Below are 57,671 nucleotides of genomic sequence, written 5' to 3' on the forward strand. Positions count from 1 at the left end.
TCCCTCGATCCCGATCCGACGCGTCGTCCGGACGGCTGGGCCCAGGCGGCGGTCACGATCTTCGCTGCGGTGGCGGGGTTCTGGGCGGTGCGGGGACTGCACGCGGAGGTGGCGGCCTGGGGTCCGCGCCTGGTGAATGCTCTACACGATGCGCCCGAAGCCGCTGCCGGGACAGATGATTCGGAGCGTGAGATCTGGCAGATGTCCTACGTGTTCGCCGGCTCACACATGTTGTTAGATCCGCACGATCTCCGGGCACTGGCGCGTGCGCGGATACGACTACGGACTCTGTACCGCAGCGACCGTTACCTCGACAAGCCCATGGACTTCGTGTCGTCGATTGCGCTGAGCCGCAGTTCGATTGCGGCGATGCGCGTGCTCGTTGCCGGGCGCGGGAGCGACAGTGCGCTGGTCCGCGCTGTCGCGGTGACGCTGAGCTCGAACATGCGGGAAAACCTGGGGGATCTCGATGGCGCCATGCGCGACGCGCAGACAACGTACGAGCTGGCGAAAGAACGTGGTGACGAATGGTCGATGGCAGTCGCGCAGATCGAGATCGGCAGCATTCTGGGGCAAGCCGCCGACTACTTCAACGCCTCTCGTCACTACCGAGAAGCAGTGCAGACGCTCGCCGGCATCGGTGCCGACCAGGACAGCCGGCAGACGATGGGATACGTGGTGGGTGCGCTCATCGGCGACGGTCACATCGAGGAGGCCCGACGCACGTTTTTCGACTTCGCCCGGGGGTGGCGTCCGAGTGACCCCGACCCGCGCGAGCAACCGGAGATCACGTCCGGAATAATGCTGTGCGCAGCAGAATTGGCGCATGCCGAGGGTGATACCCATCTCGAGGTGGAGCTGTTCACCCGGGCTGCGAACTATCTGATCGCCGAACTGTCGTTCCCGCGGCAAGACCCGTCGGGTTGTCTGGCGCTCTGCGCGGCGCTCGCCGGATTGGTTCGGGTCGACCATGTGGACGTCGTGGCCCCACTCGTCGACAGATTGTTGGCATACCTCGACTACATGTTCGGCAAAGCCCAGGCCGCCGACATCCCGCAGGCCGGCTCGATGTCGTTGTGCCTGGGAGCCCTACTGTGTCTGCGCCAACCCGGTTCGGAGGACGGCGCACGTCTGCTCCTGCTGTCTCGCCGCCTCCGGGGTCGCCGCGATTACCCGGCGTTGCGCGACCTCGACCGCGACGCCGCGGTACTGTCGGGCCTGCCGGAGCCGGCCTGGGAACGTATCGAATCCGAGGTCGCGAATCACTCCCGAGGTCAAGCCGCCCGGGACCTGGTCGAGATCGTGAACAGATCAGTGCGCGAACACTTCTGAAGAACACGATCCCCGGCCAGATGATCTGGCCGGGGATTGCACCTGTCCGGGTTCAGGCGTTGCGCATGTACGACTTCACCGTCAGTGGCGCGAAGATCGCGATGATGACCGCGGCGCCGACCACGGACCAGAGCACGTGGACACCGACATGCCCGTTGCTGGTGAGTTCGCGAACGGCGGTCACCAGGTGCGAGACCGGGTTGACCTTGACAAAGGCCTGCATCCAGCCGGGCATCGTGCCCGGTGGGACAAAGGCGTTCGACATGAAGGTCAGCGGGAACAGGATGAGCATCGAAACTCCCTGCACAGCAGAAGCTTTCTTCATCAGCGTACCCATGAGCGCGAAGATCCACGACACGGCGAAGCTGCACACGATCACGAGCAGTGTGGCGCCGATGACGCCGAGCGGATCCGGTCGCCAGCCCATGGCGATGCCGACGACGAACGTGATGGTCGTGGCGATGAGATACCGGACGACGTCGGCGAGAAGTGCACCGGCCAGGGGACTGATCCGGGCAATGGGCAGTGATCGGAAGCGGTCGAAGACGCCCTTGTCCATGTCTTCCCGGAGCTGGGTGCCCGTCACGATGCTGGTGACGATGACCGTCTGGACCAGGATGCCGGGAATGATGATCGGCAGGTAGTCGTGGATGTTGCCCGCGATGGCGCCACCGAAGATGTAGGTGAACATCAGGGTGAAGATGATCGGTTGCAGGACGACGTCGAACAGCTGCTCGGGGTTGTGGCGAATCTTGAGCAGTCCGCGGTAGCCCATGGTGAACGATTGCGCGACCGCGTCGCGCACGCTGACGCTGCGCACGGGTGGGGTGAAGTCGGTGGGGACGGTGGTGATGGGTTTGTCGATGACTGTGGTCATGCGGCTTGCTCCTCGGGACTGGTCTCTGCGACGGGTTTGCCGGTGATGGTGAGGAAGACCTCGTCGAGACTGGGTTTCTGGACGTTCATGCCCTCGATCTCGATGCCCTGGTCGCGCAGCGCGATCAGGATGTCGGGCAGCAGATCGGGGCGGAGCATCGGCGCGGTGATCCGCCCTGCCTCCGCGCTGTGTGCGGCGGGTTCGGACAGGATCCGTTCGATGACCGCGGCGGCAGCCGGTGCTTGCGACTTGTCGGCCGGGGTGATCTGCAGGGTGGACGAGCCGACGGAGTTCTTGAGTTCGTCGGCAGTTCCGTCGGCGATGACACGGCCGTGGTCGATGACCGCGATGCGGTCGGCGAGTTGGTCGGCCTCGTCGAGATACTGGGTGGTCAGCAGCACGGTGCTGCCGCCGGCGACGAGGCGCCGGATGGTGTCCCACATCTGCGAGCGGGTCCGGGGGTCGAGACCGGTGGTCGGCTCGTCCAGGAACAGCAGCGGCGGTGTGGCGATCAGGCTGGCCGCGAGGTCGAGTCGCCGGCGCATACCGCCGGAGAACTGTTTGAGTGGTCTCTTGGCGGCCTCGGCGAGTCCGAACTCCTCGAGGAGCTCGGTGGATCGGATGCGTGCGTCGCGGCGGGACTTGCCCAGCAGGCGGGCGAAGACGATCAGATTCTCGGTCGCCGAGAGATCTTCGTCGACGGATGCATACTGGCCGGTCACCCCGACCATCGACCGCACCGCGACCGAGTCGGTGGTCACGTCGTACCCGAAGATCTTCGCCGTGCCGGCGTCGGGTTTGAGGAGCGTGGCCAGCATTTGCACGGTTGTCGTCTTGCCCGCGCCGTTGGGTCCGAGGACGCCGTAGACCGATCCGGTGGGTACCACCAGGTCGACGCCGTCGACGGCTTTGGTGGAGCCGAAGTGTTTGACCAATCCGCGAGCCTCGATGGCCGGCGCATCGGTGTGCAGTGGTGTGTTCATGGAACACAGAGTGCGGGGCCGTGCTGTCGTGCGGCTGACAGTTGCTGTCGTGAGCTGTCAGGGCCTCGGTGTCGGCCTGTGCCTTGCCGGATGACCCGTGGCCCATCACCCACCCGAATTTGCGTGGCCCACCGAAAATTTTCGGTGGAGGACGCAAAAACGGGTGGGGGGGGAGGCGAGGAAATCCTGATGCAGCGGGGTTATCAACAACCCCCGGATTTATCCACAGGAAGGGTCCGCGAACCCGTGTGCTGTCGGAGCACGATCTCAATGTCGGGGCATGACATTTTACGAAACCGGCCGGCTCCTACGCAGGGCTGAACTCCTTGCCGCAGGCACGCTCAATGATCAAACTGTCCGCACCGGGCTGAAGTCCGGTGCACTGGAGAGGCGCTGCGCGGGTGTCTACGTGCCACCCAGCGACGATTTGTCGAAAGACGACGTCTACCTCGAACGGGTGCACGCGCGAGCGGGCAAGTCGAGGGTTCGCGTCATCAGTCACGATTCGGCAGCGGCGGTGCACAACCTGGCGTTGCTCGACCAGGACTACCAGCGCGTGCACCTGACCGATCGCCGAGGTGGGCGAATCACGCATGACCTGCATCTTCACGAGGCCGAGTTCGAGGCGGGGGACATCACCGTCGTCGAGGGACACCGGGTCACATCGATCGCGCGCACGTTGGCAGACGTTGCCAGAGAGGGCACCTTTTTCGAGGCGTTGGCGGTGTGTGATTCCGGCCTGCGGAGCGGACTGCCCCAGTCGGGTCTGGACGAGATGGCGGACCGCTTTCGAGGATTTGTCGGAGGGGCGACGCTGCGCGATGCGGTGTCGCTCGCGGACGGGCAGGCCGCCAATCCGGGAGAGTCACTCAGCCGCGGCCTGATGCGAAGCTTCCCCGAGGTTCCGACACCCAGGTTGCAGCATCCGTTCTACGACGACGAGGGCCTGATCGGGTACGGCGACTTCGATTGGGACGGCAGAGTCGTAGGCGAGTTCGACGGGTTGCACAAGTACCGCAAGTATCTGCAACCGGGTGAGTCGATCGAGGACGCGGTCATCCGTGAAAAACGTCGAGAAGACCGACTGCGGGCCCTGGGGATCCACGTCGTCCGTTGGACGTGGAAAGACCTGCAGGACGCGGTGCGGTTCCGGGCGCTGCTCGCAAAAGGGCTGCGGATGGCAGGCATGTTGTGATCGACCCCCCCACCACCCACCCGAATTCGTGCCGCCCACCTGTTGGTTCGAGTGGACGATGCAAAAACGGGTGGGGGAGGGTCATGGGTCTCCCACAGCTGCTCAGGGGTTTGCCAGCTCCTCACCCACCCGAATTCGCGCCGCCCACCGGCAGTATCCGGTGGGCGACGCAAAAACGGGTGGGCGGAGCCATCCGTTCAACCACCAGCAATCCCGCTAGTCCATCAGCCACTGCAATACCGGTACCCCTCAACACCGGTGTTGCACGCAACTCAGGAGCTAGAGCTCGTCCAGATCGACATGGCCGTCTTGCAATGCCCGGGCGAGCAGGGCGGCTTTGGTGTTCGCGGGCCGGCCGATCGCCGCGTACTTAAGCCGAATTCGGTTGACATGGGTGCTGACTGTGGCCGCGGTGATGAACAGCGCGGTAGCGACGTCCGACTTCGAATCGCGCATGACCCATTCGCGCAGGATCTGGATCTCCCGAGCGGTGAGAGTGGGCGCCGGCAACGGCTCAGAACTATTGAAAGCGCATGTCATTTGATTCGGGCAACTCCTACACAGGCCAACGTTTTGTCGGCCGCGTCGTGACCGGACGCTTAAAACTACACTTCGCGATCACTTGTCAGGTAGACATCGTTTGTGGTGACACCAGTATCGGGGTCACGGTTAGCAGGCATAATTAAATGCGGGGTGTTGCGCCCGGGATGTTCGGCGTCCGAGTATCTTTCGACCAAACCCTTCTTCTCGATCCGTATTCTCTCGGTCCCTGAGCTGCCACTCCGATAAACGGTCACCACGTGATCTCGGCCCGCCGGGAGCACCCGAACACGCACGTGCCCATCGCGCGCGTCCTGCAGCGCTGCCGTCACCACCACGTGCACCCAGTTGCGCATTTCCTCGTAGGTGAAGTCCAGGCCGCCGTCGTCGATCAACGTCACCTCGACCCCGCGAGCGCGCGCCGCCCGTGCCGCTGCGGCGGTCACCGGGCTCACCAACGCCGCTGCCCGGAGCTGATCGCGCAGATGCGCTTCCAACAGTTCGCAGGCCTGCCGTTCAGCCGCTGTCAGCGGCTCCCCGGTCGCGATGCGCAGGAGCAGTGGCCGCGCCAGCTCGTCGAGCTCGGCCAGCCGAGCATTGCGCTCCTGACCTGCAGCAAGGATCATCGACGCGTCAGCTGCACGCTGTCTGGCCTGGGCACGGAACAGTAGGATTGAACGCGTCGTCTTACGAATGGCAAGCGCAATCAGGGTCACGGCGAGCAACGCACCGGCGTTGTACAGCGGAACCTGCGCGCCCGCCCAGATGCCCTGGTCGGTGGCCGCCGCCCACCAGGCGTGGACGGCGACGGACGCGGCAACGCTCAGCCAGGCGAGCAGAATGCGGCCCCGCAAACACATGAAGACATAGATCAGGGTGGCGTAGCCCGAGATCCAGACCTGGTTCGACGTGGCCAGTGGCACCGGCACCACCGACAGCAGGATGGCAGCGGATACGGGGGGCGCCAGAGCCATCAGGATCGCGGGCGCCAGCGGCAGTGGATCGTTCGGCACCGCCACCAGGGCAATCGTTGCGGTGGCCATGATCAGGACGACGATCACCACCGGCCACAGCGGGGAGATCCCCTCGACGCTCATCGCCGCACCGAACGCCATGGCGACGACGACCGCGCCGATGATCACGCGGGTCGCAACAGTGCGCAGCCCCAAGATGTCCCTGACGTCCGCCGGGTCAGAGAATTGCGTCACGGTCGCTTCCAGCTCAGAGACACCGTGGTACCCGCGCCCGGTGAAGAAGTGATTTCAGCCTTGCCGCCCGGCAGCTGATCCATTCGGCCGCGGATGCTGACGGCCAGTCCGAGGCGGTTTCCGGGTACGGTCCGCGGGTTGAAGCCGACCCCGTCGTCGGATACCGACACCTGCAGGACGTCGTTGTCGGCAGCGACGTTCACCGTCCGGCGGGCATCGGGACCGGCGTGCCGAACACTGTTGCGCAGGGCTTCGGCGGCGGCGGCGGACATCGTACGGACGACCTCACCCGGGTATCGCTGGCTGCCCAGATCAGGAGCAATGGACGCGTGGACGCGGACGGCGTCATCGATTTCTCCTGTCGCGCCCCGGAACTCGGCCAGCGCAGCCTCCAGGCCGAACTCGGTCGCTCCTCTGGCGCCGGACTCGAGGACGTCGAGTTTGTCCACGGTCTCGACGGCTTGGCGGACGAGCGCTTCGGACATCGGCAGTCGGGCGGCAGCGAGCAGGGTCGACATCACTCCGTCGTGTGTCAGTGCGTCGAATCGAGACCGTTCACTCGCCCGGGCGACCGAGGCCGCGGCCTCCGCTGCGGCTTGCACAGACCGCTTGCGGGTGGCATCGAGGATGCGACCGGATCGCATCGCGGCCACCACGACTGCGTAGGGCATCGCCGTGAGGCAGAAACTCCAGGCGATCTCGGTCATCACGGCGCTGTCGTACGCCGGTGTCCGCACCGCTTCGTTGACGAACTGGACGGAGATGACCACGTAGACGAGGTACGGCAATGACCATCGCATCCGCCAGATCAACCCGGCTGCGGCGGCGACGAATCCGTTGAACTGGGTGAACCACATCCCGTGGCCGGCATCGAGCTGATCGCCGTTCCACACCAACGGCCACGTCGCGATCGTCAGGGCGTAGCCGATGACGAGGACGGTTGCCGCCCACCGGACCCACTCGATGTCCGGACGCCGGAACGACGTGGCGAACATGACCGCGGCCGAGCCATAGATGGACAGCACCGAGGCGGCGGTCCACCAGACCGGGACGACATCGGTGGACATCGCTATCGCTCCCGACAGGCCGACCGCGCTCAGCAGATACGCGACCGCAAGGTAGCGGCAGAACTGTCGAAAGATGTTGTCGGCTGCGCTGCCGTCGGGAGAATTGGCTCTCAGCGCCGGAACAACCGCGGTATCGGCAGCCATCCATCCTCCAGGGCGCGTTTGTAGAGTTCGGTTTTGGTCGGGGCAGGGCGGCCGGCGTCGGCGTACTTACGGCGTATCCGGGCGAGGTAGGCATTCACGGTCTCTGTGGACAGGCCGGTGATCTGACCGACCCGGGCCGCCTGCTCGCCGGAGGCGTACAGCTCGAGGATTTCGCGCTGACGCGGGCTCAGGGCAACCGCCGCGATGTCGGGATCACCATCGATCGCGGCAGCCCAGTCCATGGTGGCGACCGTGTCACCGTCGGCGGCCCGTCGGATGGCCTCGACCAATTCGGTGTTGCGCGCGGACTTTCGGACAATTCCCTGCACGCCTGCACTGAGTGCGGAACGAACGAGGTCAGGGTAGTCGGCGGTGGTGAACACCAACACCTTGATCCCCAGCGCGTGCAGCTGTTCGGCGTTGGCCTTCGGGGAGGAACCGTCTTCCAGTCTGAGGTCGAGCACGACCAGGTCGATGTCCGTGGTGATCGCGAGTAACGCGTCGACGGTGGACGCCCCTGCGACCAGGGCCAGCCCCTCGGCTTCGTCGATGATCGCTTCGATTCCTTTGAGCTGGGATTCGAAGTCCTCGACCACACCGATTCTGAATAGACCTCCCGCAGCGCCGTCGGTCATCGCTCCGCCTGTGGCTGGACGGTCATCGGGCATTCCACCTCGTAATCCTGACGTGAACAGCAGACAATGCGCCTGTGAACCTCAATACATGAGCAATTCTTGATCGCGTACCCAGTTCAGAGTGTTACGGCCGCGGGCAGAATCAGCGAAGATTCGGGACGGGAACGACTCTCAGCTCAGCAGCGCGCGCAGCGCTGCCCGATCGACCTTGCCCGGGCCGCGGCGGGGGAGTTCGTCGACGAAAAAGACATCACGGGGCACTGCTGTGCGATCGAGTGTGCGGGCAACGGACGCCTGGACCGACTCGGTGGTCGGATTCGCGCCGGGCGACGCGACCACTGCGGCCACCACCTTGTCTCCGAGACGCTCATCGGGCAGCCCGAACACCGCACAGTCACCGATCGCAGGGTCGCGCAGGATCGCGGCCTCCACCACTTGCGGCACGATGGTCAGCCCACCGGAGCTGATCGCCTCGTCGGTTCGCCCGACGATGGTGAGGACGCCGTCCGCCAACTCTCCGAGGTCGTCGGTGCGAAACCACCCGGGCTCGGCGAAGGCGGGGTGATCGGGGCGGCCCCGGTACCCGGAGGCGACCATCGGACCCCCGAGCACCACCCGTCCAGGATGGCCACCGTCGATCCTGATCCGCGTACCGGGCAACGGAACCCCGTCGTACACGCAGCCGCCGCACGTCTCGCTCATCCCATACGTTCCGACGATGGGAATGCCTGCAGCAGTGGCTCTCTCGCGTAATCGGAGTGGGGTCGCGGCGCCGCCGACCAAGACGGCGTCGACCTCCCGGAGAGCGCCGATGGCCCCCGGATGGTCAAGCACCTTCACCAGTTGGGTCGGGACCAGCGAGGTGTAGCGCCGGGTCGACGTCATCGACTCCAGCGCGCGGACCAGGTCAGCGGGGTCGAAACCGCCGGAGACGTCGATGGTGGTGGGCTCGACACCGGCGCGCAGACTGCGCAGCAAGACCTGCAGCCCGGCGATGTGGTGCGGGGGGAGGGCCAGCAGCCAGCCCCCGAGGCCACCGAGGTGCGCGTGGGTGGCGTCGATCGACGCGGTCACCGACGCCGTCGAATGCTGTGCGCCCTTAGGTGTTCCGGTGGTTCCCGACGTCGCGATCACCAGCGCGATGTCGCGTTCGATGGGTTCGCCTATCCCAAGTGCACCGCTCAGCCTGGCGGTCTCGGCCGGATCCGACAGGGGCACCGGCGCAAAGCTCCCCGAGCCGTCGAGCAGCTGGTGCAGTGCCCCCAGGTCAGGCGCCCCGGCCGACAGGGGGAGTGGTTGCAGCGTTCTGCCGCTCACTCCGGTGCTTCTGCCGGCGGGCTCTCCGGGGGCGGGTCGAGGGGGTTGGGGTCGAAGGGCCAGCCTTTGGCCTCCAGATGCTTACGGATCCGCGAGACGTCGGCTTCGAATGGCAGCTCGTCGGTCACCTTCGTGATCAGGACGCCCGCGTCGATGGAGGTGATGGGTTCGGGGCCGTCGTCGGTCACCTGGCCACTGTGGATCAGCTGCCGGGAGACGGACTTGACCTCTTCCTCGGACAGCTGCCTACGCAGGAGCGCGACCAGCGGCACGTAATCGCCGGACGGCACCCCGTTCGGATATCCCTCGCGCAACCAGTTCACGACTCTCATCAGGAATTGTGGACGGTCCATTTTCACGCCCTTCCAACTATGAGGCGTCATCGATCAGCCGCTTCCAGACCAAATCGAGTTCTACGATGATACTGCGGTCGGTGTTCAGCTCTCGACAAAGGGGAACAGGTCGACACCGAAGTAGTAGTCGATGGTGCCGCGCGTGATCCACAGGATGCCGATCACGATGACAGCCGCGATGATCGCGAACAGCAGGTACGCAATACCTTTGAGTACCGGGTTCGGTGCGGTGACGGTGCCGTCCGTGGCCTCGCCTGAACCGGCCGAGTGCAGCCGGATGCCGATGGCGAAGATCGCGGGAAGTCCGGCGCCGAGGAGCAGGCCGACTACGAGAACTTTGAAGATCGCTTCGACGGTCTCCATGGGTCAGACCCCTTCTTTTTCTTTGTACGCGGCGGAGACGTCGGCGGGGATGACGCTTCCGGTGGCTTCGTCCCAGTCGGCGTTGACGTTGTTGCTGTCGACCTTCTGCAGCTGGGCGCGGTAATACATGAAGCCTGACGCGGCGAGCAGGATCAAGAAGATGATGATGGCGCCGGCAGCTCCGCCGGTGAGGTTGGCGATGAAGAACGACAGTGCACCCACGAGGGCGGCGGCCGGGAGTGTGAAGACCCACGCGGTGGCCATCCGTCCGGCGACCGACCAGCGGACGGTTGCCCCCTTCTTGCCGACGCCCGATCCGAGGATCGAGCCGGTGGCGACCTGGGTGGTCGACAGAGCCATGCCGGCCGCGCTCGAGGTCAGGATGATCGCGGCGGACGACGCTTCGGCGGCCATACCCTGCGGGGACTCGATCTCCACGAGTCCCTTGCCGAGTGTGCGGATGATGCGCCAGCCGCCGAGGTAGGTGCCGAGGGCGATCGCGCCGGCGCAGCTGAAGACGATCCAGAACGGCAGGCCATGCTCGACGCTGCCTGCGCTGAGGTGCCCGCTGGCGATCATCGCCATCGCGATCACGCCCATCGTCTTCTGGGCGTCACCGGTCCCATGGGCGAGCGCGACCAGCGACGCCGATGCGATCTGGCCGACCCGGAAGCCTTGTGCCTTCTTGTTTTCGGCGACCTTCTTCGTCAGCGCATAGATGATGTACGTACCGGTGGCCGCCACGATGCAGGCGATGATCGGGGCCATCAGGCCGGGGATCAGGATCTTCTTGGTGAGCCCTTCCCAGTTGACACCGGAGGTGCCCAGGGCGGCGATGCCCGCGCCGATGAGGCCGCCGAAGAGCGCGTGAGAGGAACTCGAGGGCAGACCGAACAGCCAGGTGAAGAGGTTCCAGAGGATGCCGCCCACGAGGCCGGCGAAGATGATGATCATCGCCTTCTGGGCGTCGAGGCCACCGATGAGGCTGCCCGCCTCATCGCCCGAGGTCTGCTGGATCTTCAGCACGTCCTTCGTGATGGTCGCTGCGACCTCCACCGAAAGGAACGCTCCGACAAGGTTCAGAAGTGCCGCGATGGTGACCGCGGTCTTGGGCTTGAGGGCGCCGGTCGCGATGGACGTCGCCATTGCATTTCCGGTGTCGTGAAAGCCATTTGTGAAGTCAAATCCCAGTGCCGTGATGACCAGCAGCACGAGAATCAACATTTCTGCGCTCATGAGTAAGATTCTGAGCGTCACCTGAGGATCCGTCCAAACGGACATAGTGCAAATCGCCAATGTGACCTGGCGTTTTCCGCGCAGAGTCGGGGCTGTTCATCAACTGTTCATTTAGCGTCCGCTGATCAGCCACGCGGGCGAAGCTGCTTTGACTGCCATATGAAACACTTTGCATACACGATCGCAGTGACGCGAACCTCTGGAGGACACATGAAAATCGGCATGGCCATCAACTACGCGGGCGATTTCGCGGAGACGATCAACAACCTCGTCGATTTCGAAAATGTTGGGCTCGACCGCATCACGGTGCCCGAGGCATACAGCTTCGACGCCGTGAGTCAGCTCGGATACATCGCCGCCAAGACCTCCACGTTGGAGCTGGCGACCGGCATCCTGCCGATGTACTCGCGCACGCCGACCAATCTCGCGATGACCGCCGCCGGACTCGACTACATTTCCGGCGGCCGCTTCGTGCTGGGCATCGGCGCGTCGGGACCGCAGGTGATCGAAGGGTTCCACGGTGTGAAATACGATGCGCCGGTCGGCCGCGCTCGCGAGAACGCCGAGATCTGCCGCATGGTGTGGCGACGGGAGCGCACCGATTACCAGGGCAAGTACTACAAACTGCCGTTCACCAAGGAAGACGGCGGCACCGGACTGGGCAAGCCGCTCAAGATCATCAATCACCCGGTGCGCGAGCGTATCCCGATGCTCTTGGCCGCCATCGGCCCGAAGAACGTCGAGCTCGCCGCCGAACTATTCGAGGAGTGGCAGCCCATCCTCTTCCATCCCGAGCACCTGGCGACCGCGTTCGGCGAGGCCCTGGACAAGGGCAACGCGAAGCGTGATCCGTCGCTCGGCACGCTGGGGATCTCCGTGCACGCCACGACGCTCATCTCCGACGACAAGGACGAGCAGCGCAACGCGCTGAACCTGGTCAAGCACCACGCTGCGCTCTACATCGGCGGTATGGGTGCCCGCGGCAAGAACTTCTACAACGATCTCGCCGTCCGCTACGGCTACGAGGAAGCTGCCAAGAAGGTCCAGGACCTCTACCTCGACGGCCAGAAGGCCGAAGCCGCCGAAGCGATCCCGGACGAACTCGCCGCGGGTATGTCCCTGATCGGCTCGAAGAGCTACGTCGCCGAACGCCTCACCGCGTTCAAGGACGTCGGCCTGAGCACCCTCCTCGTCGCCTCGGCAGCTCAGGGCCATGACGCCCAGGTCGACCAGATCCGACAGCTGAAAGAGCTCGTCGCGTAAGCCTTCTGCTCACGCTCGCAAAACTTGGTCCCGCTCACTCCACGGAGTGAGCGGGACCAAGTTTTGCGAGCGCTTGTCCACAGTTCCCTCGTCTGTCCACAGCTGGGTCCGCTGCGGGGATGGTTGGGGCACGGTGTCGGCCAAGATCGAGCCATGGGGGGATTTCCTGAGGACAGTGACGGTTTGGTGTGGCGCGAAGCGGTGTTGGCGCAGGGGCACACCGACGACGTGATCAAGCGTGCGATCGCGGACAAGAGATTGCTCCGGATCTGGCCGGGCGTCTATGCGGTGGCGTCTCGGGAGCGGAACATCGACCAGCTTCGGAGGCTTCGCGTCATCGCGGCCGTACGCAGCTGCGATGAACCAATGGTCGCCAGTCACCAGTCGGCAGCGCTGTTGCACCATCTGCCGTTGCTGAAGCCCGGGTACGCCAAAGTGCATCTGACCACCGGTCGCGACGGCGGTGGACGCATCGAGAAGCGACGTCACCTGCACACCGGAGCTCTCGGCGCCGACGATGTGATCCGGTCTGGTCAAGTGTTCGTGACCTCGATTGCGCGCACTGCCGTCGATTGTGCGCGGGCTGGGTCGTTCGAGGAAGGGGTCGTGGCGTTCGACGGTGCACTGCGGATGGGTGCCGACCGAGCGGAGATGATGACTCAGCTCGAGCAGATCCGCGGCAGTCGGGGGGTCTCGCGAGCGCTACGCGCGCTCGACGTCTCGGATGCATTGTCGGAGAGTGTCGGCGAATCGTGGAGTCGGGCGCAGATGATCGCCTGCCCTGACATCCGAAAGCCGGGCTTGCAGCGCACGTTTTATGACTCGGACGGACGTTTCGTCGCGCGAGTCGACTTCGAGTGGGAGGGCCGGCTGGTCGCGGAGTTCGACGGCATCGTGAAGTACGGGGCGGGGTCGATGTTGCCGGGACAGACGCCGAACGACGTCGTCATTGCCGAGAAGATTCGAGAGGATCGGCTACGATCCCGCTCGGTCTACGGAGTGAGCGGGACAGAGTTCTGCGAGCGGGAGCTACTCGAACTGGGATTTGTACATCACCGCGTACCGCCCTTCGCGGGCCAGGAGTTCGGTGTGGGTGCCCTGTTCGGTGACGACGCCGTCTTCGACGACGGCGATGGAGTCGGCCTCGCGGATGGTCGAGAGGCGATGGGCGACAACGATCGTGGTCGTGCGTTTCTTCAGCGTCTCCAGGGCCCGGGCGATGAGCAGTTCGGTGCGGGAGTCGACGGCGCTGGTCGCCTCGTCGAGGACCAGGATGCGGGGATGCGCGACCATGGCGCGCGCGATGGTGATGAGCTGCATCTGACCCTCGCTGAGCGTGGTCCCGCCGTCGCCGATGACGGTGTCGAAACCGTCGGGTAGTGCCTCGGTCATCTGCAACACATGGCTGTCGCGGGCCGCGGCCTCGATGTCGGCGCGGGTCGCCGCGGGATGCCCGAACGCGATGTTCTCGGCGATCGTCCCGGTGAACAGCCATCGGTCCTGGGTGACGATCGCGGCCTGATTCCGGACGAGGGCCCGGGGTCCGGATTCGATGCCGTCACCGTCGACCCGGATGGTCCCGGACGACGGATCGTAAAGCCGCAACAGCAGATTGGTGAGGGTCGTCTTGCCGGCGCCTGTGGGTCCGACCACCGCGACGGTGGAACCGGCGTCGACATGGAGCGTCAGGTCGTTGATGACATCGACGTACTTCGCAGCGTCGTCGGTGCTCTTGCGGTAACCGAAACGCACACTGTCGAAGTCGACGGCAGGCGGGAAGGAATGACGACCGAACGTTGCCGGTACGGGCTCGTCGACGGCGGGGCGATCCTCGATGGGCTCTTCGAGCAGTGATCGGATCCGGCCGAGTGACACCAATCCCGACTGCAATTGGCTCATCATCGCGGTGAGGTCGTTGACGGGCTGGCTGAACATCCGGGAGAACGAGACGAACGCCTGAACCTGGCCGACCGTCAGGGATCCGGCGATCACCTGCAACGCCCCGACGATGGCCACGGTCAGATAGCTGAACGCGGTGATCGCCTGCAGGACAGGTGAGATCGATCCGGCGTAGGACTGCGCCGCCCGCGACGAGCGCGCGAGTTCGGTCGTGATCTCCTCGAACTCCGCACGCGCCCGGGCCTGAGCCCCGTATACCCGCAGTGTGTGGAGCTGTGCGTAGCTCTCGTCGATCCGCGACGTCAGGGTTTCGGTGGCGGCCCACTGGCTTTGGAAGTGTGGGCGCGCACGTTTGGCGATCACCACCCCGGCGATGACGATGATCGGGATCGACGCGATGACGACCAGGGTCAGCAACCAGGACATGACCGGCATCACGATGAGGAGCGCCAGCAGGGTCAGCACTGCTCCGGGCAGTTTGACGAACAAGGGCGAGAACACCGACGACACATTGTCGATGTCGCTGGTGACCTTGCTCAACGTCGTCCCTCGCGCAGCGGTGTCGAAGTACGCGACAGGCATTCGGTGAACATGCGTCTCGATGTCGGCGCGCAGTCGGTTCATGGCGCGTTGTGTGATGTTGTTGACGGTCCGGGCCTGCAGCCAGTTGGCCAGCGCTCCGAGCACATACACCGCGACCAACACGGCGAGTAGCCGTGCGACGACGGTGAAGTCGATGCCTGCGCCGGGTACCGACCCCGCCCCCTGGACCACGTCGGCGAACGTTCCCCGACCCTCGGCCCGCAACCGGGCGACCGCCTCGGCGTTGGTGAGACCCTCCGGCAACGTCATGCTGATCGCGCCGGCGAAGATTTGGTTGATGATCCCGGCCAGGATCAGCGGTCCCGAGATCAGCAGGGCGACGCCCGCCGATGCCAACGCTCCCACCGCCAGGAGTCTGCGTCGATCGTGGGTGAGCCGGGCCAGCAGCCACTTGAGATTCATCGCAGTGCGGCCTGGGAGTCGAGGATCTCGCGGTAGGTGCTGCTGCTCCGGATCAGCTCGTCGTGGGTCCCTCGGGCACAGATTCGGCCACCGGAGAGAATGACGATCGTGTCGGCGCCCGCTGTCGACGACACCCGTTGGGCGGTCAGGAGAATGACCGAATCGGGAAGTGCTCGGCGCAGCTTCTGCTTGACCCGGCTCTCGGTCTCGGGATCGAGTGCCGAGAACGGGTCGTCCAGAAGGAGCAGGCGTGGCCTGTGCACGATTGCCTGCGCCAGGGCCAGTCGCTGCCGCTGTCCACCGGAAAGGTTTCCGCCGCCGTGCTGCACCTCTTGACGCAACCCCAGTTCGTGGGCGAAGACGAAGTCGGTCGCGCACGCGACGTCGAGGGCGGCTCGAAGATCGTCGTCGGAGGCGTCGGGACGACCGAGGCGGAGATTGGCCTCGAGAGTGCCCGACAGCAGGGCCGGCACCTGCGCGACATACGAGATGTCCTGGTAGAGCTCGGACCTTTCACGTTCTCGGACGTCGATTCCGTCGATGAGGACCCGGCCCGACGTGGCATCGCAGAACCGCGGGATCAGACTGAGCAGGGTGCTCTTGCCGTCGCCGGTCCCGCCGAGTACTGCGGTCAGCGTCCCCGGCCGACATCGCAGATCGATGTCGGACAGGACTGCATGCTCGGCGCCGGGGTAGCGGAAGCCCACGCCTGACAGTTCGACGTCGCCCGTCCGGATGGCCGGGACCCGGCAGACGTCCGGATCCTGGACGGAAGGAACGGTGCCGAGGATCTCCTGAACTCGGCGTGCGCTCACCTGCGCTCGGGGCACCAGGGCGATCATCGCGGCAGCGATCGAGAGTCCGATGAGGATTTGGGTCAGGTAGCCGACGAACGCGATGATGCCGCCGACCTCCATCGAGTTGTTGTCAACGAGAACCGCCCCGACTCCGATGACTGCGGCGGCCCCGACGTTGGCGATGAGGATGATGCTCGGGAGCATGACGGCCTGCAGCGAACCGATGCGGTGTGCCGTGGTGGTGAGCTCTGTGTTCGCGGTGTCGAAGCGGGATTCTTCCAGCTCCTCGCGACCGAAGGAGCGGATCACCTTGATGCCGGTCAGCTGTTCACGCAGTACTCGGCCGACCCCGTCGATGGCTGACTGCAAGCGGGCGTACGAGGGGATGAGTTTGCGGACGATCACCACCACGACCGTTGTCAGCGCGGCAGCGATCACGATCACGACCGGGGCGAGCTGAACATTCTCGCTCAGTGCCATCACCGTGCCACCGACCACCAACACCGGAGCTGTGGCAAGCACTGTCATCGCGATGAACACCGCGAGTTGGAGTTGGTTGATGTCGTTGGTGCTGCGGGTGATCAGGGACGGTACGCCGAATTTGTGCAGGTCGGTGTCGGAGAATTGCTGTACCCGGGTGTACGTGGAATTGCGGATATCGCGACCGATACTCGTCGCGATGAACGATCCGATGATCGTGGCCGCGACGGAGGCGCACACGTTCACCACCGCGAGGGCCATCATGATTACGCCGATGGTGACAATTGCATCGACGTCAGCCTGCGCAATACCTTCATCGACGATGCGCCCATTGAGATTGGGTAGCAATAACGTCGTGGTCACCGCCACGAGCTGCAAGAAAATCAAAATCAGCAAAGGTCGCCGGTAAGTCCGTAAATGCGGCGACAGGACCGTGGCCAGTGGCTTTTCTTTGGGAATACCCATGCTCAGCACAAGTCCCCGGGAGCCGATCCGGCACCCCGGGGACCTGCGATCAAATAGAGAACTATTCGGTCTGTGCTAGTTGGAGCTACCGCCGGCGAGGCCTGCGAGCAGCCCGCCCAGGAGCTGGAGGAATGCGAGCAGACCGGTTTCAGACGAAGTCATGAGTGTCCCTTTCGAGGCATTGTGCGAATCTTCACGTGGTCGATGCTCGTGCTCTGAGCTGAACGACCGCGCAGCTGACCGAACCCACAATGGCATCCGGATCCAGTTTTGTCAGCTAAACGAAGAAGTTTGGATAAGTTCAGTTATCGACACTCGAGATTGCGAAATCTAATGTGGGGCAACGTCAGCTTGAACCTGCTGCTTGACGCCCAGCCCGAACGCCGCGCTCCGGGCAGGCCGATGCCTGCCCGGAGCGGGAGTGGGGGCGTCCTACTCGGCAGGTTCGCTGCTGCCGCCGAAGAGTTGAAGCAGAATTGCGAGCAAAGGACCAAGTTCTTCAGTGGAACCCATAGTGTTCTCCTTCTCGTTGATTTCTTGGAATGACAAAGTCGTCGAAGCGCTCTGCGTTTAACTCCCCCGACCAACTGAGCCGAATCCACCATGGCAGATTCGCGCGCAATTGTCACCCATTCCGGAATTTGTTTCAATTCATCGATAATTGGACATAAGTGCAGGAGATGACCTGGTAAACAAAGCATTGTCGCCGGTGGTGACCACTTTTGGGATATCGGACCGCGATCACATCGAGCTTCTGTGCCGGTCACGTGCCCGCCCACTCGTGCGACATACCTGCGTCGGCACATGAACATTGGGCACAGTGAATAAATGCAGGTCGTAACCATGAACATCGAGTGAAATCGGCGGATTTTCATTGCCACCGCACTGCACGGCGGCGACTGGGGCCATACGGACAGGTACCTGACCGCGAGCGACGCCGGAAGGCCTCGACAACACAAGACGGTCACCGATAAGCCCAGAAACTTTCTCACAGCGGCCATTTCCGGCTAGTGTTCCGCAGGTGAGAAGAATGCCGGCTGGTAAGTCGCCCCGTTTTGTCCGAGTCGCTGTGGCCGCGGCCCTGACCTCCGTCGTGACGGCATCGTCGCTGTTGGTCGCGACGCCTGCGTCCGCAGACGAGCTCCCGCAGGTCGGCATCACGTCGCCGGGCGGATCGTCGCTGGTCAGCGTGAACCAGACCGGCCCCCAGCAGCTGGAACTCCAGGTGTTCTCCGCTTCGATGAACAAGAACATCCCCATCTCGGTCCTGCTGCCGAAAGATCGGTCTGTTCCACGCCCGACGCTCTACCTGCTGAATGGGGCCGGTGGTGGCGAGGACGCCGCGAACTGGCAGGCCAAGACCGATATCGTCGACTTCTTCAAGAACAAGAACGTCAACGTGATCACCCCGAATTCCGGTGCCTTCAGCTACTACACCGACTGGCAGCAGGACGATCCGGAGCTCGGTCGCAACAAGTGGTCGACGTTCCTCGGTAAGGAACTACCGCCGATCATCGACGCAGCGCTCGAGACGAACGGTCGTAACTCGATTGCCGGCATCTCGTCGTCGGCGACGTCGGTGCTGAACCTCGCGATCGAGCACCAGGGCCTCTACCAGTCCGTCGGTTCGTACAGCGGCTGCGCGTCGACCGCGAGCCAGCTCGGCGAGACGTACATCAGGATCACGGTCGAAGGACGCGGCGGCGGCGACGCCACCAACATGTGGGGCCCGTACGGCGGTCCGGGCTGGATCGCCAACGACGCGATCATCAATGCCCCGAAGCTGCGCGGCCAGACGCTGTACATCTCGAACGCAACGGGTCTCCCGGGCCAGTACGACAGCCTGGCCTACACCAAGGATCCGAGCAGCCTCGCCGATCAGATCATCCTCGGTGGCGGCATCGAAGCCGCCACCGGGATCTGCACCGCACTGCTGGTCGATCGCCTGAACCGGCTGAACATCCCTGCGACCTATGACTTTCCGCCCGCGGGAACCCACTCCTGGCACTACTGGGAAGACCAGTTGCACAAGTCCTGGCCGACCCTGGCAGGTCCGCTCGGGCTCTGACCCCACACCCAAACGAGAACACGCCCCCGGTTGCAGCCGGGGGCGTGTTCTGTTCGTGGGCGTCAATTGTCTTCGCCCAGATTTCAACTGGAGTTCGTTGTATCGATGCCGACCTTGCCGACATCCTGATTCGATGAGCGAACCTCTGATTCCACCGTTTCAGCACACCGACGATTCCATCGACGCCGCCGACACCGGTCGCGGCGCCCCCGGTGGCGGGTCGATCGTCGAGGGGGAGGCAACGGTGACCGCGGCAGAGATCGAAAATTTCAACGAGCATCTTGAGGCCGAGCGCGAGCATCCGCCACTGTTCCGCACACCGCACCCGGGCCACACGGCCCAGGATTCGGGGTCCGACAGGGGAGCAGAGGCGCCGGATCAGTAGTAGAACGGATAGTCGTCCCAGTCGGGTGACCGCTTCTCCAGGAATGCGTCGCGGCCTTCTACGGCTTCGTCGGTCATGTAGGCCAGCCGGGTGGCTTCACCTGCAAAGACCTGCTGACCCATCAACCCGTCGTCGGTGAGGTTGAACGCGAACTTGAGCATGCGCTGCGCGGTCGGGGACTTGCCGTTGATGGTCTTGCCCCACTCGATGGCGGTCGTCTCGAGATCGCCGTGGTCGACCACCTCGTTGACCGCGCCCATCCGCTGCATCGCCTCGGCGTCATATGCGCGGCCGAGGAAGAAGATCTCGCGAGCGTTCTTCTGGCCGACCTGCTTGGCGAGGTAGGCGCTGCCGTAGCCGGCGTCGAACGACCCGACGTCGGCGTCGGTCTGTTTGAAGCGAGCCTCCTGCCGGGACGCGAGGGTCAGGTCGCAGACCACGTGCAGCGAGTGGCCACCGCCGGCGGCCCAGCCGTTGACCACGGCGATGACGACCTTCGGCATGGTGCGGATCAGCCGCTGCACCTCGAGGATGTGCAGACGGCCGCCCTCGGCCTTGACGCGCGCGGAGTCGACGGTCTCGGCGGTGTCCCCGCCTGCGTACTGGTACCCCGAGCGGCCGCGGATGCGCTGGTCGCCGCCACTGCAGAACGCCCAGCCGCCGTCCTTCTCGCTGGGACCGTTGCCGGTCAGCAGCACCACCCCGACATCGGGTGTGCGTCGGGCGTGGTCGAGCGTCCGGTACAGCTCGTCGACGGTGTGCGGCCGGAACGCATTGCGGACCTCGGGGCGATCGAAGGCGATCCGCACGATGCCGTGCGCACGCCCGGTTCCGGCGTGCCGGTGGTAGGTGATGTCGGTCAGGTCGTCGAAGCCCTCGACCGTGTGCCACTGCGTCGGATCGAAGGGCTGCTCTACAGATGCGCTCATGGTTTCCGAGCCTAGTGGCCTGACCCAGAAGTCCAGGGCGTCAGGAGTCTTGGTCCGCGCCACCGGTGCGTTTGGCTCGCTTGATCCGGTAGAGATCGGCATCCGCTTCGGCGAGGAGGTCGGAGATGGTGGAGATCGCCGCCAACCCGGTTGCCGAGCCGACGCTGGCGTCGCTGGGGCCGCGGCGGATGCCGTCGACGATCTTCGCTGCAGGCATCGGGCGATCGCCTTCGAGGCAGGCGGCGAATTCATCCCCGCCGAGGCGCGCGAACACGGCGTCCTCGGGCATCAGGGCCCGCCACTGCTGCGCGTAGTCGACCAGCCGTTCATCCCCGAATTGATGCCCGAACTCATCGTTGACGGCTTTGAAGTCGTCGATGTCGAGGGCCACCACGGTGATGGTGGTGTGCGCTGCTCGGGCACGCGCAAGCTGATCGGCGGTGGCGATCTCCCATCCGGCGCGATTGAGCAGTCCGGTCAGCGGATCGGTGCAGGCGATGGTCACCAGGGCGCGTGTCACCAGGCCAAAGGATTCGGCAGCACCGACGATCGCGACCACGAAGACGACGTAGGTCAATGCCGACTTCTGGGCCGGGGCAACCGCCAATGCGACGACAGCCGCCACGCTGAGTACGCCGATCAGGATGCGTGCGCGGTCGATCCGGTAGAAGGCGATCAGGTACATCGCGAGGAACATGACGGCGATCAGGCACAGGAACTCGGCGGCGGCGAGCACGTGGAACGCCATCACCGCCGGCGTGGCGATCATCGCTGCGGCGATCGCGGGGACGAGGTTGGTCGGGGTGCGCGCGAGGTAGAGCAAGCCGAACGAACCCAGCGCCACCGCGACGATCCCACCCACCGGGTTGGACAGCTCGACGTTGTTGCTACGCAGCGGAAAGAAGGTGAGCAGGACTCCCGCCGCGTACAGAAAGGTCGTTGCCGCCAGGTAGATGCGCAGCACCCTGATCTGTTGTCGTCGCAGCAGCTGACCGGTCGTGCCCCGGACGAGGCTGAACCGGTTCACAGCATGGCTCGATTCGACATCCTCGAGCCGGATAGTCGCCGCATCAGAACCAGTATCGTCCACCCGGTGGTGGCGGACCGGGTTTGCTGCCGCGGTGCCGCGTCACCTGAGGTCAGGGCCGGTCGATAGTGTCATCAGAATGAGTCAAGAAAGTCCGCTTGAGAAGACGGCCGGGTCGTTTGCGACGGACACGGCACAGGAGGCCCACCACGAGGGTGGCTTCCGACCCGACTTCGACATCGACCTGACACGCGGCGGACCCCGGTACGGGGAGTTCGTCGAGGAGGTCCGGACGTTCATGGACCGGGTCAAGGCGGCGCTGCCGTCCGAGGAGCTCGTGGCCGAGGTCATCGATGAACTCAAGGTGCTCAACGCGAAGCTGGACGAGGTCGCCATCGACGAGTGGCGGGCACCGTCCGGCGGGCGGATCGATCTGCCCGCGCGCGGCAACATCACGTTGCCGCCGTACGAGGTCGACGAGGCCGGCGAAGAGGGCGTTCAGGCCCGACTGACCTTCCGCCGCTATCACCTGGGTGGAAACAACGCCGCTCATGGTGGTCAAGTGGCCGTCGCGTTCGATGATCTGATGGGTATGGCGGGTGCGCTGGGTTCCAAAGGCATCACCCGGACCGCCTACCTGACCGTGAACTACCGCGCGATCACACCACTGAACACGGAGTTGAAGCTTCGGTCCTGGGTCGACCGGATGGATGGTCGAAAGGTGTTCCTGCGGGCGACGTTGCACAACGGCGAAACCCTGTGCGCCGAGGCGGACGGACTGTTCATCAAACTGAAGCCCGGGCAGCCCTGACTACCAGCGCCTGCGCTTGCGCAGCGCCCACAGCGCTATACCCGCACCGGCGAAGCTGAGCAGGTCGGACTCGGTGAGTCCTTTCTGCGGGGTGAATGACAGGATCACGTGCCCCTCGATCGGCCCGTTGAACAGCACCCACAAGACGGATACGCCGATCAGGACGTAGGCCGCGGGCCTGCTCGGTTTGGCGAGGGTCCATGCTCCGCAGACGAACAGCAGGTTCAGCAGCACCAGGCCGTAGAAGAGAGTGGTCGGGAGCATCCCTCCAGTATGGAGTCGCTTCGATCGCCGACCGTTCTCGAGCGAGGTGACCCTCGCCACTGCCGGATTCAGTTGCGCAGATCCCCGGGGCCGGGGGTATTCGAGCACGTGACTTTGGACTCAAGACACTAGGATATGCAACTATGTGAGACGCCCGGGAGTCGAGCATTGGAGAGACATGTCAGACGAGAGCAACGTCCTCGTTCGCACCGAAGGCCGGATCGGGCGCATCACGCTGAACCGGCCGAAAGCCATCAACGCGCTGACCCACGACATGGTGGTCGATATCCAAGCTGCCCTGGAGAAGTGGGCCGACGACGACGCCGTCGAGGCCGTCCTGCTCGACGGTGCGGGCGAGCGTGGTCTGTGCGCCGGCGGCGACATCGTTGCCATTCACCGCGACGCTTCGGTCTCCGACGACCTGGAGCACGCGCTCGCGACCCCGTCCGGTGTCTTCTGGCGTGACGAGTACGTCCTCAACGCCTACATCTCGCACTACCCGAAGCCCTACATCGCGTTGATGGACGGCATCGTCATGGGCGGCGGCGTCGGCGTTTCCGCGCACGCCAACACCCGCATCGTCACCGATCGCACCCGGATGGCCATGCCCGAGGTCGGGATCGGCTTCTCTCCGGACGTGGGTGGCACCCATCTGCTCGCGAATGCTCCCGGTGAACTGGGTACCTATCTGGCGCTGACGGCCGCGAACATCAACGGCGCCGACGCGATCGCGATCGGGTTCGCCGATCACTACCTGCCCGCCGAGCAGATCCCCGCCTTCGTAGAGGCCCTGACCGCCGAGGCCCCGGCCGCCGCATCGGTCGCAGAGGTCATCAAGAACTTCACCGTCGCGCCGCCCGAGGCCGAACTGCTCGGCAAGCAGCACTGGATCGACGAGGCATTCGCGTTCGACTCCGCGGTGCAGATCGTGGAACACCTTCGCGGACGGGATGATCCCGATGCCCGCGCAGCTGCTGACGTCGTGGCGGCCAAATCGCCGACGTCGGTGGAGGTGACCCTGCGTTCGCTGCGGTCGATCACCCCCGACACCACCCTGGAGTCCGCACTGCAGAACGAGTTCCGGGTGTCGATCCACTTTCTCGTCCACCCCGAGCTCGCCGAGGGCATCCGCGCCCAGGTGATCGACAAGGACCGCCAACCCAAGTGGTCGCCGCCGACGCTGAGCGACGTCGACACCGCTGTGGTCGAGAGCTTCTTCGCGCCATTGCCCGACGACCTCACCCTGACGAATGGAGCCCAGTCATGACCACTTTCGAGACCATCAACACCGAGCAGCGGGGCCGCGTCGGGATCATCACCCTGAACCGCCCGAAGGCCCTCAACGCCCTGAACTCGCAGCTGATGGCCGAGGTCGTCTCGGCCGCGCAGGCCTACGACACCGATCCGTCGGTCGGCGCCATCGTCATCACCGGGTCCGAGCGGGCCTTCGCCGCCGGCGCCGACATCAAGGAGATGTCGGAGAAGACCTATGTCGACATGCTCTCGGAGGACTTCTTCAGCGCCTGGGGACATCTCGTCGAGGTGCGCACGCCGGTGATCGCGGCCGTCGCGGGATTCGCCCTCGGTGGTGGCTGTGAGCTCGCGATGATGTGCGACATCATCATCGCCGCCGAGAACGCGGTGTTCGGTCAGCCCGAGATCAACCTCGGTGTGATCCCGGGAATCGGTGGGTCGCAACGACTCACCCGCGCGATCGGCAAGGCGAAGGCGATGGACATGGTGCTCACCGGACGCCGGATGAAGGTCGACGAGGCAGAGCGCGCAGGGCTGGTCTCGCGGGTCGTCCCGACCGAGACCTATCTCGAGGATGCGATCGCCGTAGCCACCACCATCTCCGAGCTGTCGCTGCCCATCACCATTCTCGCGAAGCAGGCAGTGAACCGCTCGCAGGAGGTCAGCCTGGCCGAGGGAATCCTGTTCGAGCGCCGCGTGTTCCACTCGACCTTTGCCACCGAAGATCAGACCGAGGGCATGGCCGCGTTCGTCGAGAAGCGGGATGCAAGCTTCTCGCACCGCTGAGACGCCATCGCGGAAAAGTCGACTACCTCGCCTGCGCGCCTGAGGCGGAGGGCGACCGAATAGACGGTGGGCAGCGCGGCGAGCAGCGTGTCGTCGTTGTCGCCGGAGGACATCATCTGTTCATCGTGCGACCTGAGCGCGAGGAGCCCTGGGGTAGCCCACTACTCGAAAACAGGTAGTGCACTACGCGCGCCCACGCTGCTCGGCGCTGCCACGATCGAAACATGGTCGAGGTCGGTCGGGTTTGGGTTGATCGTGTCCATTGCGCTGTCGGCGCAGTGGCAGAACTCGGCGAGCCCGCCGACGATCAGCGGGTGCGCCAGATGGTCGGGGCACGGTTCGCCTCTCGATTCGACGATCAGGCTCGTTTGTACGAGCAGCAGGAGCCGACCTGGCATCGACAGGTCCGGGCCGCCATCGACGAGCTCGTCGGCGCCGGTCTGGTCGTGAGTCATCCGGGAGAGGCTGATACGCGCGCGGTGTGGATGCTCACCGAGCATGGTCGTGACTCCCTCGCCGACGCCGAGACGCGGGCGCAGGCCGTTCCCGAACGTGCGCTGTCACCGGCCGCGACAGGACCCGCCGATCGCAACCCCGTACTCGCCGGCGTGTTGACCCCTGCCTTGCGCCAGATGTTCGTCGACGCTTCCGACGCGGTGCCGCCTCGCACCCGAGCGAGCCGATGGCCGATCATGATCGAGCTGAACCTGCGTTTCCGTTCGGGCCCGAACGGTGCGATGGACCGGATCAAGTCGCTGTGGAAATACATCGGCGGACAAGGCGAACCGTTCCTCTTGGCAGACGAGTACGCCGCCGGTGATCTGACCACCGGTCAGATCGAAGGCCTCGTCTCCGCGGACTGCGCTGCGGGCGCATGGGAGGATCGCGCCGTATACCGGATCTGGCCTGACTTCGAGGTGCATCCGCAGATCGATGTGTCGGCAACGACGATCAAGGCGCAGGCGGCTCATCGTGCCTTCAACAGTTTCGGAGACGGCATCGTCTGGGCGGTGGTCGATTCAGGAGTACAGGCCGACCACCCGCATTTCGTCGGGTACGAGACCCTGACCCACGGATCGGTGCGAGACCTGCACCGCGACTTCACGATCGAGAGCAACGACCCCGCAACCGCGCTGCAGGACGAACTCGGTCACGGGACACACGTGGCCGGGGTCATCGCAGGCGGTCTCGAATACTGGGCCGACGACCAGCACACCCCGCTGGTCACCGAACAACGGTTCAACGTCGCGGCCGGTGACTATCCGATCACCCAACCCCGTGAGGTGGGTGACCCCCGAAAGCTGGCAGGCATGGCCCCCGCCGCACGGCTCGTCAGCCTCAAGGTACTGGCGAGCGGGGATCCCACGACGCGGGTCACCCGCGTGATCCGGGCGCTGGCCTACGTCAGGGAATTGAACGCATCAAGCGACAAGCTGCCGCGTATCCACGGCGTCAACCTCAGTCTCGGTTATGAGTTCGACCCCGAATGGTTCGCATGCGGTCGCAGCCCGCTCTGTCTGGAGGTCGACAAACTCGTCCGCTCCGGCGTGGTCGTGGTGGCTGCGTCGGGCAACTCGGGCTACGTGACGCTGGCACCGGGAAAGTCGATGGTGACGAAGTTCAGTGCGGCCATGACGATCAACGATCCCGGAAACGCTGCGCGGGCGATCACGGTGGGCTCGACGCATCGAGATGCCCCACACACCTTTGGCATCTCCTACTTTTCGTCCCGCGGGCCAACCGGTGACGGCAGGTGCAAGCCCGACCTGGTCGCGCCCGGTGAACGCATCACCTCAGCGGCCGCCGGTGCCATGTTGCAACCCGTCCTCAACGCACATCCCGAGGGACTCGACGGTCGCGCGGTGTATGTGGAGGACAGCGGCACCAGTATGGCTGCGCCCCACGTATCGGGCGCGATCGCCGCGTTCCTGTCCGTACAGAAAGAGTTCATCGGCAAGCCCGAGGAGATCAAGAAGATCTTCGTCGACTCGGCGACACCGCTCGGTCGCGACCGCGCCTTCGAGGGTGGCGGCCTGCTGGATCTGATGCGCGCACTCCAATCAGTTTGACACCGTTCCCACGAGAGGATCTGCAATGTTGTGGACGTTGACCTACGACGCCGACGGCCATCCCGCCCCGGGGTCCGTACCGAACCTGATCACGAACATCCGGGAGTCGGGGATCCGCGATCTGGTGGTGTTCTCGCATGGTTGGAACAACGGCGCGCAGCAGGCGACGTCGCTGTACGAGCGGTGGTTCGGGTTGTTGCGGCCCCACCTGGACGTCGCCGCAAAGGTCGGCTTCGTCGGTCTGTACTGGCCCTCTCAGCTCTGGCGCGACGAGCCGATCCCGGATTTCGAGCCGCCGACCGTCGATGGCGGGGGATCCGCCGGTGTGGTCACCACGTCGTCGGGCACCGTGCTGACCTCCGAGCTGGACCCCGACATCCTGGCGGACCTCAAAGACCTCTTTCCTGAGCGGGCAAGCAATCTCGATGCTGTCGCCGGGCTCCTCGCCGTGCCGGTGACCCAGGAGTCGATCGCGGCGCTGTACCGCGAGATCGAAGCGTTCAGCCGGATCGAACCGGACCTCGACGACGGTGAGAGCGGTTCTGCGCCAACGCTGCCTGGGATGTTCACCGACCATCGCACTCCGACGGAGACATTCGAGTATCTGGCTGACACGATTACGGCATCCGGGGCGATCATCGACGCCCCGGATGTCGGTGCTGCCGGGCTCCGCGACGTCGGCGCGAAGATCCTGGCAGGGGCCAAGGAGACGCTGAGGCAGGCGTCCTACTGGCGGATGAAGCAGCGGGCGGGCACGGTGGGCAGCGTGGGCCTGGGCCCGACAGTGAAGCAGCTCGGTTCGGAGTTCCCGGAGCTGCGAATCCATTTGGTGGGGCACAGTTTCGGCGGCCGCGTGGTGTCGTTTGCATTGCCCGTACTACCAGAGGGTCAGGCATCTCCCGTCAAGTCCGTCACCCTGTTGCAGGCGGCGTTCTCCCGGTTCGCGTTCACCGACCAGCTTCCTTTCCGTTCAGGCGCCGGGGCACTGGCCGGGACCCTGAACCGGGTCGACGGTCCGATTTCGGTGTGCTATTCGAAACACGATCGTGCGCTGGGTACGTTTTATCCGATCGCGAGCATGCTGGGAGGCACAGGTGCCGATGCCGCCGGCGCGACAGACCCGCTCGCACGATGGCGGGCGATGGGATCGCACGGAGCGCACGGCGTGGTGCCGGCACCGCTCGGCCCGGTCGGGACGACCTACCAGTTCGGGCGCCACGCCATCTCGAACTTCGACGCCTCAGAATATGTGGCTCAAGGGAACTCACCCTCAGGGGCTCACAGTGACATCTTCGAACCCACGCTGGCCTGGGTAGTGGCGAGCGCGATGCTCCTGCCGGTCACGACCTCGACCGATGCTGGGAGGGACATCTGATGGCTCACGACTACACCGTCGTTCCCGGTGACACCCTATGGGCCATCGCCACCCGCTTCTACGGGCGCGGCGAGCTGTTTCCGGTGATCGCCGACGCCAACCGCCTTCCCAATCCCGACCTAATCTTCCCGGGGCAGGTTCTGCACATCCCCGATCTGGCTCCGCCGCCGCCGCCGCCACCGCCACCGGAGCCTGTGCCGCCGCCCCCGATCGAGCCGGAAGCTCCTCCGGAGCCCATCGACTTCCAGCTGCTCCGACCCGCGGACCTGGTCGATCTCGCCTGCACCGCATCCGGTTTCAGGGTCGAGACTCCGAGTCCACCGCACGCCCCGCCACCGCCTCCGCCCGGCGAAGTGCGGTACACGGTGGTCCCGGGCGACACCCTCTGGGACATCGCAGGCCGCTTCTACGGCGACCCGCGACGGTATCCCGAGATCGTGGCAGCCAACGGAATCGGAAATCCTGATCTGATCTTTCCCGGGCAGGTGTTCCTCATCCCGGGGATCGCGGGACCACCCGGGCCGACTCCCGCGATCCCGGTTGTCGACCCGACCAGGCATCTGCGTGCGGTGACCGACGACGCGCACATCGTCGTCCGTTTCGGCCCCCAGAACGTCTTCGAGGTCGCGGCAGATACGGTCACGCCCACTCGGATCCTGGCCGCGAAGGAATCGAGGGTCGTCTTCCAGGTCCCGTCCGGTACCCGCATCGAGTTCACGACGGTAGGCATCCTCCGGGTGCTGCCACTTCTGAAACTCGCCGTGTCACCCTCTGCGACACCGCGACCCGACCCAGCTGACATCCCGGTCGAGGTACCCGACAAACCTGCCCAGCTGACAGATCGGGACACCGCCATCGAGGCACCCTTCCGGCTGGTTGTGTCACCGAGTTCTCGCGGCGCATTCACGCACTCCGCAGAACCCGTTGCCGCGCCGGGTGATCCGCATCGGATCGAGCTCTGGACCACCCGGCTCGCGGTGCGTCGCGAAGTCGACGGCCAACTCGTCGGCATCGATCGCCTCGATCAGACCCAGCGCATCGTCCGCGCGCTCCACACGCGAAACGACCAGGCGCCGCCCGAAGCCGAACCCACGGGATCGCTGACGTCGGCGCATCGACGGAACATCGTCGAGCTGACCTCTCATCGCGTCGACGGCGTCGAGCCCGAACCCCTGTCGGTCCGGACGTTCGCGCTCAGTGCCGTCGGCGCCTGGATCGACTGGTCCGCGTCGTGGGCGGCGACTGCGGCCAACAAGCTTCTGGCTTACCGGCACCTCGCACCCATGGGCCGGGACGCGTACGTCAGGGTCGACGAGCCAGGACTGCTCTATCCGTTCGGACACCGCGCCACGCGAGTCATCATCACCGAACGGCAGATCGCACCAGGCCCGGATCCGGTGGCCCGGCTGATCAAGCGAATGTTCATCGTGGTGCGAGAACCCTCGCGCAGGTACACCGGCAAGGCCAGCTCCGCTCCTTTCGCGATGCCTTTCACCGACCTCGCCGTGCGGCCGCTTGTCACGCCCGACATCCGACTTGACACCGGGCCGCGGCCCTTTGTCGCGGAGATCGAGGGTGTGGGCAGTTTCCGGTGGCGGGTGACCGGTATCGATCATGCGGGGCGGGCCATCGCCATCGAGACCCCCCTTGTCTTCGTGCCACTTCTCGATGTCGACACCGACCGGGAGTTCGCGGCGTTGATGACACCGGCCGCGGAGAAGTGGAACGGGGTCCGCTCCGAGCTCACCGTTCTGAACAAGTCCGTTGCCATGGCACCGCCGAGCACCGCCGGCGATACGACGTTCCAGGTCGAGGGACTCACCTTCGCCGCGGACTTCGACGCCACCGACCAGTTCGTGGCACCCCGGGTGGAGCAGTCCCAGCTCGTGATCCCGGCGCTGAGCGCGCTCAATGGCGGCAACGCACCGGTGTCGGTGGAATATGAGCCACGATTTCGAGCCCAGGGGTTCAGCGGACCGGCGGAAGTGTTCCTCACCCTGACCGGGCCGCAGGTGCTCGACTTCGGGGGCAACAGCAGCGAGAGCGGAGGCTTCGTACAGCCGAACGTCACCGTTGACGCGATCTCACGGACTCTCGGAGCCATCGGCGACAAGGACGTTGCCGCCGGAAGCCCGCTGGCCGCCGGCACCTTCGACCCAGCGGCATTCCTGGGCAACGCGGGGCCGAAATTGTTCGGGATGTTCGGTCTGCTCGAGCTGATCGCCGACGGGACCGGCCTTGAGAGAGCACCAGAACTTGTGAGTGAAGCGCTCGATGTGGTCAGTGGACTGCGGTCGGAGCACCAGCGGTTGACAGTCGCGCTCGACCGATTGTCTGCGCAGGTGAACGCCGAGATTGTCAAGGCGACCCACGGTGGCGCCACCGCACAGTTACAGACGCTGCTGGGGGACGTCGACCATGTACGTGGTCAGATCGTGGGCGCTGCAGACAGATTGGCCGACGCTTTCGACGGCGTCCTGACAGGAGTCGACGGCAGTGCCGCGACGGCGGTTGCCGAAGCGGCAGTGCTTGCCGGCGTGCTGGACCAGGTCCAGGATCTCGTAGCGAACCCGGCGTTGCCCGCCGCGGCTCGATCGTTGATCGAACGACCGGCGAATGCGCTCCGGCAGATCACCGTGACGGCGAACGATCCGACATTGGCTGCGGTCCTGACCTCGCTGCGCACCGGGGTGGTGCGTTTCGAGTGGCAACCCGAACTCGAACCCTGGCCGGTTGGTTCCGACGAGAACAACGCTGTGTTCTTCCCGTCGCGCCAGGGGCTGACGATCAGCGTCGAAGTCCGGGCCGGTGACCAACCCCGCGCCGACGTCAGTGCGCAACTGACCGACTTCACGCTTGCGCTGTTGCCGGGCGCCCGCCTGATCTCGATGCGATTCAGCCGCATCGGGTTTCGCACATCGACCGGTCGGAAACCCGAGATCGACGTGGTCTTCGACGGCATGAAGTTCGAGGGGCCGCTGGAGTTCATCGAGAAACTCCGCGAGGTCATCCCGTTCGACGGGTTCTCCGATCCGCCGTTCGTCGACGTGTCGACCAACGGCGTCAAAGCCGGGTTCGAATTGGCGCTGCCCTCGATTCCACTCGGGATCTTCAGTCTGGAGAACATCGCCCTGTACGCGGACTGTCACGTGCCGTTCCTCGACCAAGCAGTGACCGTCGGGTTCGGATTCTGCAAGAAGGAGGCGCCGTTCCGCCTCACCGTGATGGCGATCGGCGGCGGTGGCTGGGTCGGTATTCGGCTCAGCCCCAAGGGTTTGGTGCTGCTGGAGATGGGGTTGGAGGCCGGCGCTGCACTCAGCCTCGACTTCGGGGTCGCGTCCGGGTCGGTGTCGGTGATGATCGGCATCTACCTGCGACTGGAAGGTGACGAGGGCAAGCTGACCGCCTACTTCCGGATTCGCGGAGAGGTCGATGTGCTCGGCCTTGCTTCGGCCTCGCTGACGCTGGAGTTGTCACTGACCTACGACACCGCGACCGGCAAACTCGTCGGCCGCGCCAGTCTGGTGATCGAGGTCGAGGTGCTGTTCTTCTCGGCGTCGGTGGAGGTGACCGTCGAGCGTCGCCTGGCCGGGTCCAGGGGTGACCCGAGCTTACGAGACATCATGCCGCCCGATTCCGGCGGCGACGTCATGTGGGACAACTACTTCGGCGCATTCGCACTAGGAGCATGAACCATGGCCACCACCAGATTGATGACCACCGTGCTGCCGCATTCGGTGGCGTCCGATGCGGACTTCCACGTATCGCTGTTCTTCACCCACCGGCTCATCCCGGACGGCGCAGCCGCGACCCTCGCCGACTTCCCAGCGCTGATCGATTGGCCCGGCGCGCTGAGCGGGGCTCAGATCACACTGCGTGTCAACGGTTCGCCGGATCCGATCGCGTGCCGTCCGCTGACGGCGGTGTTGAATCCGGCGGGATGGGCGGCAGCGTTTCCTGCGACCACGACGGTGACCGGCTTCCCGGCTCCCAAGATCACGCAGGGTGCGCCGTGGCAGTCATTTCCCGCGTCGGCCATGGGCGACCACGGTCTCGACGCGCACTACGCCTCGGTGTTCTCCTCGCCCGTGACACCGCCGTCGGTCAGCGACAGTCGTCTCGCGACGGCGGTCCTTGCGTACTGCAGGAGGATCGACGGCACAGGCCCGTTGCTGGGGGAGTTCACAGCTCACCGCCGCAGTCGCGGCGCCTTTGAGGCCGCGATCGACAAGGCCCGCCGTGACCGGGCCCGGTCGGTGCGGGATGGCTGCGACTGCACCGACGGCGGCGATCGAGGCCTACAACAACCGGAGTCGTTGCTGTCGACACTGTTCGACCGCAGACCCGGTGAGCCGTCGGCCTTCGAGACCTTCGATCGCGCGGTGTCGGACCATCTGTCGGGCCTGCTGCGCGGATCTCCCCGTCCGCAGCCACAGGGGCCTGTCGTCGCACTCGCTCCGGCCGCCGGTCAGGCCGCGCCGGTCGAGCGGATGCTGGTGGACAGCCACGCGAGCGCCGAGTACTACCGACGCCCCGAGGAGTCCGAGCCGCCGCCGCTCGCGGACGGTGACTCACGACCACGACCGGACAAGCCAGAGGTTGAATTCCATTCGCTGGCAGCCGCCGCGGGCAACACTCCCGCGCTGGCGCGTCGCCTCGGATTTGTTCTCGACCTCAAGATCGACGATCCGGCGACGTTGGCCGGCGCCATCGAGGTGACCTGTGAGGTGACGATCCCCGGTGTCGAGAATCTGCTGTCGCCGGTGACCCGATGCGCGGTCGACGGGGATCGGTTCATGGCGACGAATGGCGCCGACGGCCGGTGGGAGAGCGGACTGCTGACGGTCGGCAGGCCCGAATACCGGGTCCTGGACCTCGACCCCGACGCCGCCGGACTCAAACTCGAACAGCACCTGCGGTCCGCGGCCCGTGCGCAGGCCGCCGAGTTCAACGGCGATGAGGTGAACTTCGCTCCGGCAACGTTGCGCTCCAATGGTTTCGCGATCGCCAACACCAATCGGGTGACGACCGTGCGCGGGACCGTCGGCGCAGCGGAGAACCGCAGAACCGACATTCTCGCCTCCACGCCCGGGGTCGCCCCACCGCGGTTCACATTCGGTGAACTCGTCCGGGGCCTGCAGGTGCAGGTGTGGGATGACCACACCCGGGTGTGGCACAGCCTGCACGAGCGGACCGTGACCGTCGAGGTGAACGGCACGGTGGTGCTCACCGACGTTCCCGACAGCGGTCTGTTGCAGGGTGCCTCGCCGAGCCGGGTACCAGGTGATCCGGCGAATCCGTACTACTTGCACGAGGTCGTCGCCGGCTGGGACGGGTGGAGTCTGTCCGCGCCGCGGCCGGGCCGCAGCATCGTCCACGACAGCGGGCAGGGTGTCGATCCGGGCAGTGAGATCCTGACCGACAACGGTCGCGAGGCGACGCCGGGATCGTTTGTGGTGCGCAGTTCGCCGCGAGCAGGATCTCTGCCCGCCCTGCGTTACGGACGGCGATACGCATTTCGCGTTCTCGGGGTCGATCTGGCAGGCAACGTCGTGTCCCACCCCACTGGCACGATAGCGGCCGACGCCCTGGACCCGGTGGCCGTCGTCACCGCCGAGACCCATGTGCAGACGTTGCGGCAGGAGTTCGCGGCACGTGATGCCGCCGGATTCTTGGCGTCCCAGCGTTCGGCGACCGATCCGGCGAGCGGCAGCGGTCTCGTCGGCCGGGTCAATGACGCGATGGCACGCATCGAAAAGGTCGCCACCAGCTTGAAGATCCGTCCGCAGCTGGACACTCCGGCAACGGACTTCGCGGCACTGTTCGCGCAGTCGGGAGGGCCGGAGACGGTCACCACGCCGCGGCTGTTCCTGCGGTGGGATCCGGTCACCGAACCGACGATCGTGCCGCGTCACCGTTTGACGTTCGCTGAATCTTTGAACCGCATGGTGATCCGCACGACAGACTCCGGGTCGACCACCACCGAGCGGCACGTGATCCCACCGAAGGTCAGTCAGACCGAAGCTGAACACGGTGGCCGCTTCGACGCCCTGATGACCTCGCCGGACCCGGCGTCGCGTCGCCGGGCCTACGCCACGGCATTGCGGGAGCGGGGCAATCTGTTCCACACCTCGGTGCAGGACCTCGACGACCCGCTGCGCACCAATCCGGTGCCGTGGCCGGTGCGTTTGGAGTCCGCTCCGACCGTCGACCCCGCCGCGGCGGTGACGTTGGAGCAGTTGCAGCACCGCGGTGTGCGTACCGACCCGGCCATGCCGCATCCGAACGACGAGGCCCAGCCCGCGGCGGGACAGTACGTCGTCCACGACACCGACGCGCTGGTGGTGCCGTACCTCCCCGATCCGATGGCACGAGGCGTCGCGCTCATCTTTTATGAAGCAGGGGCGGATCACCACCTCGCTGATCGACGGATCCTGCAGTCGGTGACCATCCCGTACTCGGGGGACTGGCCGGCCGTCGCCGGGCTGCGACTGGTGCTGCACAGCGCCGACACATTGGGCGCCGAGCAGCACGGCAACGAGGTGCGTATCGGGCTGCCACCAGGGGAGCAGGTCGGTGTTGCGGTGTCGTCGATCATCGACCGGGGGGCGTTGGAGACCCTGGGATTGTGGCGCTTTCATGCCGTCCACGACCCCGCGGTGTCAGCGACCGATCGTGCGATCCTCGAGGAGGCCGCAACCGACGGATGGCTGTGGTGGCTCACCCCCAGCACCGACCTGCGTCTGGTCAATGCGACCACCCGCCCCGCAACGCCGCCGACGATCACAGCCCTGCGGACGAAGCCGCGCGTCCAGGGAGTGCTCGGCGCCGAGATCCTGGGCACCCTCGACATCCACGGCAGCAGTACCGACAGCGTCGAACTGAGGGCGACCTGGTCGGGGATCGTCGACGACCCGGCACTGCCCGAGCCCGGCGTCGTCAGCGGCGCCGAGGTCGTCAGCACGTTCCCGGTCGGAGCGCAGGAGACGAGGTCGATCGTGTCGATCGACCAGGCCGTTGGACCGAGGCCGGTCGGGATCCCGGAACGTCCGGTGACCCATACGCTGCCGGACACCCGTACCCGGGTGGTGACGTACCGGCTGCACGGATCGTCGCGCTATCGGGAGTTCTTCGAGCCCGCGGAACTGCCTGCCGCCGACGACCCGGCGTCGGCGGGCAACGGGGTGGAGGTCCGGCATCTGAGTTCGCAGCGACCACCGGCACCCGTCGTCCACGAAGTGCTCCCGGTGTTCTTCTGGGAGGAACTGAGCGAACCGCAGCACCCGTTTGCCGTACGCCGGATCCGGCACAGCGCGCTGCGCATCTGGTTGGACAGGCCCTGGTTCGCCAGTGGTGACGGCGAACAACTGGCGGTGATGATCGGCGCGCCGGATGCGCCTGCGGGTCAACGCGACGTGGTGAGTCTGTGGGGGCGTGATCCGGCCGTGCTGGGTCCGGGTCTCGGGACGGCGACCGAACTCCCGCTGCAGTCGGCGTGGGAAGAACGCGCGTTGGCCCTCGAGGTCGACGTCGAGCGCAGGCCGGGGCGACCCCATGGCCGCGTAGCCGACCGAGACAACGTCATCGGATACCTGTTCACGCCGGAATACGACGTGACCCGGCGCCGCTGGTTCGTCGACGTACGGTTTGACGCCGCCGACAAGGCCTGGCCGTTTGTTCGACTCAATGTTGCTCGGTATCAACCGAATGCCGTCGATGACTGCCACTTCTCCTCGGACACCAACACCGACTTCGTCCAGCTGCTGCCACAGCGGATCTGCACGCTGAACCGGCCGCACGAGGGGGCGGTCCGGGTCACCGTAAGCGGTACCTTCGCGGTCACCGACCTTCCGGGTACCGACGCGGCGGCGGCAGGTCTCCAAGGCGGTTCGGCGACGGTGGCGCGGATGCGGAACAGCAGGCAGGTGCGTGCCAGTCTGCAGACCAGGGCCGTCGACGCCACCTCGGACCTCGATTGGTCCACCGTGACCAGTGTCGACTGTGACCTCGAAGGTGCCGACCCGCAGTCGTTTGCCGCGAGTTGGAGTGGTGAGCTGCCGCTTGAGCCCGCGCACCGGCTCGCAACACCGGGTGCCGACACGACGGTTCGCGTATTGCTCGAGGAACACGAGTTGCTACCGACGGACGCCGAACCGGGTCAGACCGCACCCCAGAGCATTTCCCGTCTCGTATATGCCGATCATCTGTACCTGTGACCTGGAGGTCCGACATGCTCACATCAAGTCTGTTCAGCGGCGATCCACTCCTGGAAGCCATTGCGGCCGACGGGCCGCAACGCATATCGACGGTGCAGAACCGTAACGACCCAGCCGTCGTGAAAGTTCAGACCGCACTACTCGATTGGGATCCGGGAGCGCTTCCACTCTTCGGTGCCGACGGTGACTACGGAAGCGAGTCCGCGGGCGCCGTACATCGTTTCAAGCGTGACGAACTGTTGGTTCCCGAGCCTGAGATCGTCGATGACGTCGGACCTCGAACCGTTCGCAGGCTGGACGAAATTCGGGTGGCGGTCGAAAGTCCGGCCCCGCCGCCACCTCCTCCTCCACCGCCTCCACCGCCTCCACCGCCGCCACCGCCGCCACCGCCGCCCCCGACGACTCTGGTGCGGCGCGATGCCTGGCACCTGTCTGCGGTCGACCAGCGGCATCCGATCCTGACGGCCTACGCGCGGGCCGTCGGCGTTCTCAAGCGCAATGCCGGCACCGATCGCAGGATGTGGTGGTCACACCACACCCAGGTGCACGGGATGACCCCCGATCCGCAGGACGGTCTGCGCAATCAGTGCCAACACTTCTCTTGGTACTTCCTGCCGTGGCACCGGATGTATCTCGACCAGTTCGAAAGGGTGTGCCGCGAGATCATCGCCGCCGACCCGCTGACGCCCGATGACATCAAACAGACCTGGGCGCTGCCATATTGGGATTACGACCGCCCGGACAGCAACGCCCTTCCGCCCATCTTCCGAATGCCTGATCTCGACGGCGCTCCCAACCCACTGTTCGACGCCGAACGTGCCCCCGGGATGAACAGCCTGTCGACCCCGGCGCGGTTGACCCCCGCAGAGACCAGGGCCAGCGGCTGGTTCCGGGCGCGCGACTTCTCTGCTGCTGCGCCTTTCCCCAGTTTCGGCGGACCGATCACCGGATTCCATCACCTGAACGAGTCGGGCAACCAGATCATGGGGGCACTCGAGAGCACGCCGCACGGCACCGTCCACGGCGCGGTGGGTGGTGTCAACGGCAAGATGATGGACTTCGATCGTGCGGCGGGCGATCCGATCTTCTGGTTGCACCACTCCAACATCGATCGGTTGTGGGAAGTCTGGCGCGTCAACACCGGAGCGGGTCGCGATTCCGTCGATACTGCTTTCCTCAACCGCACGTACGGGTTTGCCGACTCCGCGGGTGGGGCGCAGACGGTCGCGGTCCGTGATGTCGTATCGCCGAGCTCGCGTCCGCACACGTACGAGGACCTGTCTGTACCCTCGTCGGCAGGTGTGGCTCCGGTGAGAGGACTGGCCGTGACCGAGGACAATCCGCCGCAAACAATTGGCGCCATCGACAATCCGCTCGAGCTCGTGAACGGGATCGCCAACACCGTCGAGCTGTCGATGCCCGACTTCGCCGCCTTGCAGTTCGACAGCCCTGGACGGGTCTACATCTCCATCGACCACCTGGTCGCCACCGACATACCGGCGACCACCTTCGGCGTCTATGTCGATGACGGCGGGGACGGCGCCTGGGTGGGTAACCTGCCGCTGTTCGGGCTGGCCGAGTCGATGAGGTCCGATGCCGAGCACGGCCTGAGCTTCACCTTTGAGATAACCGACATCGTCGAGTCGCTGGTCGCCGCAGGCAACTTCGACCCGAGCCGCCTGGGACTGCGATTCGAACCGATCGGTGAAGCCGGCGACACGGTGGGTATCGGATCAGTGCAGGTCGGGTCCGTCAGCATCTTGCTCGGCTGAATCGCGATGTCGGCCGGGGCCGTCGCCGCACCCGCCTTTCTCAGGTCGCGGCCGCAGTGGTCGGTGCTCGCGGCGGTGGTCGTTGCCTGGATCGTGTGGTGCATGCTGGCGATGCGGTCCGGTGGACACGCCGATCACGCTCAGATGCAGTCCTATTCGATTGCGGCGGCTCTCGACTCGGGCGCTATGTGGCTCACGATGGTCGTGGCCATGATGCTCCCCGCGACGGTTCCGGCGATTCGGTACGTGGCGTACGCAACCAGACGACAGCGTCGGCAGCGGTCGATTCTCTTGTTCACTGCGGGCTTCGTGGCGGTGTGGGTGGTGGTGGGCGTGCCGGTTCTGGGCGTCGTCGAGATCATCGGTGGACCCGTCTGGATCGGTGTTCTCGCACTGTCCGCCGCGGCCCTGTACGAGCTCACGCCGCTGAAGCGAAAGGCGCTGCGGCGCTGTCACCGAACCCTGCCGATACGATTCGACGGCCGACCAGCCGACCAATCGTGTCTGAGGTTTGGTAGTTACCAGGGCTACTGGTGTGTACACACGTGCGGTCCGGCGATGGTCGCGGTGGTCCTCCTCGGACATCCACTACTCGTCACGGCACTCGTGGGCGCGATCGTGTTCGCCGAGCGTGTCCTCGTACGTCCAGACCGCCTACGGCTGTTCGTGGGATACGTCGGGCTGGCGTATCCCGCAGCCGTGCTGCTCGTCGTGGGTTGAGCGAGGCGCTCATACCCTGGCTTTGACAAACAGCAAAGCCGTGCAAGAAAAACGCTCGGCGTTTGTGGGCCCGCAACAGTCCACTGATCTACGGCGTGGCGTAGGTCTCCCAGAGTTCGCCGATGATGTCGACAACCTCGGGCGGCACGCAGATCTCGCCGATGCAGGTCTCGGCCGGCTGTTCAACTGGCGCGACGGGCTCGACGGAAGGCGCGGTGCTCGGAGCCGCACCCGGCAGCACGAGGCGAGAGGGCTCAGCGGTCGAGTTCGGGCCGACGGGTGTGGGGGTGCCCCACTGTTCGGCGCCCTCGCCGAGCGGGACCTCGGAGCAGCCCCAGAACAGGTCGTAGGTGCCGTCGGGCAGGGTGTCGGACCCGTCCGGGCCGGTCTCTGTGAAGAGTTTCAACGGAACCGTCTTCGTGGAGCCGGGTTGGATGACAGCACTCAACGTCTCGGGGTTGGTGTAGCCGAACACCGGTTTCGTATCCCCGGTGACGGCAGTGTCCGCAGGCAGTCCGTATAAATTGCAGCCGATCAGGGATCCGGATCCGTTTGTGATCGTCACAGTGGCGTTGCTTCCCGTGACCGTCGGACTGATGGAGACGTCGCCCGGGGCGGCGTGGGCGAACGCGGGGAACATCAACAGGGCCGCAGCACAACCGGATACGACTCCAGCTGTGCGCCGTGCAATTCGAGCCGTCATGGATGACCAAACCTTTCGACAGCGATGTCCGAGTGCAGGGTGCACCCGATGATGATCGTCACGGTCACTTTAAGGCAGTGCGTGCTCGGCCGCAATTCGAAAGACGCAGGTCGGCACCTCGGCGTTCTGGTTTGACCCGCCGGGTTCAGGGGCAACCTGCCCGTGCCCTCAGGTACGCCCGCTCACGCCAGGAGAGTCCGATGTCGACAGATGCCATAGTCATCCTCAAAGAGGACCACAAAGCAATCAAGAAGCTGTTCAAAGAGTTTCGCGATGCCGGTCCCGATGCAAAGAAGAAGAAGGCCGACACCGTCGCCAAGATCATCGAAGCGCTGACGGTCCACACGTACATCGAGAACGAGGTCATGTACCCCGAAGTCCGCAAAGCGGTCCCGGACGTCGAAGACGACATCTTGGAATCGTACGAAGAGCATCACGTCGCAGATCTGCTGGTCATGGAGCTCGTCACGATGACCCCCGACGATGAGCGGTTCGATGCCAAGACCTCCGTCCTCATCGAGAATGTGGAGCACCACATCGAAGAAGAGGAAGCCGAGTGGTTCCCGGAGGTGCGAAAGACTCTGGGACGCAAAGAACTCCAGCGCATCGGTGAACAGCTGCTCGAGTCGCGGGCCAAGGCGCCGCACTCGCCCGCCCAACCGTCCGCGTTGAAGAAGACGATCGACGCCGTCATCAAGTAGGCCGGTCAGACCCGCCGATCAGTTCGACGGTGCAACATCGGGAACGCCGGCGTCCGCACCCTTGGACTCATCCGGTGATGCCGTCGGTGACTCGTCCGGTGATGCCGCCGGTGCACCCGTCGGTGTCTGGGTCGCAGGCGTGGTGGTTCGCGTCGGCGGCGTGTAGATCGGCGGCGGGGTGTACTTCGGCCGCGTCGATGTCTCCCGCTCTGTCGTGGCCGGAGGGCGCCCTGGGTTCGGGGTGTTCTGCCGCCGAGTTGTCGGGTCCGGGGTGACGGGCGCGGGTGGCGGTGACTCCGTGGTCGTGGCCGTGGAGTCTTCGGTGGTCTTCGGTGCGCTCGTGACCGTTTCCGAGGACCTCTGGCGGGCAGGCGGCGCCTGCGTGGCCCTACTGGTCGACGACGGCGGATCGGCGGCCGTGGACGTAGAGGTGACCGGCAGGCTCGAATCGGAGAGTGTGGGTGCTCTTTTGTCGGGGTGCTGGGCCACGGCAACCGCGAGTCCGCCGGCGAGTAGCACCGTGGAGAGCCCTATGACTGCGACTGCGAGACGGGAGGGTCTGGTCGTCGATGAGCTGCGGTGCGCAGGCATGGGCTGCTCGCTCCCGGCCACCAGCGCGGCCCCGAAGGCGACGGTGTACCGGCCACCGATTTCGCGGACCGGGAGCCCCGCCGCGCGGGATATCTCCTGGATGACGCCGTTGATCTCCGCACCTGCTCCGGCAGCGACGACGACGTCGACGCCGAGGCCGACGACAGGTAAGGCAGCCATCGCGTCGGCCAGGGCGTCGGCGCCCGCCCGTTCGTATGCCGGTAAGTGTGCGCTCGGAGCCTGCGCGGTGTCGATGACGGTTGCAGATGTCGGGTCGATCAGCATCAGGGGTGCGGTGATCTCGGGTCGACCATGGTGATCGAAAAGCGCCACGACCAGGGGGTTGGCGCCGGGAAACTTCGACGACACCGCGGCAGTGACCGCCGGTGTCGAGGAGATGATGGTTGCGTGGGCGAGCCAGCCGGGGGCGTTGACCTGGCGGGCGCGATCGGTGAGCAAAATCTGGACTGCCGGGTCGGTGCACGCCACGGCGACGCGACTAGCTGAAAAGGGTGCGGACTCCACCAGGCGGTCGAGATGGTCGGGCAGGGTGGCGTCCACGGCAGGTAGTGCGACCCTGTTCCTGGCGACCACATCGTGGTGTGCGGCGTCGATGAGCAGGAGTGTGATCTCGGTGCCGGTGATCGCTAGGCCCAGGGCGTGCCCTTGGCTCATGCTTCACCACCTCCGCGATTATTGATCGTCTCTGTCATTTCTGAGACAGAGTTACTCTCTTGCGTTGTGTCTGAACGTAATTCGTGAGCATATGGCATGCGGATGGGTGGTGTCCGGTGTGAGCTGCGCAACGCGACAACAGGTCACTACCTCGGAGCCGGCCAGACGGTTCGACGTCAAGGTCGCCAGCCTGTACTCGCATCTCGAGAACACCCAGGAACTGAGGACGGGGATTGCGCCCCTGGAGTTGGACGAGCTCGCCGAGCGGGCGTCTGACGCGCTGGCCGGTCGGGCGGGTAGGGATGCGTTGATCGCCTTCGCCAACTCCTACCGTGCCTATGCTGGGAGCACCCCGGCCGATACGCGGCCACCCAGTTCCGTCTCGATCCAGAGACCGCTGAAGGAAAGCTGACGCTGACCGTGATCAGGGACGAGCTCTCCCGCATCGTCGCCGAACGGGCCGGCGACGACCGGAACCTCCACTACCTCGATGGACGAGACCTGTATGGCGAGAACAACTTCGCGGAACTCTCGTTGCCGGATCAACTGCATCCCGACGCGGCGACGCACGAGCGGATCGGGCGACGTTTCGCGTCAGTTGCCGCGAACCTCAGACCGTAGCCACCGCTCGCTCGCGAGCAGGGACGAGCGGGAAGACCTGTTCGGCGATGCGGGCGAGTTCCTCATGCGCCGGTGAGCACTGGATCAGTAGTAGGGTGACGCCGGCTTCCTGATAGGCGTTGATCTTCTCGGCGACCTGTTCGGGAGTGCCGACCAGGTCGGGACGCAGGCCCCGGGTCCCGACCGAGTACTCGCGCTTGGACACCTCGACGTCGAGCTCGGAGTTCGCGACGAACTCCTCGAACGATGCGTAACCCGGCGAGTTCGGGTTGATGGTGGTGATGCGGTCGAGTTCGGCGCGCGCTTCCTTCTCGGTGTCGCGGACGATGATGAACGTCGACATCCCGAACTCGGTCATGTCGCGCTGGTGGATTCGCTGCGATCGCAGGTTCATGTCGGCGATCTTCACGCGGGCTTCCTCCACGGTGCCGCCGTGCAGGACGTACGAGTCTGCAAACGTCGCGATCGACTCTCGTCCACTCTCGCTCTCGCCGCCGGCGAAGATCGGTGGGTGCTCGGCAGGCTTGGGGGACAGGATCGAATCCTGGACAGTGAAATGTGCGCCGTCGTAGGTGAATGGAGTCTGTTCCCAGAGGCCACGCAGGATCTCGACGAATTCAGTTGCCTGTGTGTAGCGTTCGTCATGCCTGGTGAACTTGCCGCCGTACTGGCGAGCTTCTTCTTCCCACCATGCTGCGACGACGTTGAGCGAGAATCGAGCGGCGCCCTCGGCGGTCAGCCCGGCGATGTCGGTGATGGTCGCCGACTCCTTCGCGGTGACCGCCGGCAGGTGGAAGCCTGGGCGCACAGCCGTCATCACCCGGAGCTGTTGCGTGACAGCGAGTATCGCGGTCGACAAGGACCATGCTTCGAGGCTGGGTGCCTCGACACCCTTGCGGTCGTTGAGGTACAGCTCGGGGACGAGAGTCGTGTGGTAGCCGAGTCGATCGGCAAGAGTCGACAGGCTCTTGATGTAGTCCCAGGTCGCGGGCATACCTTCGTCGCCGACGTTGCGCAGGAATCCACCGTAGATGGGTGTCCAGTAACCGAAATCCATGTCAATCCTCCAAGAGTGCGTCGAGCGAGATACGTAGGTCCTCGACGAGGTCTGCGGTGGTCTCCAAGCCGATCGAGAGGCGAATCGTCAGGTAGCCGAAGCCGGCCTGCTCCAACTGTTCTTCGCTCAGGTGGCTGTGGGTGGTGGTGGCGGGGTGCACCACCAATGATCGGGCATCGCCGATGTTCGCGACGATGGCGAACAGTTGCAGCGAATCGACGAACTTGCCCACCAGGGACTGGTCGACCTTCAGATCGAACGAGAAGACCGACCCCGGTCCCTTCGGCAGATAGCGCTGGGCGGCAGAGTGCCACTGATTGCCCACGAGCCCCGGATAGTTCACGTGAGACACCGCCGGGTGTGCGTCGAGGAAATCGGCAATCGCCGTGGCCGAGCGCACCTGACGCTCGAGCCGCAGGTCGAGGGTTTCGAGCCCCTGCAACAGTTGGAAGGAGTTGAACGGCGACAGCGCGGGACCGAGGTCGTGGACGACCTTCGTCTTCGCATACACCAGGTAGGCGCTGCGGTCGCGGCCGAACTCCTCCCACAGAACAATGTCGCCGACCCGTTTGTAGGGCTCGGTGAACTGCGGCCAGCGCTGCGGTTCGGCCCCATAGTCGAAGGTGCCGAGGTCGACGATCACGCCGCCAAGGGACGTGCCGTGTCCGCCGATGAACTTGGTGGCCGAGTAGACGACGATGTCGGCGCCGAAATCCTTGGGACGCTGCAGGTACGGCGTGGCGATCGTGTTGTCGACGATCAACGGGACCCCGGCGTCGTGCGCGGCGGCGGCCACTGCCTCGACGTCCAGCACGGAGGCAACGGGATTGCCGATGGTCTCTGCGAAGAACGCCCGCGTCTCGGGGCGCGTCGCCGATCGCCAGGCGTCCAGGTCGTCTTGATCGACGAGCGTGACCTCGATGCCGAAGTCGGCGAACGTGTCGGTCAGCAGGTCCACGGTGCCGCCGTACAACTGGCGGGCCGCCACGATGTGCTGACCGTGCTTGACCAGTGTGAGCAGCGACACAGCGACCGCGGACTGTCCGGACCCGGTTGCCAGCGCGGCGACACCGCCGTCGAGCTCGGCCATCCGTTGTTCGAACACCGTCTGGGTGGGGTTGCCGGTCCGGCTGTACAGGTTGCCTTTTCGCCGCAGCGAGAAGATGTCCCGGGCCGTCTCGAAACTACCGAAGTCGTAGGCAACCGACTGGTAGATCGGTGGGACCGCGGTGTTCTGGGCAACTCCCGGTTGGTATCCGGCCCGCACCGCGCTGGTGGCGAAACCTGGGATCTGGGACATCGAGAGGAGAGCCTTTCGTCAGACAAAAGCAGATTATGTTCCGAACAAACACCATCGGAGAGTGCTTTGCACGACTTTTGTTCTGCGTGAGCTTTTGTCTTGTTCGCTGAGACCGCGTGAGTGACAGTGACCTCACAACCTGCGGCGACAACCTCGAGTAAGGACATCTGTGAGCATCGACTGGCTGGAACCCGAAGCAACCGTGCGAGGCTCGGTGGTCGTCATCACCGGTCGCGGTGAGCACGCCGGGGTGTACGGCCGATTCGCGCGCAGGATCGCCGTCGACGGATATCGGGTCACCGTGGTCGAGGGCGGCAGTGAGGCGGCGCTCGCTGCCATCGACGCCGCTGATGCCTCGTTGCCGGTGGTCGTCGTCGGTTCCGACACGGGAGCCTCGGAAGCGTTGACGGCAGCGGCGTCGCGGCCGGTGGTCACCGGTGTGGTGGCTGCCGGACTACTCGGCGACTCCGCAGCCGTCCCGGGTGTCGACTGGGACGGAGAGCTGGAGATCCGGTCTGCCTGTCCGGTGCATCGGGGAGTCCTGGACTCGGACGCGGTGGACCGGGGCGCCCTGGCAACCCCGGCAGCAGGGGTGACGGCAGAGGTGCTCTCCGCCACAACTGTTCCCACGTTGGTCGTGCATGGTTCGGCTGACGTCGTCAGTGCTGCCGACCAGGTGCGCCGGCTGGCGCAGGACCTCCCCGAGGGCCGGATCGTGATCGTCGACGACGGGCGGCACGACATCCTCAACGATGTCTCGCATCGGTCGGTGGCCGCGGAGATCGTGCAGTTCCTCGAACGTCTGCGGCTGCCGGGCGCGCCCGACATCATCACCCGCATCCCTGCGGGCGTGCTCACCGGATGACAACCAAGACACCGGCGGCACCGGAGACCGACACCATCGCCCCAGAGTGGCTCGGCGAGAGAATTGTTGGTCGCGACAACCTCGCCGACGCGGTCGCGGAGCTGATCAAGTCCGGAGAGATCGCGGTGGGGGATCGGCTGCCGACCGTGCGTTCGCTGGCCAAGTCGACGGAGTTGACCGTCGGCGCCATCGTCCACGCCTGGGGACAACTGCAGGATCAGGGGTTCGTCCAGACCCGACGGCGTGGCGGAACAGTGGTGCTGCCGCCTCGAGACAGCGTGCCCGAGAGGGGGATCGCGGACTGGCGCGGGGTCGATCTCGCCCAGAACGCGCCTGATCTGGCGTTGCAGCCGTCGCTGGCGGACGCTTTGTTGTCGAGTCTGGGGGCCGAGACCCTGAATGTTTTCGGCCGCGAGTTGATGACCAAGCGATTGCAGCAGGCGGTCGAGCGCAGCTGGCCGTTCGAGCCGCAGGCCTGGGCGACCGCCGGCGGTGGTACCGAGGCCCTGTTGCTCGCCGTCGAGGCCGCCGCGCCGCCCGGATCCACGATCGCAGTCGACGAACCGCTGGGTCCCGGTGTGCTGGACACGATTCGGGACCTCGGCCTCCATGCGATCGGCGTCGGTGCCGACGCCGACGGGCCATGCCCCGACGACCTCGAGGTGGCATTGGCTGCAGGTGCCGTGGCCTTTGTGTTTCAGCCCGGGGCCCCCTTTGCCGTCGACCACGTGGTGACCGCGCAACGAACCGCGCACCTCGCGCGCGTTCTCGCCGCACATCCTGGGGTCTGGATCATCGAGGACGACTCGATCGGGCCACTCGAGTCCGCTGATCTCCCCTCGATGGGCAGTGCGTTGCCCGATCGTGTGGTGCGAATCCGCAGCTACTGCAAGGCGTATGGAATCGACGTTCGCACTTCGGTTCTGGGCGGATCCCGCGAGTTGATCGAGACGGCGATGCGGCTGCGAAGCCACGGTGTCGGATCGAACAGTCGCATATTGCAGGACACCCTCGCGTACCTGATCAAGAGCGAGGACGCCGAGCGCACAGTCCGGCTGGCACAGGAGCGCTACGCCGCCCGTCGCACCGCGCTGATCGAGGCGCTCGCCGCCCGGGACATCGATGCCCGCGCTGGTGCGCAGGGTCTCGTGGTGTGGGTCACAGTGTCCGATGAGACCGCTGCGCTCGTGGCCCTTGCCCGCCAGGGGATCTCGGTAGGCGCCGGTTCGCGTTCGTTCGTCGAGTCGGGTGGGCGCAACCTGCTGCGCATCTCGGCGACCCAATTACCCGATGACACAGAGGGAATCGGCCAGCTGGCTGATCTGGTTGCGGTAGCGGTGGTCGAGTCGGCACGAGAGTTCTTCGACTGACGAACTATGTTCTGTGGTCTTCGCGCAACAAACGAATATGTTTCGAACCGCAGAGAATCTAACCCTCTTCGCGCCCGTGTTTGTTCCATACACTTCCACGCAATACGGGCAAACAAACTCCCGACGCGTTCACAAAGGAGCACTTCCATGACCACCAAGCGGCAACTCAAGCTGGGGGCGGTTCTCACCCCGACCGGTGGCCCGGGTCATCCGTACACCTGGCTCGATCCGGAACTGCCCGGCGACGCCAGCGTCGACATCGACTGGTATATCAAGTACGCGCGCATCGCCGAGGAGGCCAAGTTCGACCTGGTCTTCATCGTGGACAGCCAATTCATCACGCCGGACTCGCCGCCCCACTACCTCAATCGCCTCGAGCCGTTGACGCTGCTCTCGGCACTGGCCGTGGCCACCGAGAACATCGGCCTCGTCGGCACGCTGACCACCTCGTTCAACCAGCCGTTCAACGTGGCCCGGCGCTTTGCGTCCCTCGACCTCATCAGCCGTGGCCGCGCGGGCTGGAACGTGGTCACCAGCGGTGATTCGGGAACTGCGGGCAACTACAGTCTTGACGAGCACTACGACTACGCCACCCGATATGGCAAGGCCAGTGAGCACGTCGAGGTCGTCAAGGCACTCTGGGATTCGTACGAGGACGATGCCTTTCCGCGGAACAAGGAGACAAAAGAGTTCCTCGATTCGAGCAAGCTGCACACCCTGAACCATCGCGGCGAGTACTTCTCCGTCGTGGGACCGCTCAACATCGAGCGGTCGCAGCAGGGCCAGCCGGTGATCTTCCAGGCGGGCGATTCCGAGCAGGGTCGCGATCTCGGTGCGCAGATCGCCGATGGGATCTTCACGCACGCACCGAGTTTCGAGGCCGGGGCCGCGTTCTACGCAGACATCAAGAACCGGGCGGCGGCGCTGGGTCGTAATCCCGACGAGATCGTGATCCTGCCCGGTGTCGCGGTGACCGTCGGTGACACCGACGAGGATGCTCGTGAGATCGAACGTGCGACCCAGCTGGCGGACAACAACTTCGACAAGTCGCTCAACGAGTTCGGTCGCCCGTTCGGCTGGCACGATTTCCGGCAATATGATCTGGATGCCCCGTTCCCCGTCGAGGCCCTCAAATCTGCCGAGAACAGCTTCTACACGCAGGCCAAGAAGATCACCGAGCTCGCCGTCGAGCGGGGATTGACGTTGCGCCAGACGGTCGAGGCCCTCAGCTCACCCAGGCTCTCGCCTTTCACCGGGAGCGCCACAACCGTTGCCGATGAACTGCAGCGATGGCTCGACGGCCGCGCACTCGACGGCATCAACATCCACATCGGCCATCCCGCGCAGTTTCGCCGGTTCGTCGACGAGGTGTTGCCCATCCTGCGTGAACGCGGTGTGGTCCGAGAGGACTACGAGGGAACCACGTTGCGCGACAATCTCGGATTGCCGTTCGTCGAAAACCGCCACACCAGGGCGCAGCGCGACGGGGTGGCACTCGCGCCGCTGCCCGGCGCCCTGGCCTCCAGTATCTGACACACCCCCATCCATTTCCTTTTCAGGAGTTCTCAGTGAGCAAGAAGAGTCGGCGCTCCGCCGGCATCGTAGTACTCGGTTTGATCGTCGCGCTGATCGCGACCGCCTGTGGCGGCGGGACCAGCAGCAGTTCCGGCGCATCCGAGGTCAAGTGGGCGTTCAGCCTGCCCACCTCGTGGGATCCGGTGACGAGCCGAACCGGCAACGACATCAACACCATCAGCCTGGCGTACGCATCGCTCACCCGCCTCGACGAAAACGGCAACGTCGAACCGTCTCTGGCCGAGAGCTGGGAATACAACGCCGACGGCACCGCCGTCACCTTCACACTCCGTGAGGGGCTGACCTTCACCGACGGCACCCCGCTGGACGCCGAGGCCGTCAAGGCCTTCTTCGAACGCGGTAAGACGCAGGAGGATTCGTTCCTCAAGGATCAGCTGGACGACGTCGTCGGCGCTACGGTCGTCAGCCCGACAGAGGTGACGCTGAACCTGTCCCGTCCCGACTACCAGATCCCGTATCTCGTCGCCGGACGCACCGGTGCCATCTCGAGCCCCGCTGCCGCGGCCGACACCCAGAAGTTGAGCGTCTGGCCTGTGGGCGCCGGGCCGTTCAAGATCACCGACTTCGTCGCGGAGGATCACGCGTATTTCGTGAAGAACCCCGACTACTGGGACGCCGAGAACATCAACATCGAGAGCTTCCAGCTCAGTGTTGCTCCCGATCCGGCCACGCTGGTCGCGGGTGTGCAATCCGGTTCGATCGACTTCGCGACTCTGCCTGCGCTGCAGGCGAAGGAAGCCGAGGCTGCCGGCCTGAACGTCACCGTCGAGCCGTCGCTCGCCGCCAACAACGTGTCCATCAACTTGAACAAGGCACCGTTCGACAACCCGAAGGTGGTCGAGGCGTTCCGGTACGCGTTCGACCGACAGGCCTTCGTCGACGTCATCACCGGCGGCCTGGGCAGCAAGACGAGCCAGCCGTTTCCCGAGGGCTACCTCGCCTTCAATCCGGAGATCGAGAACCAGTGGAGCTACGACCCCGAGAAGGCGAAGAGCTTGCTGCAGGAGGCCGGGTACGGACCCGGCGAGCTGACGATCGCCATCACCGCGCAGTCCGTCGCGACGAACCGTGCGGAACTGGCCCAGGCACAGCTGAAGAAGATCGGTGTGGAGTCCACGATCGATGTGGTTCCGCCCGGCTCGTCCACCTGGCAGAGCGAGGTCTACATCGCGAAGAACCCGCAGCTGGCCACCGACGGCACCATCGGCCGTGAGTCACCGGTGCAAAACCTGCTCGCCACGTACGGCGCCGAGGGCATCATGAACCTCAGTGGTCCGCACGCCTCTCCGGAGTTCGTCGCCGCTCTCGACCTGGTGCGCGCCACCCCGCTGGAGGATCCGCAGTACAAGCCACGGCTGTGGGCAGCGGTCAAGGCCGGTGTCGACCAGTCGCCGAGCAACTACCTGTTCAGCAACCCGTGGATCATCGTCTCGAATCCGAAGCTGAAGGACCTCAACATCCTTCCGTCGCAGGTGCGTTGGGAAGGCGTCACGGTCTCATGACGGTCTCCACGGTCAAAACGGAGCGCTCCGCGACCACACCCGCCCGCGCCGAGGGGGTTTCGACCCTCCCGGTGTGGCCGGCGCGGCTGCGTGCGACGCTGCGGGTGGTGGTCGGCACCGTTTTGATCGTGGTCCCGGTCTTTCTCTTCTCGACCCTCATCACCTTTCTCCTCGGGGCCACCAGCGGACTGAACCCCGCCGCCGGCATCGCCGGTGACTCCGCCACCCCGGAGACCATCGCGAGGATCAACGCCGAGTTCGGGCTGGACAAGCCGATCTGGCAGCAGTACTTCGACTGGATGGGCTCGATGCTCACCGGCGATCTGGGTGTGTCGTGGTTCAGCAAGATCCCGGTCAGCGAGTTGATCGGGCAGCGGCTGGCGGTCAGCGCCTCTATCGCCGGGCTGGCGCTGGTCATCGGGCTCGTGTTCGGCATCGGACTCGGCCTGCTGGCCGCGGTGTATCGGGGCAGCGTCTTCGACCGGGCGGTCACTGCTTACACCTCGGTGGTCTCGACCCTGCCGCCGTTCGTCATCTCCATCGGTTTGATCCTGGTCTTCAGTGTCTGGCTCGGCTGGCTTCCTTCTGCCGGATACGTTCCGCTGGAGGAGGATCCGGGCCGCTGGCTCATGTTGATCATCATGCCGGCGGTCGCGCTGAGCATGGATGTCATCGCCGACATCGCCCGGCAACTGCGTACCGGCCTCGTCGCAGAGCTCGAGCAGGACTACGTCGTCGGGGCCGTGGTGCGCGGCATCAGTCCACGGCGCATCCTGTTCGTCCACGCTCTACGCAACGGTGCCGGTCCGGCTCTGGCGATCCTCGGCATGAAGATCCCCACCCTCATCGGTGGTGCGGTCGTCATGGAGACCATGTTCTCGATGCCCGGATTCGGCCGACTGGCAGCCGATTCGGCGCTGCGTGGTGACGTGCCGATCGTGCAGGGAGCGCTGGTCGTGGCCATCGTGTTCGTGCTCGTGTGCAACCTGGTCGTCAACGTGGTGCTCGGCACCCTGCAACCCGCAGCGAAACGAAGGGAGTGAGCGGATGTTCACAGCAATCCTGCGGTATCGGTCCGCGCAGCTCGCATTGGCAGTTCTCGGCCTGGTCGTCCTGCTTGCCATCGTCGGGCCCTGGCTGGCGCCGTTCGACCCACTCGAGCAAGACAGCACCGCCATCCTCTCCGGTCCCAGCGCACAGCACTGGCTCGGCACCGACAACGTGGGCCGCGACGTCTTCAGCCGACTGCTCGCCGGCTCCACGGTCTCTGTGCTCTCGGCGTTGCAGTCCGTGCTCGTCGGGTTCCTGCTGGGCGTCATACCCGGATTTCTCTCGGTCTACCTGGGCCGCGGGGTCGAGTGGTTCACGTTGCGGCTCATGGACGCCCTCATCACGCTGCCGTTCCTCGTGTTCGCGGTGGCCATGACAGCCCTGCTCGGCAACGGGCTGACGCAGGCCATGTTCGCCGTCGGCATCCTGATCGCACCTGCGTTCTATCGCGTCACCCGGGCAGCGGCGTTGACCGTCGCCAACTCGCAGTACGTCGAGGCCGCCGCATTGATGGGGGCCACCACACGGTGGATCGTGCTGCGCCATGCGGTCCGTAAAGTGGCTCCCGCGGTGGGGGTCACGTTCGCCACCATGACCGGCGCCAGCCTGGTCATCGTGTCATCGCTGACGTTCCTCGGCATCGGTGTTGTCCCGCCCGATCCCACCTGGGGCGGGCTCCTGGCCGGCGGATTGCAGTTCCTGTACCAGGCGCCCTGGTCGCCGGTCGTCCCCGCGCTGTTGATCGTGGCAACCGTGTGGGCGCTCAACGCCATCGCAGACGCCCTGCGCGATGCGTCCAGTACGCCCCGGCGCAGGCCATCCGGTGACAAGCAGGACCTGAACGAGCAGGGCCAGGACAAACAGGAGAAGATCGCCGATGTCGTCTGACACCTTGGACCTCACCAAGAGCGCCGCCGTCACCCGCAGGGAGCCGGTGCTGACGGTGTCGGATCTGCACATCTCGCTTACCGACGGCACCGAACTCGTCCGCGGCGTCGATTTCGTCCTCAACCGTGGCGGTGCACTGGGCATCGTCGGCGAGTCCGGCAGCGGTAAGTCGTTGACCTGCCGGGCAACTCTGGGAATCCTCGCCGAGGGTGTCGAGGTGACGAAGGGCTCGATCGAGTTCGACGGTATCGAATTGACAGCGCTCGGCGCCAAGGAATGGAGACCGCTGCGAGGGACCCGGATCTCTGCGGTCTTCCAGGACCCGGCGGCGTACCTGAACCCGTCCATCCGGGTGGGTGAGCAACTCGCAGAAGCTCTTCGGTCGACAGTCGGACTCTCGCGCAAAGAAGCCAAGGTCCGTGCCGTGGAGCTGTTCGCGAAAATGGGCCTGCGCGAGCCGGCCTCGGTCTACAGGCAGTATCCCTATGAACTCTCGGGCGGCATGTTGCAGCGCGTGGTCATCGCCATCGCGGTGTCCGCGGAGCCCGAGCTGCTCATCGCCGACGAGGCGACCACGGCGCTCGACGTCACCGTACAGGCCGCCGTACTCGACCTGATCGACGATCTACGCATCGAACTCGGTCTCGCGCTGGTCCTGGTGTCGCATGATCTGGCGGTGGTCGCGCAGGTGTGCGACGACGTGATCGTCATGCGCGACGGCCTGGTCGTCGAGGCGGGCCCGGCCGAGCGCCTGCTGAGAGAACCTCGCCACGACTACACCCGGCAGCTCGTGGACAACCACCGCGACTACGGCCTCGAGGCAATTCTGGAGAAGGAGATCGCCGGTGTCTGATCACACGCCCCTGCTGCGGCTCACCGACGTCCGGGTCGAACGGGGGAGCAGGGCTACGCGCAAGCAGATCCTGCACGGTGTCGACCTGCATATCAACGCCGGCGAGAAGCTGGGTCTCATCGGCGAAAGCGGTTCGGGCAAGACCACGTTGGCGCGCACCGTCCTCGGGTTGATTCCGCCCACCACCGGAACCATCGAGCTGGGTGGCAAGCGCATCGACGGGCTCGGGAAGTCGGAGCTGCGCAAACACCGCTTGTCGGGCGCCGTGCAGTATGTCTTCCAGGATCCGCTGCTCAGTCTCGATCCCGAGATCGAGGTCGGGGTGTCCATCGGCGAGGGGCTGGCGGTCCGGGGCGGCTATGACCGTGCCGAGATCAGCAAGCGGGTCGACGACGTGCTCGACAGTGTCGACCTCGACCGGAGCATCGCGAAGCGGGTGCCTGCGGAACTGTCCGGCGGACAACGCCAACGGGTCGCGATCGCGAGGGCCATCATCCTCGATCCGTCGTTGCTACTACTCGACGAACCCGTCAGCGCGCTGGACTCGGTGCACCGCATCCAGATCCTCAAACTCCTCGACGAGCTGGGTCGGGCGCGAAACCTCGCGCAGCTCTTCATCTCACATGATCTCGGCGCGGTCGCTGCGCTGGTCGACCGGATCGCTGTCATGTATCAGGGCAAGGTCGTCGAACTCGGCGAGACCGCGCGGGTCATCAAAGATCCGCAGCACCCGTACACGGCGCTGCTGATCGGCTCGGCACCGACACTGTCCGGTGGGACGGTGAGCCGCGAACGGCGTCGCGAACTCCGTCGTGCTCTGGCGGAGGAGACCGCAGCATGACCGATCGGCACCTGGTACTCGGCGCCGTGCTGATCGGTGTCGGCGATGCGAACGGGGCAGGTCTGTGGCGTCATCCCGACGTCCCCACCACTGCGAGCATCGACATCGACTGGTACATCAAGCAGGCGCGGGAGGCCGAGGAGGCGAAGTTCGACTTCGTGTTCGTGGTCGACAGTCAGTACATCGACGCAGGTTTTCCGCCGCATCACCTGAATCGACTCGAACCGTTGACCCTGCTGTCCGCAGTGGCGGTCTCCACCGAACGCATCGGTGTGGTGGCGACCGTCAGCACCACCTACAGCGAGCCGTGGGACATCGCTCGCAGGGTTGCCTCCCTCGATCTGATCAGTCGCGGACGGGCGGCGTGGAACATCGTCACCAGTCAGGATCCCGGTACCGCAGGCAATTTCAGCCGAAGCGAGCACGGCGACTACGCGACGCGCTACCGCCGCGCGAGCGAGAGTGTCGACGTGGTGACCGGCTTGTGGAACTCCTACGAAGACGACGCGTTTTCCACCGACAAGTCCGCAGAACGCTTTCTCGATCCCGCCAAACAGCACCGGCTCGACCATGTCGGTGAGTTCTTCTCGGTGACAGGGCCTTTGAATATCCAGCGCTCGCCCCAGGGACAGCCGGTCCTCATCCAGGCGGGCACCTCCGACGACGGTCGCAACCTGAGCGCAGAGGTGGCCGAGATCGTGTTCAGCTTCGAACCGACGGTTGAGACCGCCGCACAGCTCAAAGCCGACATCCTCAAGCGTTCCGAGAAGTACAACCGCGACCCCGACGATCTGCTGTTCGTGCCGGGACTCAGTGTGTTCATCCGGGACACCGATGAGGAGGCTCAGCAGGCCCTCGAAGCTGCCCACGACACCTACCCGACCGAGCGGCTCCTGTCACAGATCAAGCGGATCTTCGGCGACCGCAGCTTCGCGGACTTCGATCTGGATGCGCCGTTCCCGGACATCGACCCCACCACTCCCGAATCCCTCTCCGGTGCTGCCGCCCTCGCCGGACGCGCCCGAGAGAACGGGTGGACGTTGCGCCAGACGTTGCGCAGCATGATCGACCACTGGGCATGGTTCGTAGGATCGCCGGTGACCGTCGCCGACGAGATCGAGCGCTGGTATCGCAGCGGTGCCGTCGACGGATTCAACCTGTTCGTGCAGGACCCGTCGGACTGGCACCGCTTCCGCACCGAGGTGGTGCCGATCCTGGTCGAGCGTGGCGTTGCTCGGGCGGATTATTCGTCCGACACCTTGCGTGGCCACCTGGGACTGAAGGTACCCCCGAATCGGTACACTGCCGCCCGCACATCCAGCCTCTGACCGCTGACCGTGCCGTAACAACCGCCGACCGTGCCGTAACAACCGCCGACCGTGCCGTAGTTACCGCCGGAAGCGCTGCGGTGCTGGATCTAAGGCTCACTCGGTGTCGACAGAGGCACGCTCGGCGACGTTGTCGGCTCGCTCGGTGGGGGTTCCATCAGATTACCGTCGTGCCCGAATTCGAGACGAGTGACGCTTTCCGGGGTGCTGTGCAGAATTGTGAGCAGTGCGTCGCGGTGCGGTGGCAGAACGCGAATCGTCAGAGTCCCGGTATCGGCACCGTCGAGGGCGTCGCGGACGCTGTCCAACAGGCGTTTTCGGACTGAGTCAGGTTTGTGGTCGAGCCCGCTGTCGTCGAGCATCACCACTTCGACACCGCGGGAACGGGTTGCGTTGATGGCGGCGCTGATGGCAGGTGTGGCCAGCGCCGGTGCCCGCAACGTATCGCGGAGGTGTGCTTCGAGGAGCCTGGCTGTGAGCCGATCTTCTTCGGTGAGAGGATCACTTCCGGCCAAGCGCTCGAGAAGGGGGCGGGCGAGGTCGTCCAGTTGGATCAACCTGCGGTTGCGTTCTTCGAGCACCGCCTTGTCTGCAGCCTCGGCAGCGACCCGAAGCGTGGCCTGTTCGCGGAGCTCGAAGATCTGGCGAACGGCGGGCCGTATCCGCCACACAAAGAACGTCGCCATCACTACCGGCGCGAGGTTGACCATCGATGTTTGCAGACCGATGAGATACCCCAGGCCGTTTCGCTCGGCCCACAGCATGCAGCTGGACACAACGCCGATCATGCCGATCCAGCCCCACAATGCGCGACCGCGGACAAACATGTACGTGTAGACGGCGGTAGCTGCTGTCAGTGGCCACAGTTGCAGGCCGGCAACCGGTGGATCGATGACGAGGAAGACCAGATTCGCTGCCACCACGCCGGACCCGGCCAACAGAATGGCTGGCGGAGTGGGTAGCGGGTCACCTTGTGCCGTGACGAGGGTGACGGCCGCCAGGCTGATGATGAGCCACGCTGCAAACTCGTGCCAGAAGCTTCCAGGTGGGCTGGTGGTCACTGCGACGAGCCCATACGTGGCGATGAATGCGCCTGTGGTGATCAGGGCGACCGTCGTTCGCGAACCCAAGAGTTCGCGAATGTCGTGGGTTTCCTGCGCGCTCACCTGAGCGACCATTCGAGGTGAATCCGGGTGCCCGAGCCCCGACGGCTGTGCACAGAAGCAGAGCCTCCGGGAAGGCTCCTCATTCGGCCGACGATGCTGACGGCGATTCCCAGTCGGTGCGGAGGCAGGGCCGAGGGGTCGAATCCGGCGCCGTCGTCGATCACATCGACGCTGAGAAGGGCGTCGGTCAGCCGCACGGTGACCGAGCTGCGGGCGTCGATGCCGGCGTGTCGCCGACTGTTGCGCAAAGCCTCGGACAACGCGGACCCCACGGTGCGAATGTCGTCGGCCGGAAGTTCATCGGGATGCGCGGCATCGCGATGAGAGACGATGAACGTCGCTCGGTTGTCGGCCTCGGCGGCCGAGTTCCGAAGGTGTGTGACGGCTTGTTCCCACGAGAACAGTTCGTCCGGTCCGACGCGTGACTGCAGGGCGTCGAGTTCGGCCAAGGTCGATGCGGCGAGCGGACCCACGACGGTCTGTGGCTGACCACGGCCGGCAGCGAGGAAGGTCGAGAGGACGTTGTCATGTATCAGCGCGTCGATACGCTCGCGTTCAACCGTCTGAGCCCGTTGCGCGGCGGCAGCCGCTGCGGCCCGATAGGTCGTCTCCTTGGTCGTGTCGAGCAGTCTCACGGTCCGGATTGCCATCGCTGCAGCACCGAAGTACAGCGCGCAGAACATGATTCCGAACGCGATTTGGGAGGGTAGCAGGGAGAGCGCCCAACCTCCGCGAGCGGCGGTGACGATCACCGATGTCGCTCCGCAGACCAGAACCAGGTAGGCGGCGGCCAGCGAGAGTGGCCAGGCGATGAGCGCGGCCAGACTCGCCAAACCCGGGAAAGCCGCGAGCCAAAAGGCGTCGCCGGGGTCGAGGTCAGGGCCGTTCCATGCCGTCCCCCACGTGGCTGCGGCGATCAGAAAAGCCACCGCAGCGGCCGCCGCGGTCGCCCGCACCAGCCGCGTGTCGGATCGGAATGACGCCATCCCCGGCAGTAATCCCAACCCGAACACCGTGGCGACAGTGATTGGCGGCCACCACGGATCCATGTGTGCCGATTCGGCGATGATCGCAGGTGTCAGCAATGCGAGGTAGGCGACATAACCGACGCTCACCAAGCGGGCGAGCATTCGGACGACGCGATCCTCGTTCTCGCCCGTGTCGGCGTCGAGGCGACTGCCACGTCGTGGCGTCAGGGCCGAAGCAGTTCTCCGCGGTGAGCGAACGCTCATCGACCGGGGTGCTCAGGCATCGGGAGGAGTCCGTCTTCGACGGCCCGCTGATACAACTCCACCTTTGAGCCGGCGGGGCGGCCGGCGTCGGCGTATTTCATCCGGATCCGGGCGAGGTAGTCGTTGACGGTGTTCGGCGACAGGCCGGTCATCCGTGCCACGCGGTCGGCCTTCTCGCCGGACGCGTACAAAGCAAGCACGTCTCGTTGACGGGGACTCAGGTCGACATCGGCCAGCCCTGGATCGCCGTCGATCGCTGCGGCCCACTCGGTGGTCACCACCTGACGTCCTTGCGCGGCTGCGACGATGGCTGCGACGACGACGTCTGTCGGTTCCGATTTACGTACGACACCCAGCACGCCGGCCTTCGCGGCTTGTCGAACGAGGTACGGGTTCTCGGCTCCGGTGAAGACCAGCGTTTCGAGGCCCGCAGCGCGTAGCTGTTCGACGTTGGCGGTAGGGGAGGATCCGTCCGACAGTCTCAGGTCGAGCAGGAC

The 57,671-nt window shown here is 65.2% G+C and carries 48 protein-coding genes (2 of these 48 only partly in view); 26 read left to right on the plus strand and 22 right to left on the minus strand.

What is annotated here, in order from left to right; translation table 11 throughout:
• Positions 1–1,332, plus strand: partial view of an ATP-binding protein gene (locus J3S28_RS04105; protein WP_307796818.1) — the end only. It extends 1,902 nt beyond the left edge of the window; the window shows 1,332 of its 3,234 coding nt (coding positions 1,903–3,234); its start codon lies beyond the left edge, outside the window; the stop codon is at positions 1,330–1,332.
• Positions 1,333–1,384: 52 nt separating this feature from the next.
• Here the strand turns inward: J3S28_RS04105 and J3S28_RS04110 are convergent, their stop codons facing one another.
• Positions 1,385–2,209, minus strand: coding sequence for an ABC transporter permease (locus J3S28_RS04110; RefSeq protein ID WP_207837801.1), 825 nt, complete (start codon positions 2,207–2,209; stop codon positions 1,385–1,387).
• A complete protein-coding gene (locus tag J3S28_RS04115) occupies positions 2,206–3,192 on the minus strand; it encodes an ATP-binding cassette domain-containing protein (protein WP_207837803.1) in 987 nt (328 codons plus the stop codon). Before J3S28_RS04115 ends, J3S28_RS04110 begins: the two co-directional genes overlap by 4 nt.
• A gap of 280 nt (positions 3,193–3,472) precedes the next feature.
• On the opposite strand from J3S28_RS04115, the gene J3S28_RS04120 reads away from it, so the two are divergent.
• Complete coding sequence (locus J3S28_RS04120) at positions 3,473–4,387, plus strand: type IV toxin-antitoxin system AbiEi family antitoxin domain-containing protein (protein WP_207837805.1); 915 nt, start codon at positions 3,473–3,475, stop codon at positions 4,385–4,387.
• A 279-nt stretch (positions 4,388–4,666) separates the two neighbouring features.
• Here the strand turns inward: J3S28_RS04120 and J3S28_RS04125 are convergent, their stop codons facing one another.
• The 8 genes from J3S28_RS04125 to J3S28_RS04160 all read right to left on the minus strand — a co-directional run bounded on the left by J3S28_RS04125 (position 4,667) and on the right by J3S28_RS04160 (position 11,250).
• The gene (locus tag J3S28_RS04125) at positions 4,667–4,897 is read right to left on the minus strand and encodes a LuxR C-terminal-related transcriptional regulator (RefSeq protein WP_237340945.1); all 231 of its coding nucleotides are present in this window, start codon (positions 4,895–4,897) and stop codon (positions 4,667–4,669) included.
• A gap of 95 nt (positions 4,898–4,992) precedes the next feature.
• Positions 4,993–6,135, minus strand: coding sequence for a DUF8320 family protein (locus J3S28_RS04130; RefSeq protein ID WP_207837809.1), 1,143 nt, complete (start codon positions 6,133–6,135; stop codon positions 4,993–4,995).
• Complete coding sequence (locus tag J3S28_RS04135) at positions 6,132–7,346, minus strand: sensor histidine kinase (RefSeq protein WP_207837812.1); 1,215 nt, start codon at positions 7,344–7,346, stop codon at positions 6,132–6,134. The genes J3S28_RS04130 and J3S28_RS04135 overlap by 4 nt, the downstream gene beginning before the upstream one ends.
• Positions 7,313–7,981, minus strand: a complete 669-nt coding sequence (locus tag J3S28_RS04140) for a response regulator transcription factor (RefSeq protein WP_207837814.1) — start codon at positions 7,979–7,981, stop codon at positions 7,313–7,315. Before J3S28_RS04140 ends, J3S28_RS04135 begins: the two co-directional genes overlap by 34 nt.
• Positions 7,982–8,152: 171 nt before the next feature.
• Complete coding sequence (gene menE, locus J3S28_RS04145) at positions 8,153–9,298, minus strand: o-succinylbenzoate--CoA ligase (protein WP_207837817.1); 1,146 nt, start codon at positions 9,296–9,298, stop codon at positions 8,153–8,155.
• Positions 9,295–9,651 carry a DUF3349 domain-containing protein gene (locus J3S28_RS04150; RefSeq protein ID WP_084893326.1) on the minus strand — a complete coding sequence of 119 codons (357 nt, stop codon included), beginning with the start codon at positions 9,649–9,651 and terminating at the stop codon, positions 9,295–9,297. Before J3S28_RS04150 ends, menE begins: the two co-directional genes overlap by 4 nt.
• An 84-nt stretch (positions 9,652–9,735) precedes the next feature.
• A complete protein-coding gene (locus tag J3S28_RS04155; protein ID WP_207837818.1) occupies positions 9,736–10,014 on the minus strand; it encodes a hypothetical protein in 279 nt (92 codons plus the stop codon).
• A 3-nt stretch (positions 10,015–10,017) separates the two neighbouring features.
• The gene (locus J3S28_RS04160) at positions 10,018–11,250 is read right to left on the minus strand and encodes an inorganic phosphate transporter (protein ID WP_207837820.1); all 1,233 of its coding nucleotides are present in this window, start codon (positions 11,248–11,250) and stop codon (positions 10,018–10,020) included.
• Positions 11,251–11,460: 210 nt separating this feature from the next.
• On the opposite strand from J3S28_RS04160, the gene J3S28_RS04165 reads away from it, so the two are divergent.
• Positions 11,461–12,513, plus strand: a complete 1,053-nt coding sequence (locus J3S28_RS04165; protein WP_207837822.1) for an LLM class F420-dependent oxidoreductase — start codon at positions 11,461–11,463, stop codon at positions 12,511–12,513.
• A 1,029-nt stretch (positions 12,514–13,542) separates the two neighbouring features.
• Here J3S28_RS04165 and J3S28_RS04170 read toward each other — a convergent pair.
• The gene (locus J3S28_RS04170) at positions 13,543–15,417 is read right to left on the minus strand and encodes an ABC transporter ATP-binding protein (protein WP_207837824.1); all 1,875 of its coding nucleotides are present in this window, start codon (positions 15,415–15,417) and stop codon (positions 13,543–13,545) included.
• Complete coding sequence (locus tag J3S28_RS04175; protein ID WP_237340946.1) at positions 15,414–17,159, minus strand: ABC transporter ATP-binding protein; 1,746 nt, start codon at positions 17,157–17,159, stop codon at positions 15,414–15,416. Before J3S28_RS04175 ends, J3S28_RS04170 begins: the two co-directional genes overlap by 4 nt.
• Before the next feature lie 1,030 nt (positions 17,160–18,189).
• Here J3S28_RS04175 and J3S28_RS04180 point away from each other — a divergent pair.
• Entirely contained in the window at positions 18,190–19,227 is a 1,038-nt protein-coding gene (locus J3S28_RS04180) for an alpha/beta hydrolase (protein WP_207837828.1), read from the plus strand.
• A gap of 133 nt (positions 19,228–19,360) precedes the next feature.
• Positions 19,361–19,612: a hypothetical protein gene (locus J3S28_RS04185; protein ID WP_207837831.1), complete on the plus strand. Its 252-nt coding sequence runs from the start codon at positions 19,361–19,363 to the stop codon at positions 19,610–19,612.
• Here the strand turns inward: J3S28_RS04185 and J3S28_RS04190 are convergent.
• Both J3S28_RS04190 and J3S28_RS04195 read right to left on the minus strand, forming a co-directional pair.
• Positions 19,606–20,541 carry a 1,4-dihydroxy-2-naphthoyl-CoA synthase gene (locus J3S28_RS04190; protein ID WP_207837834.1) on the minus strand — a complete coding sequence of 312 codons (936 nt, stop codon included), beginning with the start codon at positions 20,539–20,541 and terminating at the stop codon, positions 19,606–19,608. The genes J3S28_RS04185 and J3S28_RS04190 overlap by 7 nt on opposite strands.
• Positions 20,542–20,581: 40 nt before the next feature.
• On the minus strand, positions 20,582–21,568 hold the full coding sequence (locus tag J3S28_RS04195; protein ID WP_307796820.1) for a GGDEF domain-containing protein: 987 nt from the start codon (positions 21,566–21,568) through the stop codon (positions 20,582–20,584).
• A gap of 139 nt (positions 21,569–21,707) precedes the next feature.
• Here J3S28_RS04195 and J3S28_RS04200 point away from each other — a divergent pair, with 139 nt between their 5' ends.
• Positions 21,708–22,379: a PaaI family thioesterase gene (locus tag J3S28_RS04200; RefSeq protein WP_207837836.1), complete on the plus strand. Its 672-nt coding sequence runs from the start codon at positions 21,708–21,710 to the stop codon at positions 22,377–22,379.
• On the opposite strand, the gene J3S28_RS04205 is transcribed toward J3S28_RS04200, so the two are convergent.
• Positions 22,380–22,643 (minus strand): hypothetical protein, encoded by a 264-nt coding sequence (locus tag J3S28_RS04205; protein ID WP_207837839.1) that lies wholly within the window; start codon positions 22,641–22,643, stop codon positions 22,380–22,382.
• Between the two features lie 178 nt (positions 22,644–22,821).
• Here J3S28_RS04205 and J3S28_RS04210 point away from each other — a divergent pair, with 178 nt between their 5' ends.
• The 8 genes from J3S28_RS04210 (at position 22,822) to J3S28_RS04245 (ending at position 38,835) form a co-directional block, all read left to right on the plus strand.
• Entirely contained in the window at positions 22,822–23,910 is a 1,089-nt protein-coding gene (locus J3S28_RS04210) for an enoyl-CoA hydratase/isomerase family protein (RefSeq protein WP_207837842.1), read from the plus strand.
• Positions 23,907–24,683 carry an enoyl-CoA hydratase gene (locus J3S28_RS04215; RefSeq protein ID WP_207837845.1) on the plus strand — a complete coding sequence of 259 codons (777 nt, stop codon included), beginning with the start codon at positions 23,907–23,909 and terminating at the stop codon, positions 24,681–24,683. Before J3S28_RS04210 ends, J3S28_RS04215 begins: the two co-directional genes overlap by 4 nt.
• A gap of 224 nt (positions 24,684–24,907) precedes the next feature.
• The gene (locus J3S28_RS04220; protein WP_207837848.1) at positions 24,908–26,752 is read left to right on the plus strand and encodes a S8 family peptidase; all 1,845 of its coding nucleotides are present in this window, start codon (positions 24,908–24,910) and stop codon (positions 26,750–26,752) included.
• A gap of 25 nt (positions 26,753–26,777) precedes the next feature.
• Positions 26,778–28,127, plus strand: coding sequence for a serine-threonine protein kinase (locus J3S28_RS04225; RefSeq protein WP_207837851.1), 1,350 nt, complete (start codon positions 26,778–26,780; stop codon positions 28,125–28,127).
• Positions 28,127–31,819 carry a LysM peptidoglycan-binding domain-containing protein gene (locus J3S28_RS04230; RefSeq protein WP_207837853.1) on the plus strand — a complete coding sequence of 1,231 codons (3,693 nt, stop codon included), beginning with the start codon at positions 28,127–28,129 and terminating at the stop codon, positions 31,817–31,819. Before J3S28_RS04225 ends, J3S28_RS04230 begins: the two co-directional genes overlap by 1 nt.
• Before the next feature lie 3 nt (positions 31,820–31,822).
• Positions 31,823–36,343 carry a hypothetical protein gene (locus J3S28_RS04235; protein WP_207837856.1) on the plus strand — a complete coding sequence of 1,507 codons (4,521 nt, stop codon included), beginning with the start codon at positions 31,823–31,825 and terminating at the stop codon, positions 36,341–36,343.
• A 14-nt stretch (positions 36,344–36,357) separates the two neighbouring features.
• Positions 36,358–38,115 (plus strand): tyrosinase family protein, encoded by a 1,758-nt coding sequence (locus J3S28_RS04240; protein WP_207837858.1) that lies wholly within the window; start codon positions 36,358–36,360, stop codon positions 38,113–38,115.
• Positions 38,116–38,121: 6 nt separating this feature from the next.
• Positions 38,122–38,835 (plus strand): copper chaperone, encoded by a 714-nt coding sequence (locus J3S28_RS04245; protein ID WP_207837860.1) that lies wholly within the window; start codon positions 38,122–38,124, stop codon positions 38,833–38,835.
• 88 nt (positions 38,836–38,923) lie between these two features.
• Here J3S28_RS04245 and J3S28_RS04250 read toward each other — a convergent pair whose 3' ends face one another.
• Positions 38,924–39,538: a hypothetical protein gene (locus J3S28_RS04250; protein ID WP_207837862.1), complete on the minus strand. Its 615-nt coding sequence runs from the start codon at positions 39,536–39,538 to the stop codon at positions 38,924–38,926.
• A 200-nt stretch (positions 39,539–39,738) separates the two neighbouring features.
• Here J3S28_RS04250 and J3S28_RS04255 point away from each other — a divergent pair, with 200 nt between their 5' ends.
• Positions 39,739–40,239, plus strand: a complete 501-nt coding sequence (locus J3S28_RS04255) for a hemerythrin domain-containing protein (RefSeq protein WP_207837863.1) — start codon at positions 39,739–39,741, stop codon at positions 40,237–40,239.
• An 18-nt stretch (positions 40,240–40,257) separates the two neighbouring features.
• Here J3S28_RS04255 and J3S28_RS04260 read toward each other — a convergent pair whose 3' ends face one another.
• A complete protein-coding gene (locus tag J3S28_RS04260; protein ID WP_207837864.1) occupies positions 40,258–41,505 on the minus strand; it encodes a hypothetical protein in 1,248 nt (415 codons plus the stop codon).
• 118 nt (positions 41,506–41,623) lie between these two features.
• Here J3S28_RS04260 and J3S28_RS04265 point away from each other — a divergent pair, with 118 nt between their 5' ends.
• Both J3S28_RS04265 and J3S28_RS04270 read left to right on the plus strand, forming a co-directional pair.
• Positions 41,624–41,917: a TetR/AcrR family transcriptional regulator gene (locus J3S28_RS04265; RefSeq protein WP_207837865.1), complete on the plus strand. Its 294-nt coding sequence runs from the start codon at positions 41,624–41,626 to the stop codon at positions 41,915–41,917.
• A gap of 8 nt (positions 41,918–41,925) precedes the next feature.
• Positions 41,926–42,126 (plus strand): SGNH/GDSL hydrolase family protein, encoded by a 201-nt coding sequence (locus tag J3S28_RS04270; protein ID WP_207837866.1) that lies wholly within the window; start codon positions 41,926–41,928, stop codon positions 42,124–42,126.
• Here the strand turns inward: J3S28_RS04270 and J3S28_RS04275 are convergent.
• Positions 42,116–43,183 (minus strand): LLM class flavin-dependent oxidoreductase, encoded by a 1,068-nt coding sequence (locus J3S28_RS04275; protein WP_207837867.1) that lies wholly within the window; start codon positions 43,181–43,183, stop codon positions 42,116–42,118. The two genes, J3S28_RS04270 and J3S28_RS04275, sit on opposite strands and share 11 nt — an antisense overlap.
• Position 43,184: 1 nt before the next feature.
• A complete protein-coding gene (locus tag J3S28_RS04280; RefSeq protein ID WP_207837869.1) occupies positions 43,185–44,483 on the minus strand; it encodes an O-acetylhomoserine aminocarboxypropyltransferase/cysteine synthase family protein in 1,299 nt (432 codons plus the stop codon).
• A gap of 169 nt (positions 44,484–44,652) precedes the next feature.
• Between J3S28_RS04280 and J3S28_RS04285 the strand changes: the two genes are divergently transcribed.
• From J3S28_RS04285 to J3S28_RS04325, 9 genes are all read left to right on the plus strand, one after another.
• A complete protein-coding gene (locus J3S28_RS04285) occupies positions 44,653–45,348 on the plus strand; it encodes an alpha/beta hydrolase (protein ID WP_207837870.1) in 696 nt (231 codons plus the stop codon).
• Positions 45,345–46,718, plus strand: coding sequence for an aminotransferase class I/II-fold pyridoxal phosphate-dependent enzyme (locus J3S28_RS04290; RefSeq protein WP_207837872.1), 1,374 nt, complete (start codon positions 45,345–45,347; stop codon positions 46,716–46,718). The genes J3S28_RS04285 and J3S28_RS04290 overlap by 4 nt, the downstream gene beginning before the upstream one ends.
• Before the next feature lie 147 nt (positions 46,719–46,865).
• Positions 46,866–48,251 (plus strand): LLM class flavin-dependent oxidoreductase, encoded by a 1,386-nt coding sequence (locus J3S28_RS04295; RefSeq protein WP_207837874.1) that lies wholly within the window; start codon positions 46,866–46,868, stop codon positions 48,249–48,251.
• A 35-nt stretch (positions 48,252–48,286) separates the two neighbouring features.
• Entirely contained in the window at positions 48,287–49,816 is a 1,530-nt protein-coding gene (locus J3S28_RS04300) for an ABC transporter substrate-binding protein (protein WP_207837877.1), read from the plus strand.
• Entirely contained in the window at positions 49,813–50,859 is a 1,047-nt protein-coding gene (locus J3S28_RS04305) for an ABC transporter permease (protein ID WP_207837880.1), read from the plus strand. Before J3S28_RS04300 ends, J3S28_RS04305 begins: the two co-directional genes overlap by 4 nt.
• A gap of 4 nt (positions 50,860–50,863) precedes the next feature.
• The gene (locus J3S28_RS04310; RefSeq protein ID WP_207837882.1) at positions 50,864–51,754 is read left to right on the plus strand and encodes an ABC transporter permease; all 891 of its coding nucleotides are present in this window, start codon (positions 50,864–50,866) and stop codon (positions 51,752–51,754) included.
• On the plus strand, positions 51,744–52,607 hold the full coding sequence (locus J3S28_RS04315; RefSeq protein WP_207837884.1) for an ABC transporter ATP-binding protein: 864 nt from the start codon (positions 51,744–51,746) through the stop codon (positions 52,605–52,607). The genes J3S28_RS04310 and J3S28_RS04315 overlap by 11 nt, the downstream gene beginning before the upstream one ends.
• The gene (locus J3S28_RS04320; RefSeq protein WP_307796824.1) at positions 52,600–53,448 is read left to right on the plus strand and encodes an ABC transporter ATP-binding protein; all 849 of its coding nucleotides are present in this window, start codon (positions 52,600–52,602) and stop codon (positions 53,446–53,448) included. The genes J3S28_RS04315 and J3S28_RS04320 overlap by 8 nt, the downstream gene beginning before the upstream one ends.
• On the plus strand, positions 53,445–54,776 hold the full coding sequence (locus J3S28_RS04325; RefSeq protein WP_207837887.1) for an NtaA/DmoA family FMN-dependent monooxygenase: 1,332 nt from the start codon (positions 53,445–53,447) through the stop codon (positions 54,774–54,776). The genes J3S28_RS04320 and J3S28_RS04325 overlap by 4 nt, the downstream gene beginning before the upstream one ends.
• Positions 54,777–54,865: 89 nt before the next feature.
• Here the strand turns inward: J3S28_RS04325 and J3S28_RS04330 are convergent, their stop codons facing one another.
• The 3 genes in view from J3S28_RS04330 to J3S28_RS04340 are tightly spaced (each overlapping or abutting the next) and all read right to left on the minus strand, a layout consistent with a single transcriptional unit that may run on beyond the window.
• Positions 54,866–55,942, minus strand: a complete 1,077-nt coding sequence (locus J3S28_RS04330) for a DUF8320 family protein (protein WP_207837889.1) — start codon at positions 55,940–55,942, stop codon at positions 54,866–54,868.
• A complete protein-coding gene (locus tag J3S28_RS04335; protein WP_237340947.1) occupies positions 55,939–57,174 on the minus strand; it encodes a sensor histidine kinase in 1,236 nt (411 codons plus the stop codon). Before J3S28_RS04335 ends, J3S28_RS04330 begins: the two co-directional genes overlap by 4 nt.
• Positions 57,171–57,671, minus strand: partial view of a helix-turn-helix transcriptional regulator gene (locus J3S28_RS04340; protein WP_207837891.1) — the 3' portion only. 153 nt of this gene lie beyond the right edge of the window; the window shows 501 of its 654 coding nt (coding positions 154–654); the start codon falls outside the window, past its right edge; it ends in the stop codon at positions 57,171–57,173. Before J3S28_RS04340 ends, J3S28_RS04335 begins: the two co-directional genes overlap by 4 nt.

The organism is Williamsia soli (assembly GCF_017377795.1).
GTDB classification, from domain to species: domain Bacteria; phylum Actinomycetota; class Actinomycetes; order Mycobacteriales; family Mycobacteriaceae; genus Williamsia; species Williamsia soli.

Bases quoted from the DNA above. Each gene is read 5' to 3' on its own strand.
- J3S28_RS04215 (WP_207837845.1), top strand. From the start codon at position 23,907: ATGACCACTTTCGAGACCATCAACACCGAGCAGCGGGGCCGCGTCGGG.
- J3S28_RS04260 (WP_207837864.1), bottom strand. From the start codon at position 41,505: ATGAGCCAAGGGCACGCCCTGGGCCTAGCGATCACCGGCACCGAGATC.
- J3S28_RS04155 (WP_207837818.1), bottom strand. From the start codon at position 10,014: ATGGAGACCGTCGAAGCGATCTTCAAAGTTCTCGTAGTCGGCCTGCTC.
- J3S28_RS04315 (WP_207837884.1), top strand. From the start codon at position 51,744: ATGTCGTCTGACACCTTGGACCTCACCAAGAGCGCCGCCGTCACCCGC.
- J3S28_RS04115 (WP_207837803.1), bottom strand. From the start codon at position 3,192: ATGAACACACCACTGCACACCGATGCGCCGGCCATCGAGGCTCGCGGA.
- J3S28_RS04185 (WP_207837831.1), top strand. From the start codon at position 19,361: ATGAGCGAACCTCTGATTCCACCGTTTCAGCACACCGACGATTCCATC.
- J3S28_RS04280 (WP_207837869.1), bottom strand. From the start codon at position 44,483: ATGTCCCAGATCCCAGGTTTCGCCACCAGCGCGGTGCGGGCCGGATAC.
- J3S28_RS04325 (WP_207837887.1), top strand. From the start codon at position 53,445: ATGACCGATCGGCACCTGGTACTCGGCGCCGTGCTGATCGGTGTCGGC.
- J3S28_RS04235 (WP_207837856.1), top strand. From the start codon at position 31,823: ATGGCCACCACCAGATTGATGACCACCGTGCTGCCGCATTCGGTGGCG.
- J3S28_RS04165 (WP_207837822.1), top strand. From the start codon at position 11,461: ATGAAAATCGGCATGGCCATCAACTACGCGGGCGATTTCGCGGAGACG.
- J3S28_RS04160 (WP_207837820.1), bottom strand. From the start codon at position 11,250: ATGAGCGCAGAAATGTTGATTCTCGTGCTGCTGGTCATCACGGCACTG.
- J3S28_RS04150 (WP_084893326.1), bottom strand. From the start codon at position 9,651: ATGGACCGTCCACAATTCCTGATGAGAGTCGTGAACTGGTTGCGCGAG.
- J3S28_RS04225 (WP_207837851.1), top strand. From the start codon at position 26,778: ATGTTGTGGACGTTGACCTACGACGCCGACGGCCATCCCGCCCCGGGG.
- J3S28_RS04245 (WP_207837860.1), top strand. From the start codon at position 38,122: ATGTCGGCCGGGGCCGTCGCCGCACCCGCCTTTCTCAGGTCGCGGCCG.
- J3S28_RS04110 (WP_207837801.1), bottom strand. From the start codon at position 2,209: ATGACCACAGTCATCGACAAACCCATCACCACCGTCCCCACCGACTTC.
- J3S28_RS04170 (WP_207837824.1), bottom strand. From the start codon at position 15,417: ATGAATCTCAAGTGGCTGCTGGCCCGGCTCACCCACGATCGACGCAGA.
- J3S28_RS04180 (WP_207837828.1), top strand. From the start codon at position 18,190: ATGCCGGCTGGTAAGTCGCCCCGTTTTGTCCGAGTCGCTGTGGCCGCG.
- J3S28_RS04120 (WP_207837805.1), top strand. From the start codon at position 3,473: ATGACATTTTACGAAACCGGCCGGCTCCTACGCAGGGCTGAACTCCTT.
- J3S28_RS04190 (WP_207837834.1), bottom strand. From the start codon at position 20,541: ATGAGCGCATCTGTAGAGCAGCCCTTCGATCCGACGCAGTGGCACACG.
- J3S28_RS04310 (WP_207837882.1), top strand. From the start codon at position 50,864: ATGTTCACAGCAATCCTGCGGTATCGGTCCGCGCAGCTCGCATTGGCA.
- J3S28_RS04275 (WP_207837867.1), bottom strand. From the start codon at position 43,183: ATGGATTTCGGTTACTGGACACCCATCTACGGTGGATTCCTGCGCAAC.
- J3S28_RS04295 (WP_207837874.1), top strand. From the start codon at position 46,866: ATGACCACCAAGCGGCAACTCAAGCTGGGGGCGGTTCTCACCCCGACC.
- J3S28_RS04210 (WP_207837842.1), top strand. From the start codon at position 22,822: ATGTCAGACGAGAGCAACGTCCTCGTTCGCACCGAAGGCCGGATCGGG.
- J3S28_RS04250 (WP_207837862.1), bottom strand. From the start codon at position 39,538: ATGACGGCTCGAATTGCACGGCGCACAGCTGGAGTCGTATCCGGTTGT.
- J3S28_RS04240 (WP_207837858.1), top strand. From the start codon at position 36,358: ATGCTCACATCAAGTCTGTTCAGCGGCGATCCACTCCTGGAAGCCATT.
- J3S28_RS04255 (WP_207837863.1), top strand. From the start codon at position 39,739: ATGTCGACAGATGCCATAGTCATCCTCAAAGAGGACCACAAAGCAATC.
- J3S28_RS04140 (WP_207837814.1), bottom strand. From the start codon at position 7,981: ATGACCGACGGCGCTGCGGGAGGTCTATTCAGAATCGGTGTGGTCGAG.
- J3S28_RS04230 (WP_207837853.1), top strand. From the start codon at position 28,127: ATGGCTCACGACTACACCGTCGTTCCCGGTGACACCCTATGGGCCATC.
- J3S28_RS04335 (WP_237340947.1), bottom strand. From the start codon at position 57,174: ATGAGCGTTCGCTCACCGCGGAGAACTGCTTCGGCCCTGACGCCACGA.
- J3S28_RS04135 (WP_207837812.1), bottom strand. From the start codon at position 7,346: ATGGCTGCCGATACCGCGGTTGTTCCGGCGCTGAGAGCCAATTCTCCC.
- J3S28_RS04220 (WP_207837848.1), top strand. From the start codon at position 24,908: ATGGTCGAGGTCGGTCGGGTTTGGGTTGATCGTGTCCATTGCGCTGTC.
- J3S28_RS04175 (WP_237340946.1), bottom strand. From the start codon at position 17,159: ATGGGTATTCCCAAAGAAAAGCCACTGGCCACGGTCCTGTCGCCGCAT.
- J3S28_RS04205 (WP_207837839.1), bottom strand. From the start codon at position 22,643: ATGCTCCCGACCACTCTCTTCTACGGCCTGGTGCTGCTGAACCTGCTG.
- J3S28_RS04305 (WP_207837880.1), top strand. From the start codon at position 49,813: ATGACGGTCTCCACGGTCAAAACGGAGCGCTCCGCGACCACACCCGCC.
- J3S28_RS04200 (WP_207837836.1), top strand. From the start codon at position 21,708: ATGAGTCAAGAAAGTCCGCTTGAGAAGACGGCCGGGTCGTTTGCGACG.
- J3S28_RS04290 (WP_207837872.1), top strand. From the start codon at position 45,345: ATGACAACCAAGACACCGGCGGCACCGGAGACCGACACCATCGCCCCA.